This is a genomic window from Cupriavidus sp. R6-3 (assembly GCF_059772245.1).
Window position 1 is genome coordinate 1 of the sequence record NZ_JCBAJO010000023.1, and the last position, 41,436, is coordinate 41,436.

The window sequence follows — 41,436 nt, forward strand, 5'->3', positions numbered from 1 at the left end:
GGCGGCCGGGGCTTCCTGGCGCGGGGCGCGCTCGGGGCGCGGCACCGATACCGGGGCCGGCTGCTCGGGGGTGATGCCCTTGACCGCGGCTTCCTGGCGCGGCTTGGCGTCTTCCTTCTTGCGGCTGCTGTAGCTGGTGTCCGCCTCCAGTTCCTTGGCGGCGGCCTCGGCCATGCGGTAGCTGGCCGTGCTCTCTTCCAGGCGCGGATCGTCGTGGCGCAGGCGCTCGAGCTTGTAGTGCGGCGTTTCCAGATGCTTGTTCGGGATCAGCAGCACGTTGACCTTGAAGCGCAGCTCGATCAGGTTGATGTCCTGGCGCTTTTCGTTCAGCAGGAAGGCGGCGACCTCGACCGGGACCTGGCAGTGGATCGCGGCGGTGTTTTCCTTCATCGCCTCTTCCTGGATGATGCGCAGCACCTGCAGGGCGGACGATTCGGTATCGCGGATATGGCCGGTGCCGTTGCAGCGCGGGCAGGTGATATGCGAGCCCTCGGACAGCGACGGACGCAGGCGCTGGCGCGACAGCTCCATCAGGCCGAAGCGGCTGATCTTGCCCATCTGCACGCGCGCGCGGTCATGGCGCAGCGCGTCCTTCAGGCGCGTCTCGACGTCCTTCTGCGCCTTGTTCGACTCCATGTCGATGAAGTCGATGACGATCAGGCCGCCCAGGTCGCGCAGGCGCAGCTGGCGGGCGATCTCGTCGGCCGCTTCCAGGTTGGTGCGCAGCGCGGTTTCCTCGATGTCGGCGCCCTTGGTGGCGCGCGCCGAGTTGACGTCGACCGAGACCAGGGCCTCGGTGTGGTCGATCACGATGGCGCCGCCCGACGGCAGCATCACCATGCGGGAATACGCGGATTCGATCTGGTGTTCGATCTGGAAACGCGAGAAGAGGGGCACGTCGTCCCGGTACTTCTTCACGCGGTTCATGTTGTCGGGCATCACCACGCTCATGAAGGCGCGGGCCTGCTCGTAGATGTCGTCGGTGTCGATCAGGATCTCGCCGATGTCGGGCTGGAAGTAATCGCGGATCGCGCGGATCACCAGGCTCGACTCGAGATAGATCAGCAGCGGCGCCTTGTTGTCCAGCGCGGCGCCGTCGATGGCCTTCCACAGCTGCAGCAGATAGTTCAGGTCCCACTGCAGTTCCTCGGCCGAGCGGCCGATGCCGGCGGTGCGGGCGATGATGCTCATGCCGTCGGGGACGGTCAGCTGGCCCATCGTCTCGCGCAGTTCCTGGCGGTCCTCGCCCTCGATGCGGCGCGACACGCCGCCGCCGCGCGGGTTGTTCGGCATCAGCACCAGATAGCGGCCGGCCAGCGAGATGAAGGTGGTCAGCGCCGCGCCCTTATTGCCGCGCTCTTCCTTCTCGACCTGGACGATCAGTTCCTGGCCTTCGTGCAGCGCATCCTGGATGCGCGCGTTGCGCACGTCGACGCCTTCCTTGAAGTAGGCACGGGCCACTTCCTTGAACGGCAGGAAGCCGTGGCGCTCTTCGCCGTAGTTGACGAAACACGCTTCGAGCGACGGCTCGATGCGGGTGATCACGCCCTTGTAGATATTGCCCTTGCGCTGCTCGCGCCCGGCGGTCTCGATGTCGATGTCGATCAGTTTCTGACCGTCGACGATGGCGACGCGCAATTCCTCCTGCTGCGTCGCATTGAACAGCATGCGTTTCATCGCAAACCCTCGTTCCAATGCCGCGGCCGGCACCGGTAGTGCCGCGCGGCGTTTCGAAAGCACGCGAGGAAGCGAGAGGTGGCGTGAGAATTGCCGAAGGCGCCGGGGCGAATGCAAGCCGCCGGCTGGGCACGGGTGAAAGAGAGAGACGTCGGCGCGCTGCGCGGGGTTCGGACCGCCATGCCCGCCATGCGCGAGCTGCGCGCAGGGTCAGGCGGCGATATCGGACGGAGGCCGGGGTGCGGGGGAGGGCAGCGACGACAGGATGCCGCTTGCGCTTCGGCTCGCACCGGGGCCGGCCACGAACGGCCAGGACGCGTCAAAGAGCAAGGTTGTCGGACGCGGCGGCATGCCACCACGACCTGAGCGACCGACAAGGCAGGCGCACCTGCTGCTTGTTGGAGTTCTGCGACCGGGCGCCGCGATTGTCACCATGTCGTCGATCAGGCGAGGGGCCAGGCAACCGGCCGGCACCGATTTCCGGTGCGGCGGGACTTTCTCTCACCGAAGCGAATGCCGTATCGGCATCCGCCTTCAAATTCTGTTCTACCTGAACACTCTGCTCCCACGTGACCGCGTCCGCGCCGAACCCGCCTTTGGGCGGTTTTCCTGCGCACAGCCGGTACCGTGCGTGCTGCTTGTTACTTTATTTACTGCTGTAGGCTGCCAGCGGAGCTGTCGGCCTGTACCGCCATTTGCCCGTCCGGCGCCTGCGGATTACGCGATGGCGGGGGACCGGGCCGGGCCAGCGGTGACCCGAAGTGTAAAATGCGACAATTCGCTTACACCGCTTGCGCTGCCGGCTATGCCCGGGGTAGCGCGGAAATTATATTTGAAAATGAATGAGTTACGCCATCGAATTGAAAAAGAGGTGCGATCCGGCACGGATGCGCCCCAGGTGGCGTATGTGACCATCGGGGAAGACGCCGACGGTCAGCGTATCGACAACTACCTGCTGCGGGTCGCCAAGGGCGTGCCCAAGAGCCATGTCTACCGGATCCTGCGCTCCGGCGAGGTACGGGTTAACAAGGGCCGCGTCGATGCGACCTACCGGCTGAAGCTGGGCGATGTTGTGCGCATTCCGCCACTTCGGGTGGCGGCGACGGCGGCGGCCGACGTCTACGTGCCCGCGGCCTCGTTTCCGGTGCTGTTCGAGGACGCGCATCTGCTGGTGATCGACAAGCCGGCCGGGGTGGCGGTGCATGGCGGCTCCGGCGTGGCCTTCGGCGTGATCGAACAGCTGCGCCAGGCGCGCCCCGAGGCCCGCTTCCTGGAGCTGGTGCACCGGCTCGACCGCGAAACCTCCGGCATCCTGCTGCTGGCCAAGAAGCGCGCCGCGCTGGTGCACCTGCACCAGCAGATCCGCGACAACGCGATGGACAAGCGCTATTTCGCCTGCGTCGCCGGCGAATTCGGCCACAACCGCCAGCACGCCCGCTTTCCGCTGTTCAAGTACACCACGCCGGACGGCGAGCGCCGCGTGCGCGTGCAGGCCGATGGCCAGCCGTCCCATACGGTGTTCAACCGTGTCGCGTCCTTCCCCGGCTACACGCTGCTGGAGGCCGAGCTCAAGACCGGCCGCACCCATCAGATTCGCGTGCATCTGGCGCAACTGGGCTTTCCCATCGTCGGCGACGACAAGTACGGCGACTTCGCGCTGAACAAGGCACTGGCGCGCGCTGGCGCCAAGCCGGGCCTGAAGCGGATGTTCCTGCACGCGCACCGGTTGACGTTCGTGCATCCGGGTACCGGCCAGCCGTTGACGCTCAGTGCGACGCTGCCGGACGAGTGCGAAGCCTTCCTGCGCCAGCTGAAGCAGATGGGACAGGCCGGCCACGCGTCTACGACCCACGCCCCCTAGCCGGATGACGTCATCGTCACCTCGGCGGCCCAATTTTTTCGATCGAGAACCCCCATGGCACGGCAACGCTTCGACCTGATCGTCTTCGACTGGGATGGAACCCTGATGGATTCCACGCCGACCATCGCCAAATGCATCCAGCTTGCCAGCCGCGACCTTGGCCTGCCGGTGCCCGACGAGGACGCCGCCCGCCACGTGATCGGACTCGGGCTGAGGGACGCGCTCGAATATGCGATCCCGACGCTGGACCCGGTCGACTATCCGAAGCTGGCCGAGCGTTATCGGTATCACTTCCTGACCCGCGACGCCGAGCTGGTGCTGTTCGACGGCGTGCTGGAGATGCTGCAGGCGCTGCGGGCCCAGCACTATTTCCTCGGCGTGGCCACCGGCAAGACCCGCGTCGGACTGCAGCGGGCACTGGCCGCCACCGGCCTGACGGCGCTGTTCGATGCCACGCGCTGCGCCGACGAGACGTTCTCCAAGCCGCATCCGGCAATGCTGCACGAGCTGACGCGCGAACTGGGCCAGGAGATGGGGCGCACCGTGATGATCGGCGACACCACGCACGACCTGCAGATGGCGGTCAACGCCGGCGCCCACGGCATCGGCGTCTGCTATGGCGCCCACCCGGCCGATTCGCTGCGGGCGATGACGCCGCTGCACTGCGCCAGCTCGATCGCCGACCTGCACGACTGGCTGCATACCCATGGCTGATGCCGGTCCCGGACCCGATCGACCCGGCTCGGCGGCGGGCACGCCGGCTGTGCCGGCCGGCGCGCGCCGCCTGTGCGCGGCGGACGAGCTGGCCGAAGGCGGCGTGGGCGTGCGCTTCACGGTCGTGATCGGCGGCCGCGAGATCGGCGCCTTCGCGGTGCGCTACGAGGGCGCGGTGCATGGCTATCTGAACCAGTGCGCCCATGTGCCGATGGAGCTCGACTGGCAGGAAGGCCACTTTTTCGAATCGTCGGGCCTATACTTGATGTGCGCCACACATGGCGCGATCTATGCGCCCGACAGCGGGCTGTGCGTCGGCGGACCGTGCCGCGGCGCTTCGCTCGCCAAGCTGCGGGTCGAAGAGCGCGACGGCGCCGTCTACTGGATACCGGAGTCGCCGTACGACGATCCGCCGGCGTCGCCTTCGCCACCGCCGGTGCCGTAGGCGGCGGACGCCGCGACCGCGCATCGGAAACCCCGAGAACCGCGATTTGACCGAGGAAACCCTCGGGGCCGCCTGCGCAACGATGTTTGCGCGGTGACACCCGTTCGAGAGTATTTGCATGACAGACCAGAACAAACCGTCGGTGAACCCGAACGAGCCGGATGGCGAACCGGGTCGCCACGACGAGGGCCAGGGCCGGCGAGAGGGCGGAAGCGAGGGCCGAAGCGAGGTCCGGCGTGAGGGCGGGAACGAGCCCGGCGAGCGGCTTGAAACCGCGCCCCACGCCGACTATCCGCTCGAGGCCGAGGTCCGGGACGCCGAGGCCGCCGCGCGCCGCGAGTCGGTCGAGCGCAAGGCGCGGCTCAAGGGCGAGTCGGCGGGGCCGGTCAAGACCGGCGCCGGCTGGGAGCGCGATGTGCTCGAGCGCGTGCTGATGGCGACCTTGCGCGAGCAGCGGGCCGCGCGCCGCTGGAAGATCTTCTTCCGTCTTGCCGGCTTCGCGCTGGTCGCGCTGGTGCTGTTCTCGCTGTTCGACTTCAAGCCCGACGGCGCCATCACCAGCGGCCGGCATACCGCGATGGTCACGCTGGAGGGCGAGATCGCCGCCGGCACGCCGGCCAGCGCCGAATCGATCAATGCCTCGCTGCAGGCCGCCTTTGCCGATGCCAACGCCGCCGGCGTGATCCTGAAGATCAACTCGCCCGGCGGCTCGCCGGTGCAGGCCGGCATCATCAACGACGAGATCCAGCGCCTGCGCTCGCTGCATCCGTCCAAGCCGCTGTATGTGGTGGTCGAGGAGATCTGCGCCTCGGGCGGTTATTACGTGGCGGCCGCGGCGGACAAGATCTATGTCGACAAGGCCAGCATCGTCGGCTCGATCGGCGTGCTGATGGACGGCTTCGGCTTTACCGGGCTGATGGACAAGCTCGGCGTCGAGCGCCGGCTGTACACCTCGGGCGCCAACAAGGGCATGCTCGACCCGTTCTCGCCCGAGTCGCCGCAGCAGAAGGCCTTTGCCGAGCAGATGCTGCGCCAGATCCACGAGCAGTTCATCGCGGTGGTCAAGGAAGGGCGCGGCAACCGCCTGAAGGACGATCCGACGCTGTTCTCCGGCCTGTTCTGGTCGGGCGAGCGCAGCATCGAGCTGGGCCTGGCCGACGGCCTGGGCAGCGCCGAATCGGTTGCGCGCGACGTGCTGAAGGCCGAGAACATTGTCGACTACACGGTCAAGGAGAACATCGCCGAACGCGTGGCCAAGCGCTTCGGCGCCGCGGTCGGCACCGCGGCGGCCAAGACGCTGATGTGGAGCTCGCGGGTGCAGTCGCTGTATTGATTCGATCGCCGGGGGGGGGCGCTCGCGTACCCGCGCGCGGCGCGGCTTGCTCGCCGGCTCCCGGCCCGGTGGCCTGCGTGCTTCTGGGCTTGCTCGGCCCGGCCCCGGCTGCCCGCTCCCCGGCTCCCCGGCTCCTCGGCTCCTCGGCTCCCCGGCTCCCCGGCTCCCCGGCCCCCTCGGCCCGGCCCCAAGGCCTGCCGGACGGCGCGGCCAGCCGCTCAAGCCGCGAGGATCGAAAAGATCGCCGGCCGCTTGTGCAGTTCAAGCCGGCCCGGCTGCCAGGCCGACAGCGGCTGCGTGACGATGGTCTCGCTCGGCAGCGTCAGGTCCACCGCGATCGACAGCAGCGTGGTGCCGGCGCAGCTGGCCTTCAGCGCCGCCAGTAGCGCATCGTTGCGATACGGCGTCTCGATCCAGACTTGGGTTTGCCGGTGCTTGCGCGACCATTGCTCCAGTTCGCGCAGGCGCTGCGTGCGCTCGGCCGGATCGACCGGCAGATAGCCGTTGAACGCAAAGCTCTGGCCATTGAGCCCCGAGCCCATCACCGCCAGCAGGATCGAACTCGGGCCCACCAGCGGCCGCACGCGCACGCCGCGCGCATGGGCGAGCCGCACCAGATTGGCGCCGGGGTCGGCCACCGCCGGCACGCCGGCCTCGGACAGCAGGCCGGCGTCGCGGCCGGCCAGCACCGGGGCCAGCAGTTCCGCCAGCGCCGCCTCCGGCGTATTGACGTTCAGCTCGCGGATCTCGATCTGCTGGATCGGCCGCGCCAGCGGACAGGTCTGCCCGAGCTTCTTCAGATAGGCGCGCGCGGTCTTGGCGTTTTCCGCGACCAGGTAGTCCAGGCTCGCGGCGATCTGCTGCACGTCGGCCGGGATCACGGCCGGCAGCGGATCGGCTTCGTCGCGTTTGCCGAGCGTGTTGGGAATCAGGTATAGCGTGCCGCTCATGGGCGGATGTCCTCGACAGCGAAGAAGGAAGGCCCGGGGAATCAGGCCTTGAAGAAGGGATAGCCGGCGCGGCGCAGCATGCTGGTCAGCGCGATCAGCGGCAGGCCGACCAGCGCGGTCGGATCGTCGGACTCGACGCGCGACAGCAGCGCAATGCCGAGTCCCTCCGATTTGGCGCTGCCGGCCACGTCATAGGGCCGCTCCAGCCGCAGATAGGCTTCCAGTTCGTCGTCATCCAGCTCGCGGAAGGTCGCCTGGGTGCGCACGTCCTCCAGCTGGACCTCGCCGCTGCGGCCGTCCAGCAGGCACAGCGCCGAATGGAACGTCACGGTGCGGCCGCGCATCCAGCGCAATTGCGCCAGGGCCTGTTCGTGCGAGCCGGGCTTGCCGACCTGCGTGCCGTCCAGCGTGGCGACCTGGTCGGAGCCGATCACCAGCGCGCCGGGGTGGCGGGCCGCGATCGCCTCGGCCTTGCGGCGCGACAGGCGCAGCGCGGTCGCCTCGGGTGTCTCGCCCGGCAGCGGCGTCTCGTCGATGTCGGGCACGTCGATCTCGAACGGAATGCGCAGGCGCTCCAGCAGTTCGCGGCGATAGCGCGAGCTGGAACCGAGAATCAGCCTGGGAACCGCGGCCGGTGCCGCGTGGGAAGCCACTTCGGGCGCCGCACCGGGCGCCGCATCGCGTGTCACAGCGGAAGACATATAAGTGTTTGAAGCGAAAGAGGAATGCGCAACGGGCAAAGCGCGTTCGGTTTTGACCGCGGCGGAGATTTCGACGTATAATCACGCGTTTTACCGCGCAGGCATCCGCCGCGTGGTGTCCTGCAGGTGCCAAAGTCCGCTCGATTTGGACTTTGTGCGGCGGCCTCGTCACTCGACGGTTGCGGCGGCGACAGGACCAGCGTTCAGCAGCATTGCCAGCGCCAGCTTGGTACAAGGTACAGAGGCGCACTCAGCGACATGACTCAGCCCATCGACTTGCAAGCGTTCGATCTCTTCGAGTTCTGCCGGTCCTCGGGCTCGGCGGCCGGCGAGATCGCGGCGCGTGAATTGCCGCGCATCATAGCCGAGACCTCCGCCGAAGCGCCAGCCTCGGCCCCGGACGAAGTGTTCCGCTACACCATGAGCGGTTCCACTCAGGACGAAGCGGCCGAGCCCGGCAAGCCGGCGCGCCGGCGCCTGTTTCTCGATCTGGCGGTGCAGGGCAGCATGTGGCTGAACTGCCAGCGTTGCCTGGCGGTCTACGCCGAGCCGATCTCGACCGCGACCCGCTTCGAGGTGGTGGCCAGCGAAGCCGAGGCCGACGCCGCGCCGATGGACGACGACGAGATCGATGTCATCGCGGGCTCGCGCCGGTTCGATCTGCTGGCGCTGATCGAGGACGAGATCCTGCTGTCGCTGCCGGTGGCGCCGAAGCACGAGGTCTGTCCGGTGGTGCACGAGAGCCTGGTGACCGGCACCGACGGCAGCGTCGAGCCGGAACCCGAGGACGAGCAGGAAGAAAAGCGGCCATCGCCCTTCGCGGCGCTGGCCAGTCTGAAGACGAAGCACTGACGCCCGGACATGGTCCGCGGCGGCGCGCTTCGGCAGTAAAAACGTCGTACCCGTAATCAGCATCCGGCCGGGCCCGGCTACGCCTCGTGCGGGATGCGTGTGTTAATATCCGCAAATTCTCCAAGGAGTCATCATGGCTGTTCAACAGAACAAGAAGTCGCCGTCCAAGCGCGGCATGCATCGTTCGCACGATCACCTGTCCGTCGCGCCGCTGGCAGTCGAGCCGACCACGGGTGAGACGCACCTGCGCCACCACGTGAGCCCGAACGGCTACTACCGTGGCCGCAAGGTCGTCAAGACCAAGAACGACTGAAGCATTCGCTCGGCGTGACGCTGCGTCCCGCACGCGCTTGCAGGTAGAAGACATACAAAGAAGCGGCAAACTCCTTGCCGCTTTTTTGTTGGGCGCGGCAAGCGTGGACGCTGGCGCCGCTTTCCCTGCGAGGCCACCGCAGCGCGGATTCGGCGCCTCGCGCATCAGCAAACAATGACGATCAAACTCGCTATCGACTGCATGGGCGGCGATCACGGCGTGTCCGTGACGGTGCCGGCGGCGATCAGTTTTCTTGCCGCCCACGAGGATGCCGAGATGGTGCTCGTGGGGCGGCCGGATGCCATCGAGCCGCAGCTCAGGAAGCTGCACGCGCAGAACCATCCGCGCGTGACCGTGGTGGCCGCCACCGAAGTGATCACGATGGACGACCCGGTCGAGGTCGCGCTGCGCAAGAAGAAGGATTCGTCGATGCGCGTCGCGGTGACCCAGGTCAAGGAAGGCCGCGCCGACGCCTGCATCTCGGCCGGCAACACCGGCGCGCTGATGGCGGTGTCGCGCTATGTGCTCAAGACGCTCGAAGGCATCGAGCGCCCGGCCATCGCCACCACGATCCCGAACGAGCAGGGCTGGGGCACCACGGTGCTGGACCTCGGCGCCAATGCCGACTGCGAACCCGAACATCTGCTGCAATTCGCCCGCATGGCCGAGGCCATGGTGGCAGTGGTCGACCACAAGGAACACCCGACGGTCGGCCTGCTGAACATCGGCGAGGAAGTGATCAAGGGCAACGAGGTGGTCAAGCGCGCCGGCGAGCTGCTGCGCGCCTCGGAGCTGAACTTCTACGGCAACGTCGAGGGCAACGACATCTTCAAGGGCACCACCGACATCGTGGTGTGCGACGGCTTCGTCGGCAACGTGGCGCTCAAGAGCACCGAAGGCCTGGCCAAGATGATCGGCAGCATGATCAAGGAGGAATTCACCCGCTCCTGGTTCACCAAGCTGCTGGCCGGCATCGCGATGCCGGTGCTGACGCGGCTGGCGCGGCGGCTCGATCCCGCCCGCTACAACGGCGCCTCGCTGCTCGGCCTGCGCGGCCTGGTGATCAAGAGCCACGGTTCCGCCGATGCCCACTCTTTTGAGTGGGCTATCAAACGCGGGTATGATGCGGCCAGGAATGGCGTCATCGCCCGTATTTCGCAGGCGTTCGCCAACAAGACGAGCACCGCGGGCACCGCATCCGCGGGCCAGGAGACGGACCCGCCGGACGCGGGTCGCAGCGCACACGCCGCATGATCCTGCCCTGCATCACCCAGGCAGCGGCGACGCCGGTGCCCCTGGTCCCACGCCCCGCGCGCCAGCACCGGCCAGGCCGGCATGCCGCCGCGCCGGGGTCGCGCTGAGTCCGGCAATACGATCCGACACCACATGACAAGCTACGCAAAAATCATCGGCACGGGGAGCTACCTGCCTCCGCGGCGCGTCACCAATCACGAGCTCGCGGCGCAGCTGGCCGAGAAGGGCATCGAGACCAGCGACGAGTGGATCGTCTCGCGCAGCGGCATCTCGGCGCGCCACTGGGCCGAGCCCGATGTCACCAGCAGCGACCTGGCGGTCAAGGCAGCCGAGCGCGCGCTGGAAGCGGCCGGCATCGATCGCCAGTCGATCGACCTGATCATCGTCGCCACCTCGACGCCGGACTACGTGTTCCCGAGCACCGCCTGCCTGGTGCAGCAGAAGCTCGGCATCACCAACCATTGCGCGGCGTTCGACCTGCAGGCGGTGTGCTCGGGCTTTGCCTATGCGCTCGCCACCGCCGACAAGTTCATCCGCAGCGGCTCGCATCGCAACGTGCTGCTGATCGGCGCCGAAGTCTTCTCGCGCATTCTCGACTTCAACGATCGCACCACCTGCGTGCTGTTCGGCGACGGCGCCGGCGCGGTCGTGCTGACCGCTTCGGACGAGCCCGGCGTGTTGTCCTCGGCGATGCACGCCGACGGCAGCCATGTCGATATCCTGTGCGTGCCGGGCAATGTGGCGGCCGGCAATATCACCGGCAATGCCTTCCTGCACATGGATGGGCAGGCGGTGTTCAAGCTCGCCGTCAGCGTGCTCGACAAGGTCGCGCGCGAAACGCTGGCCGCGGCCGATTTTCCGGCCGAGAAGCTCGACTGGCTGATTCCTCACCAGGCCAATATCCGCATCATGCAGGGCACCGCGAAGAAGCTGGGCCTGCCGCTCGAGCGCATGATCGCGACCGTGCACGAGCACGGCAACACCTCGGCCGCGTCGATTCCGCTGGCGCTCGACGTCGCGGTGCGCGACGGGCGCATCCGCCCCGGCCACCACGTGCTGATGGAAGGCGTGGGCGGCGGTTTCACCTGGGGCGCGGTGCTGCTGCGCATGTAATTCGCAGGCCGGTGCCCGGCATCGGCGCGCGGCAGCCGCTGCGCGACCGGATGCGTGATGGCGCACCGGCGATTCCATTTTCAAACCGATCGGAAACCGATGAAATTCTCATTCGTCTTCCCCGGCCAAGGCTCGCAGTCGGTCGGAATGCTCAATGCCTTCGCCGACAACCCGGTGGTGCGCGCGACGCTGCAGGAAGCGTCCGACGCGCTCGGCCAGGACCTGGCGCGCCTGATCGCCGAAGGTCCGGCCGAAGAGCTGAACCTGACCACCAATACCCAGCCGGTGATGCTGACCGCCGCGGTGGCGATCTACCGCGCCTGGCGCGAGGCCGGCGGCCCGGCCCCGGCGCTGGTGGCCGGCCATAGCCTGGGCGAGTATTCGGCGCTGGTCGCCGCCGGCGTGATTCCGTTTGCCGATGCCGTGCCGCTGGTGCGTTTCCGCGCCCAGGCGATGCAGGAAGCAGTGCTGGTGGGCGAGGGCGGCATGGCCGCAATTCTCGGCCTGTCCGACGACGACGTGCGCGCCGCCTGCGCCGAGGCCTCGGCCGCCGGCGTGGTCGAAGCCGTCAACTTCAACGCCCCGGCGCAGGTGGTGATCGCCGGCGCCAAGGCGGCGGTCGAAAAGGCCTGCGAAATCGCCAAGGCCAAGGGCGCCAAGCGCGCGCTGCCGCTGCCGGTCTCGGCGCCGTTCCATTCGTCGCTGCTCAAGCCCGCCTCGGACCGCCTGCGCGAACGCATGGCGGGCCTCACGTTCTCGGCGCCGTCGATCCCGCTGATCAACAACGTCGACGTGGCGATCGTCAACGATCCGGAGGCGATCAAGGACGCGCTGGTGCGTCAGGCCGCGGCGCCGGTGCGCTGGGTCGAGTCGGTGCAGAAGATGGCCGCCGACGGCGTCACGCATGTGATCGAATGCGGCCCGGGCAAGGTGCTGGCCGGCCTGACCAAGCGCATCGACGGCAATCTGGTCGGCGGCGCGATCGTCGATCCGGCCTCGCTGCAGGACACGCTGGCGCTGGTGCGCGGCTGATCCGCGTACGGCAAACGGATACGGCTAGGCCAAGCGAACAAGGAGAAATAACGGGATGAGCAAGACCCTGGACAATCAGGTCGCGCTGGTGACGGGCGCCTCGCGCGGCATCGGCCGCGCGATCGCACTGGAACTGGCCCGGCAGGGCGCGCTGGTGATCGGCACGGCCACCAGCGAGAAGGGCGCCGCCGCGATCGGCGAATACCTGGCCGCCGAGCAGCTCAAGGGCGCCGGCGCGGTGCTCGACGTCAACGACGCGGCGCGCTGCGAGGCGCTGATCGACGAGATCGTCAAGAATCACGGTGGCATCCATATCCTGGTCAACAATGCCGGCATCACGCAGGACCAGCTGGCGATGCGGATGAAGGACGAGGACTGGAGCGCGGTGATCGACACCAACCTGACGGCGGTATTCCGCCTGTCGCGCGGTGTGCTGCGGCCGATGATGAAGGCCCGCGGCGGACGCATCATCAACATCACCTCGGTGGTCGGCTCGACCGGCAATCCGGGCCAGATGAACTATGCTGCGGCCAAGGCGGGCGTGGAAGGCATGACGCGGGCGCTGGCCCGCGAGATCGGCAGCCGCAACATCACCGTCAATTGCGTCGCACCGGGGTTTATCGATACCGATATGACCAAGGTGCTGTCGGAAGAGCAGCATGCCGCGCTCAAGACCCAGATTCCGCTCGGCAGGCTCGGTCAGCCCGAGGACATCGCCAACGCGGTGGCTTTCCTGGCCGGTCCGCAGGCGGCTTATGTGACCGGCACCACGCTGCATGTCAACGGTGGCATGTATATGAACTGAGGGGGTGCGACGCCTTGGCGTCACCCCCTTTTTTAGAAGAACGGGCGCATTTCTTGCGAAAGACTGCGGACGGCATTTTCACGGGCCAAACCTGCTAAAATGCGCCCACTTTTTTGTCGAACTTCCCTGGAGGGCTAAATGGACAATATCGAACAACGCGTCAAGAAGATCGTGGCAGAGCAACTCGGCGTCGCCGAAGCCGACATCAAGAACGAATCCTCGTTCGTGAACGACCTCGGCGCCGACTCGCTGGACACGGTTGAACTCGTGATGGCGTTGGAAGATGAATTCGGCATGGAAATTCCCGATGAGGAAGCCGAAAAGATCACGACCGTGCAGCAGGCCATCGACTACGCCTCGGCGCACGTCAAGGCGTAAGCCTGTCGTATCCGGATTCCGGGCCACAGAAAACGGGCGAAGGGGTCGTCAGATCCCGTTGTGCCGTTTTCTGTGGCTTTCGTTTGTTCGAGCAAGCGGAGTTGCGGTGGAGCTGAACCTGGCTCCATCAGCGGCCATCGTGCCGCCGCGCTGCCGGCCCCGGATCGGGTCCGTCGGTCCGGCCGGCATGTTGGCCGATGCGCCGGTCCGCCGGCGCGGCGGAATCGCCATGGCGCCTTCACGGTGCCGCGGGCTGCCGCCCGTTCCGCCTTGCCTCATCCACCCGTAGGAAATCATAGTGAGCCGTCGTCGCGTCGTCGTCACCGGGCTCGGCCTTGTGTCTCCGGTCGGAAACACGGTTGCCGAAGGCTGGGCCAATCTGGTTGCCGGCAAGTCCGGCATTGCCACCATCACCAAATTCGATCATTCCGCGCTGGCGGTGCATTTCGCCGGCGAGGTGAAGGGCTTCAACGTCGAGGACTACATCCCGGCCAAGGAAGCGCGCCATATGGATACGTTCATCCACTATGGCATCGCGGCCGGCACCCAGGCCCTGCGCGACAGCGGCCTGGAAGTGACCGAGGCCAACGCCGATCGCATCGGCGTGCTGGTCGGCTCGGGCATCGGCGGCCTGCCCATGATCGAGGATACGCACGCGGAGCTGACCAACCGCGGCCCGCGCCGGATTTCGCCCTTCTTCGTGCCCGGCTCGATCATCAACATGATCTCCGGCCACCTGTCGATCAACCATAACCTCAAGGGCCCGAACCTGGCCGCCGTGACCGCCTGCACCACCGGGCTGCACAGCATCGGCCTGGCCGCGCGGCTGATCGAGGCGGGCGACGCCGACGCGATGCTCGCCGGCGGTGCGGAATCGACCGTGTCGCCGCTGGGTATCGGCGGTTTCGCCGCGGCGCGGGCGCTGTCGACCCGCAACGACGATCCGGCAGCCGCCTCGCGTCCGTGGGATGTCGATCGCGACGGCTTCGTGCTGGGCGAAGGCGCCGGCGTGATGATGCTCGAGGAGTACGAGTCGGCCAAGGCGCGCGGCGCGAAGATCTACGCCGAACTGTCCGGCTTCGGCATGAGCGGAGACGCGTTCCACATGACGGCGCCGAGCACCGACGGTCCGCGCCGCTGCATGGTCAATGCGCTGAAGAACGCGGGCGTCAACCCGGACGAAGTGCACTACCTGAACGCGCACGGCACCTCGACGCCGCTGGGCGACAAGAACGAGTCCGACGCGATCAAGCTGGCCTTCGGCGAGCACGCCTACAAGATGGCAGTGAACTCCACCAAGTCGATGACCGGCCATCTGCTGGGCGGCGCCGGCGGCCTGGAGTCGGTCTTCACGGTGTTGGCGCTGCATCACCAGGTCGCGCCGCCGACGATCAATATCTTCAATCAGGACCCCGAGTGCGATCTCGATTACGTGCCGAACACCGCGCGTGAGATGAAGATCGACGTGGCCGTCAAGAACAACTTCGGCTTCGGCGGTACCAACGGCACGCTCGTCTTCCGTCGTGCCTGACGCCGGCGCCCGCCGGCCCCTCCCTTGCTTGCTGTCCCTGGGACGTCATCCGCAGCGTTGGCTGCTGACGGCGTTCCTGGGCTGCGAGCTTGCCGCGCTGCTGTGGTTGCTGTGGCGGGCAGGGCAGGGTTGGGCGGCGGGCGAGACGGCGCCGCTGTGTTGGGCGGTCCTGGCAGTGGCTGCCATGCTGTCGGGTGGCCGTACCTGGCGAGGGGCGTGGCGGGCGGCGGCATGCCGCCTTGCCGGCGTCGCGCCGGGCGGTTCGGCGGCTCGGATCGTCGTCGCGTTGCCCGACGGCGGCCAAGTCAGGGCCCGCGTGGTGGCGTGCTGGCAGTTGGGCGGGGTTGCCGCGGTGCTTCGGCTGGCGCCTGTGGAGTCCGGGCAAGCCGCCGTGCCGCCCGTACTGGTGATGGGCAGCGGTGGCGTTCCGGACGATCGGGACAGCGCCTCCGGTGCCTCCCGGCGAGCGATGCTGCGGGCGCTGCATGCGTCCTCCGGGCCGCTTTGAACATGATCGGCGGCCCAAGCGGTGCCGCTTAATGCATACTGACGCCCGGTGGCATTCGCCCCGGCTGTCAATACGCTTTTCGCTCCGCGGCGGTTTCGCGGGGTGCGGCGTAGGTAAAATACAACGTTTGTTTTGACGGCGATACCAAGAGATACACTGCAGGTGAACTATTCGTGAGCGAACGCGAAGCCGACCAGCTCCTTGTTGAACGCGTCCAGCAGGGCGACAAGCGGGCCTTTGAACTGCTGGTGGCCAAATACCACCGCAAGATCATCCGGTTGATCTCGCGTCTGGTCAGGGACCCCGCTGAAGTGGAGGATGTGGCGCAGGATGCCTTTATCAAGGCATATCGCGCCTTGCCCCAATTCCGCGGGGAATCGGCGTTCTACACCTGGCTGTATCGGATCGCTGTCAACACGGCCAAAAACTACCTGGCCACGCAGGGCCGCCGGCCCGAGGCGTCCAGCGACATCGATGCCGAAGAGGCTGAAACTTTTGCGGATGGTGAGCAACTAAGGGATATCAATACGCCGGAGTCGATGCTCCATACGCGCCAGGTGGCAGACACCGTCAACCGCGCCATGGAGGCCCTGCCGGAGGAATTGCGAACCGCCATCACGCTGCGCGAGATCGAAGGCCTCAGCTACGAGGAAATCGCCGAAGCGATGGGGTGTCCGATCGGTACGGTCAGATCGCGCATTTTCCGGGCACGCGAAGCGATTGCGGAAAAATTACGCCCGCTGCTGGGAACGGCAGAAGGCAAGCGGTGGTAGAAGTCAAAGACATGTCGTGCGGCCAGCGTTGCAGCCTGCTCCTGCATCGAGAAGCGACAGTATTGTGACGGGATTGTTCGGTGTTCGATGGTTATCGAGGGGTTGGAAATGGGTCAGGCTCACAGGCAATCGGTTCATGCGCCCGAGGCAGCGGAGCAGATTTCCGCATTGATCGACGGCGAACTGGCGCCGCATGAATTCGAGGCCGTGCTGGCGCTCGCGAAAAGCGAGCCGGGCCAGGAGCAATGGTCGGTGTTCCAGTTGATCGGCGATACGCTGCGTTCCGAGGAGCTGGCCCATGCCGGCTCGACCGCGGCCTTCGTGTCGCGCTTCGCCAGCCGTCTCGAAGACGAGCCGCATCTGCTGGCGCCGGCCGCGCTGGCCGATGCGCCGGTACGCCGCCACCGTCTGCTGCTGCGCCCGTCGTGGGTGCGCCGCGTGATGCCGGGTACCGCGATCGCGGCCGCCGTCGCGGCGGTCAGCTGGGTGGTGGTGCCGCAAATGCGCGATGCCGATCCGGCCGCGCCCGGCGCCATCGTCGCCAGCACCAGTGAAGGCGTCCCCGCGGCGCCCAAGGCCACCGGCGTGCTGACCGTCGCCGCCGATGCCGGCCAGATGATCCGCGATCCGCGCCTGGACGAGTACCTGCGGGCTCACCGGGTGTCCGTGACGACCAACGCCATGGTGCCGACCATGCGCAACGTCGCCAATAGTGCAAGCTTCTCTCAGGACAACACGCAGGAATAATGCCGGACATGCAAAAAGGATGGGCGCCCGCCCATGCAGCGGGCGCACAAGGAATAAGGGCCCTGAGGAGGTCCTTTTTTCTCGCCTTGTGCCTGACGGCCGCGGTGGCGACGGCACAGACGCCCGAGCCCACGCTGGCGCGCCGCGATGCCGCGGCCTGGCTTGGCAAGATCCACCGCGCCGCGCAGCGCGAAAACTACGTCGGTACTCTGATCTACCAGCGTGGCAGCGTGATGCATGCCTCGCGCATCCAGCATTTCAGCGACCTGGTGCACAACGAGTACGAGCGGCTCGAGACGCTCGACGGCAAGCCGCGCGAGGTCCTGCGCCAGAACGACATCGTCCATAGCCTGATCCCCGAAGCCAAGCTCGTGGTGGTCGAGCGCCAGGACGCCAAGGACCGTTTCCCGGCACTGCTTGCCACCAACAAGGGCGATGTGCTCGATCTCTACGAGATGCGCAGGCTGTCGCCCGAACGCGTGGCGGGCATGGAATGCGAAGTCTTCTCGCTGGTGCCGCACGACGGCGCCCGCTATGCGGTCCGCCTCTGGGCCGAGAAGCATTCCGGCCTGCTGATGCGTGCGCAGACCATCGGCGAGGGCGGCAAGGTGCTCGAGCAGGTCGCGTTCTCGCAGATCGAGATCGGCGTGCCGTCCGAAAAGCAGAAGATCCTCGGCGCGATCAAGAGCGCCGCCAACTGGCAGCGCTACGAGATCAACTACCAGCCGGCCAATATCGCCGAAGAGGGCTGGCTGATCACGGTGCCGGTCAAGGGTTTCCAGAAGATTCGCGAGGTCCGTCGCCCGCTGGGCGATCTGCGCAGCGCGCAAGGCAGCGGCCGCGAACAGGTGTTCGAGGTGCTGCAGGTCGTCTACAGCGATGGCCTGACCGGGCTGTCGGTATTCATCGAACCGGTATCGGAGCAGCGGGTGCGCCGCGAGGGCGTTGCCTCGCTGGGCGCGACCCAGGTGGTGGTGCGCAAGGTCGCCGATTTCTGGATCACCGTCGTCGGCGAGGTGCCGGCGGCCACGGTCAAGCAGTTCGCGGCCGCGGTGGAATACCGCGCGCCCAAGCCACGCTGAGCCGGGATGCGGCGCGCGCCGGCGCGCCCGCCTGCACACGCCGGGCAATTCTTCGGATGTTCTCCGCACGGTTGCGTGGACACTCTCCGGGCTGGCCCTGACTGGACCGGACGCCCCGGCTTGCTTACCCTGTTACGCTGAACTCGCGGGAGTCGACCATGTCGTCAAACTATTACGCCGTGGCCAGGACCATGGCATTGGCCGCCGTGCTGGCGGCGGGTCCCATGCTGGCCACGCCGGTCCATGCGCAGGCCACCGCTTCCAATTACAGCCTGCCCGACTTCACCGACCTGGTGGAGCGCGTCAGCCCGGCCGTGGTCAATATCCGCACCACCGAGCGCGTGCGTTCGCGCGGCATGACGCCCGAGGACGAGGAGATGGCCGAGTTCTTCCGGCGCTTCTTCGGCATCCCGATGCCGGGCGCGCCGACGCCGCCGGGAACGCCGCGCCGCGGCCAGCCGCCGCAGGGCGAGGAGCAGAGCCGCGGCGTCGGCTCGGGCTTCATCATCAGCCAGGACGGCTACGTGATGACCAACGCCCACGTGGTCGCCGACGCCGAGACCATCTACGTCACGCTGCCCGACAAGCGCGAGTTCAAGGCAAGGCTGATCGGCACCGACCGGCGCACCGACGTCGCGCTGCTGAAGGTCGATGCCAATGGCCTGCCGCGCCTGCAGATGGGCGATTCGAACAAGATCCGCGTCGGCGAATGGGTGCTGGCGATCGGCTCGCCGTTCGGCCTGGACAACAGCGTGACCGCCGGCATCGTCTCGGCCAAGGGGCGCGACACCGGCGACTACCTGCCGTTCATCCAGACCGACGTGGCGGTCAACCCCGGCAACTCGGGCGGACCGCTGATCAATCTGCGCGGCGAGGTGATCGGCATCAATTCGCAGATCTACAGCCGCAGCGGCGGCTACATGGGCATCTCGTTCGCGATTCCGATCGACGAGGCCCTGCGCGTCAGCGAGCAGCTGAAGTCGACCGGCAAGGTCACGCGCGGCCGTATCGCGGTGGCGATCGGCGACGTCACCAAGGAAGTCGCCGATTCGCTGGGCCTGGGCCGGGCGCGCGGCGCACTGGTCGGCAGCGTCGAGCCGGGCGGTCCGGCGGAGAAGGCCGGCATCGAGGCGGGCGACATCATCCTGAAGTTCAACGGCCGCGATATCGAACGCGCCTCGGACCTGCCGCGCCTGGTCGGCGAGACCAAGCCGGGTACGCGCGTGCCCATGCAGCTGTGGCGCAAGGGCGGGACCCGCGAGGTCACCATCACGGTGGCGGAGCTGGAGCCGGATGCCAAGCCGCGTCCGCGCGCCGGCACCACGCCGGGCGATGACGGCGCGGCGGGCGCCAAGCCCAATGCGCTGGGACTGGTGGTCGGCGATCTGTCCGAGGCCAGGTTGCGCGAGCTGAAGATCAAGTCCGGCGTCGAGGTCCAGGCGGCCGAAGGCGTCGCGGCACGTGCCGGCATTCGTCCGGGCGACGTGATCCTGCGCCTGGGCGACACCGATGTGACCAGCGCCCGCCAGTTCAACGAACTGGTGCGCGGCCTGGACAAGAGCCGGATGGCGGCGGTCTTCGTGCGCCGCGGCGACGCCACCCAGGTGCTGACGCTGCGCCCGAACGGCGGCGCACGCTGAGGCAGGCCGAGTCGGGTTGAAGGGAGCCGGGTCGGACCGAGGCCGACTGGCGCGAAAAAAACGCCCCAGATATGCGCTGCGGCCGTCCCCGCGCAAGCGGGGCGCCGGCGCCTTTCCGGGCGGACTTCGCGGTCGGTCCAGGGCGCTTTTCTGCGTCCGGACGACCGCGATATCGATGCCGCCGTCGTTGCCACGGCATTTTCCCGCTTCGCTCTGCGATTGAGCACCGGGACCCCCTTGAAAATCCGGTAAAATCGCCGTCTGGCGCGAAAGCCGCCGACCCTGTGAAACGGTCGGGCCCAAGCGCGCCACCAACCTGCGGCCGGGCCCAGGCGCGCCCGGCGGGCCGCCCGTCCCTCCGCCCATGACATGCTGTGCCGCGGCCGGATGCGCGTACGTCGCCATCGCCCGTTGCCAATGCGCTGCCGCGGCGCTCCCCTGACCAACCGATGGACCATATCCGTAACTTTTCGATCATTGCCCATATCGACCACGGGAAATCGACCCTGGCCGATCGCATCATCCAGCTGTGCGGAGGCCTTTCCGACCGCGAAATGGAGGCCCAGGTCCTGGATTCGATGGATATCGAAAAGGAGCGGGGCATCACGATCAAGGCCCAGACCGCTGCGCTGAGCTACAAGGCGCGCGACGGCAAGCTCTACAACCTGAACCTGATCGACACGCCGGGACACGTCGACTTCAGCTACGAAGTCAGCCGCTCGCTGTCCGCCTGCGAAGGCGCGCTGCTGGTGGTCGACGCCTCGCAGGGCGTCGAGGCCCAGACCGTGGCCAACTGCTATACCGCGATCGAGCTCGGCGTCGAGGTGGTGCCGGTGCTCAACAAGATCGACCTCCCGCAGGCCGATCCCGACAACGCGATCCAGGAAATCGAGGACGTGATCGGCATCGACGCGCACGACGCGACCCCGTGCTCGGCCAAGACCGGCCAGGGCGTCGAGGACGTGATCGAGGCGCTGATCGCCAAGGTGCCGCCGCCCAAGGGCGACCCCGACGCGCCGCTGCAGGCGCTGATCATCGATTCGTGGTTCGACAACTACGTCGGCGTGGTGATGCTGGTGCGCGTGGTCAACGGCACGCTGCGTCCCAAGGACAAGGTGCTGCTGATGGCCAACGGCTCGCAGCATCTGGTCGAGCAGGTCGGCATCTTCTCGCCCAAGTCGATTCCGCGCGAGGCGCTGTCGGCCGGGCAGGTGGGCTTCGTGATCGCCGGCATCAAGGAACTGAAGGCGGCCAAGGTCGGCGACACGATTACCACGGTGACGCGCAAGGCCGAGGCGCCGCTGCCGGGCTTCAAGGAAGTCAAGCCGCAGGTGTTCGCCGGCCTCTATCCGGTCGAGGCCAACCAGTACGAGGCGCTGCGCGAATCGCTGGAGAAGCTGCGCCTGAACGATGCCTCGCTGCAGTTCGAGCCCGAGGTCTCGCAGGCGCTGGGCTTCGGCTTCCGCTGCGGTTTCCTCGGCCTGCTGCATATGGAGATCGTGCAGGAGCGGCTCGAGCGCGAGTTCGACATGGACCTGATCACCACCGCGCCGACGGTGGTCTACCAGGTGCAGATGCGCGACGGCACCATGGCGCAGGTCGAGAACCCGGCCAAGATGCCCGACCCCAGCAAGATCGACGCGATCCTGGAACCGATCGTCACGGTCAACCTGTACATGCCGCAGGATTATGTCGGCTCGGTGATCACGCTGTGCACGCAGAAGCGGGGCACGCAGGTCAACATGAGCTACCACGGCAAGCAGGTGCAGCTGACCTACGAGATTCCGATGGCCGAGATCGTGCTCGATTTCTTCGACCGGCTCAAATCGGTATCGCGCGGCTATGCGTCGATGGACTACGAGTTCAAGGAGTACCGCGTTTCCGATGTGGTCAAGGTCGATATCCTGATCAACGGCGACAAGGTCGATGCGCTCTCGATCATCGTGCACCGTTCCAATTCGCAATACCGGGGCCGCGAAGTTGCCGCGAAGATGCGCGAGATCATTCCGCGCCAGATGTACGACGTCGCCATCCAGGCGGCGATCGGCTCGAACATCATCGCGCGCGAAAACGTCAAGGCACTGCGCAAGAACGTGCTGGCCAAATGCTATGGCGGCGATATCTCGCGCAAGAAGAAACTGCTGGAAAAGCAGAAGGCCGGCAAGAAGCGCATGAAGCAGGTCGGCACGGTGGAAATTCCGCAGGAAGCGTTCCTGGCCATCCTGCAGGTGGAAGAGAAATGACGCGCCGGACGGCAAGCGTGGCGAATCGGCGCAGCGCCGGTCCAGCCCACACGCCCTCCGGTTCGTACCAATAAGATTTCGCCAACGATCTAGCCGTCATGAATTTTGCACTGATCCTTTTTGTGCTGGTGGTCATCACCGGTATTGCCTGGGTAGCCGACAAGCTGGTGTTTCAGAAGCAGCGCCGCGTTTCGGCGCAGGCCGCGCTGGCCGAGTTCGATGCGCGCCGCGCCGCGATGCCGGGGCACGGCTCGGGCACCGACTTCGAATCCTCGCGCAGCCGGCTGGCCGAGGAAAAGCTGCGCCAGCCCTGGTGGCTCGAATATTCGGCCAGCTTCTTCCCGGTGATCCTGGCCGTGTTCGTGCTGCGCTCGTTCGTGGTCGAGCCGTTCAAGATCCCGTCCGGCTCGATGATCCCGACGCTGTTGATCGGCGACTTCATCCTGGTCAACAAGTACGAATACGGCCTGCGCCTGCCGGTGATCAACAAGAAGATCGTCTCGCTGGGCGAGCCGCAGCGCGGCGACGTGATGGTGTTCCGCTATCCGAAGGATCCGTCGCTCGATTACATCAAGCGCGTGATCGGCGTGCCCGGCGATGTGGTGACCTATGAAAACAAGCGGCTGACCGTCAACGGCAAGCCGGCGCAATACGACGCGCTGCCCGATTATCTGGACGAGGAGCGGCTGTCGTATTCCAAGCATTACAAGGAAACCCTGCCGGGCGGCGCGCCCCATGGCATCCTGAACGACGCCGACCGGCCGGCCTTCGTGGCCGGTGCCGACCCGGATTTTCCCTTCCGCGAAAACTGCACTTACAATCAGCAGGGCGTGACCTGCAAGGTGCCCTCGGGTCACTATTTCGTCATGGGGGATAACCGGGACAACAGCCTGGATTCGCGCTATTGGGGCTTCGTGCCGGACGAGAATATCGTCGGCAAGGCATTCCTGATCTGGATGAATCTCGGCAACCTGGGCCGGGTGGGGTCGTTCCAATAAACGGCGGCCGCCGGCCGGAGCGCGCCATTCGATTACCTCTTCGGGAACGCAGTACTGACATGAACCTCGACGCCTTGCAGCAACGACTCGGCTACCGTTTCAGCAAGCCCGAATTGCTGCAGCAGGCGCTGACGCACCGCAGCCATAGCGCGCACCACAACGAGCGGCTGGAATTCCTCGGCGACTCGGTGCTGAACTGCGCCGTCGCGGACATGCTGTACGGCATGTTCGGCAAGCTCGACGAGGGCGACCTGTCGCGGGTGCGGGCCAATCTGGTCAAGCAGCAGGCGCTGTACGAGATCGCGCAGATGCTGCAGCTGTCCGAGTCGCTGCGGCTGGGCGAGGGCGAGCTGAAAAGCGGCGGTTTCCGCCGCCCCTCGATCCTCGCGGACGCCCTCGAAGCCATCGTCGGCGCGGTCTTTCTCGACGCCGGTTTCGAGGCCGCCCGCAGCCTGATTCGCAAGCTCTATATCCCGATCCTCGAGCAGGTCGATCCCCGCACGCTCGGCAAGGACGCCAAGACGCTGCTGCAGGAATACCTGCAGGGCCACAAGATCGCGCTGCCCCAGTACAACGTGATCGCGACCCACGGCGCCGCCCATAACCAGCAGTTTGAAGTCGAATGCATCGTGCCTAAACTGGAGGTGCAGGTATTCGGCACCGGGGCCTCGCGCCGCGCCGCCGAACAGGCCGCCGCCAAGCTGGCGCTGGAAGAGGTGCAGCGGCTGGTGCCCCAGCTGCTCAAGCGCAGCCGCGCCGAACGCACCGGCAAGACCCGCAAGCAGCCCGTTCCCCCGGATCCGCAGTTGTCTCTCAGGTTGAAGGAATGACCGAATCGAATCGCCCGCAGCCGGAGTCCACGGACTCCGCGGCGGCAAACCCGCCCGCGGCATTCCGCTGCGGCACCGTGGCCATCGTCGGACGGCCCAACGTCGGCAAGTCGACCCTGGTCAATGCGCTGGTCGGCCAGAAGATCAGCATCACCTCCCGCAAGGCCCAGACCACGCGCCATCGGCTGGTCGGCATCCAGACCACCGACGATACGCAGTACGTGTTCGTCGATACGCCGGGCTTCCAAACCCGGCATGCCAGTGCCCTGAACCGTTCGCTCAATCGCGCCGTGACCTCGACGCTGTCGTCGGTCGACCTGGTGCTGTTCGTGGTCGAGGCCGGCCAGTACGGGCCCGACGACGAGAAGGTGCTGACGCTGCTGCCGCGCAATACGCCGGTGCTGCTGGTGGTCAACAAGATCGACCGTCTGCCCGGCGACCGGCGTTCGGAGATCATGTTCCCCTTCCTCGAGAAGATGGGACACCAGTTTCCGTTCCGCGAGGTGGTGCCGATGTCGGCCAAGACGCGCGACCATATCGAACGCCTGCTCGGCATCATCCGGCCCTATCTGCCGGAAGGCGAGCCGATGTACGACACCGACGCGCTGACCGACCGCAGCGAGCGCTTCCTCGCCTCGGAGATCATCCGCGAGAAGGTGTTCCGCTGGACCGGCGACGAGCTGCCGTACACCAGCACCGTCGTGATCGACAAGTTCGAGACCGAAGGCCGGCTGCGGCGCGTGTTCGCCACCATCCTGGTCGAGCGCGATGCGCACAAGGCGATGGTGATCGGCAGCAAGGGCGCCAAGCTCAAGCAGATCTCCACCGAGGCGCGCCTGGACATGGAAAAGCTGTTCGACGGCAAGGTCTACCTGGAGCTGTGGATCAAGGTCAAGAGCGGCTGGGCCGACAACGAAGCCGGATTGCGTGCCTACGGATATGAGTGACCGCCCGGCGGTCCCGGCGCCTGCGCGGCGCGGGACCGCCTCCGCGCGCCGCGCGGACCCGGTGGCAGAGGAAGCCGCCGAAGTGCTCGACAGCGTCGGCGCCGAGCTGGCCGGCGCGCGCGCGATGATGGATCGCGCGATGCGGATCGTACCGGCGCGCACCGAGCTGCGCGTGGTCAATCAGCCGGGCTTCGTGCTGCATGCCTGGCCGTATCGCGAAACCAGCCTGATCGTCGATGTCTTCACGCGCGACCATGGCCGCATGGCGCTGGTCGCCAAGGGCGCCAAGCGCCCGCATTCTGCGCTGCGCGCGGTGCTGCAGCATTTCCTGCCGATCTCGCTGTCGTGGAGCGGGCGCGGCGAGGTCAAGACACTGACCAAGGCGGAGTGGATCGGCGGCATGCCGCCGCTGGCCGGCGAGGCCCTGCTGTCCGGCTTCTATCTGAACGAATTGCTGCTGCGCTTCTGCCCGCGCGAGGACGCCCACGAAGCGCTGTTCCGCCATTACATGGCGACGCTGACGCGGCTGGGGCAGGGCGAGCCGGCCGGACTGGTGCTGCGCGGGTTCGAGCGCGTGCTGCTGCAGGAGACCGGCTTCGCGGTGGCCTTCGACCGCTGTACCTCGACCGGCGAGGCGGTGCAGCCGGGGCTCGACTACGTCTACCAGCCGGAGCGCGGCGTGCGGCGCGCGCATGCCAGCGATCCATCGTCGTGGCCGGTGGTATCGGGGCAGACGCTGCTCGACATGTCCCGCGACGACTACAGCCGGCCGCAGACCGTCACGCAGGGCCGCGCGCTGATGCGCTTTCTTCTGCATTATCATCTGCAAGGCGTGCCACTGAAGACGCGCCAGATCCTGATCGACCTGCAAGCCCTGTGATCTCCCTATGATTTTCCACGCTCATCCCGGCGTCATTGCGCTCGGCGTCAACATCGATCACGTTGCGACGCTGCGCAACGCGCGCGGCACCGTCTATCCGGATCCGATCCAGGCCGCGCTGCAGGCCGAGGAGGCCGGCGCGGACCTGATCACGCTGCATCTGCGCGAGGACCGCCGCCATATCCGCGATGCCGACGTGCGCGCGCTGCGGCCGCAGCTGGCCACGCGGATGAACCTCGAATGCGCGCTGACCCCGGAGATGCTGGACATCGCCTGCGAGATCCGTCCGCAGGACGTCTGCCTGGTGCCCGAGCGCCGCGAGGAAGTGACCACCGAAGGCGGGCTCGACGTGGCGGGGCGATTCGAGCAGGTCAAGGCGGCGTGCCGCCAGCTGGCCGATGCGGGCATCCGCGTGTCGCTGTTCATCGATGCGCAGGCCGAGCAGATCGAGGCCGCCGCCGCCAGCGGCGCGCCCGTGATCGAGCTGCATACCGGCCGCTATGCCGATGCCGAGACGCCCGACGCGCAGGCGCTGGAATTCCGCCGCATCGCCGACGGCGTCGAGACCGGCCTGAAGCATGGCCTGGTGGTCAACGCCGGCCACGGCCTGCACTACACCAATGTGCAGCCGATCGCCGCGCTGCCGGGCATCGCCGAACTCAATATCGGCCACGCCATCGTCGCCCACGCGGTGTTCGCCGGCTGGCAGAACGCGGTGCGCGAGATGAAGGCGATCATGGTCGCCGCCCGGCTCGGCACGCGCTATCCCGCGCCGAAGGCTCCGGCGTGATCTACGGCGTCGGCACCGACATCATCCAGATCGAGCGCGTGCGCGGCGTGATGGCCCGCACCGGCGGCCGCTTCGCCGAGAAGGTGTTGGGCCCGCAGGAGCTTGCCGTCTATCATCGGCGCCGCGCGCGCGTCGAAAAGCGCGGCCTGGCCTTCCTGGCGACGCGTTTCGCCGCCAAGGAGGCCTTCTCCAAGGCGATCGGCCTGGGCATGCATTGGCCGATGACCTGGCGCGCGATGGAGCTGCTGAACCTGCCGTCCGGCGAGCCCTATGCGCACTGCCACGGCGAGCTGGCGCAATGGCTGGACGAACGCGGCCTGACGGTGCGCGTCAGCGTCAGCGACGAACACGACTATGCGGTCGCCTTCGCGATCGCGGAACGGACGGGGCCGGCCGACACCTCGGGCGTGTCCCTACCCAGATAACTCCCTCTCTTTCACCGATGACCAAGAAGAACGCAGGCAAGCGACCGGGCCCGGTCGTGCTGGATGTCAAGGGCAAGCAGCTGGACGCCGACGATGCGCGCCGCATCTCGCATCCGCTGACCGGCGGCGTGATCCTGTTCGCGCGCAACTTCGAGTCGCGCGCGCAACTGGTGTCGCTGACGCGCGAGATTCGCGCGCTGCGCGACGACGTGCTGATCTGCATCGACCATGAAGGCGGGCGGGTGCAGCGCTGCAAGACGGACGGCTTCACCCATCTGCCGGCGATGGCAAAGCTGGGCGAGCTGTGGGATCGCGACGTGCTGGCCGCGACCCGGGCGGCGGTGGCGTGCGGCTATGTGCTGGCGGCCGAGCTGCGCGCCTGCGATATCGACCTGTCCTTCACGCCGGTGCTCGATCTCGATTACGGGCGCAGCGGCGTGATCGGCGATCGCGCCTTCCACGCGGATCCGCGCGTGGTGGCGATGCTGGCCAACCATCTGACCCATGGCCTGCTGCTGGCCGGCATGGCCAACTGTGGCAAGCATTTCCCGGGGCACGGCCACGTCGAGGCGGATTCGCATGTCGCGGTGCCGGTCGACGAGCGCACGCTGGACGAAATCCTGGAACAGGACGTGCGGCCCTATCAGTGGATGGGCATGACGCTGGCCTCGGTGATGCCGGCCCACGTGATCTACCCCAAGGTCGATCCCAATCCCGCCGGCTTCTCGCGCTATTGGCTGCAGGACATCCTGCGCGGCCAGCTCGGCTTCGAGGGCGTGATTTTCAGCGACGACCTCAGCATGGAAGGCGCCAGCGTCGCCGGCACCGTCACGCAGGGCGCGCGTGCCGCGCTGGATGCCGGTTGCGACATGGTGCTGATCTGCAATCATCCCGAGCGCGCCGACCAGTTGCTGGCCGAGCTCGACGTGTCGATCGACAAGGCCTCGCAACGGCGCGTGCGCCGGCTGTTCGCGCGCGGCAAGGCGATGGACTGGAACAAGCTCGAGCAGGACGCGGGCTATCGCAGCGCGCTGCGGCAGCTGCGCGACGAGGCGCTGATCGGCTGAGGCCGCAGCGCTCGCGGCAATCATCGCGACGCAATGAAAAAGGGCAGCCGGTCGGGCTGCCCTTTTTTCGTCTCGGCACGGACCGCGAGGGTCCGTCTGCCTCGCCTTAGTTGGCGCGGCTGCGGTATTCGCCGGTACGGGTGTCGATTTCGATCTTGTCGCCGATATTGCAGAACAGCGGCACCTGCAGTTCGAAGCCGGTATTGATCTTGGCGTTCTTCAGCACCTTGCCCGACGAGGTATCGCCCTTGACGGCGGGCTCGGTGTAGACGATCTCGCGCACCAGCGTGGTCGGCATTTCGACCGAGATGGCCTTGTCGTTGTAGAACACCACTTCGACGTTCATGCCGTCTTCGAGGTAGTGCAGGGCATCGCCCATGTTGTCGCTTTCGACTTCGTACTGGTTGTAGTCGGCGTCCATGAACACGTACATCGGGTCGGCGAAGTACGAGTAGGTGCATTCCTTGCGATCCAGCACGACCACTTCGAACTTGTCGTCGGCCTTGAACACGGCCTCGCCCGGTGCGTCGGTCAGCAGGTTCTTGTACTTCATCTTGACGACCGCGGCGTTGCGGCCCGACTTGTTGTACTCGGCCTTCTGCACGACCATCGGATCGGCACCGATCATGAACACGTTACCGACGCGGAGTTCCTGTGCGGTTTTCATCTGAACTAATCTTCCTGAATTAAAAATGTCTGGGAGTTCGGCGTGGCGAGGGCGCGCCGGGGCGGCGCGTTCGCGATCCGTGCTCAGTTCCGCGCGGGGCCCGCAGGCTCGGACGCCGTCAGGCGCCGTGCGGGCAACCCAGGATTTCCAGCCCGGTCGCCATCAAATTAACCCGCTATTTTACCCGACTTTCGCAAAACGCTACGAGGTTCGCTGCGAGATCGCCCAGCGCGGCCAGGCTGTGCTGCCAGCGCTGTGCCGTGCGCGCCAGGCCGGGCAGCGCGTCGCGCAGGCCGTCCCACGCGGCCGCCATGTCCTCGGGCGCCGCGGCGCCGTTCCACACATGCCAGAAGCGCGTCATCGCCTCGGCGTGCGCCGGCTCGCCGATCTGCTGCCGATACAGCGCCAGGAAGGCGTCCAGCTTGACGCGATGGGCGTCGTCGGCCTGCGGATAGATGTGCCAGACGAAGGGGCGCGCGGCCCATTGGGCGCGCACGAACGAGTCCTCGCCGCGAACGAAGTTGACATCGCAGGCCCACAGCAATTCGTCGAACTGCTCCTGGGGCAGGAAAGGCACCTGCTGCAGATGCAGCAGGCCCAAGGTGCAGGCCGCCCCGGGCGACGCTGCCGCGGTGGCGTCCGTGCCCGCCCAGGCGAACGCCTGCTGCGCCGCCGGGCCTGACGGCATCAGGCACTGCACCGGCTCGTCGCCGTCGCGCCAGTGGGCCAGCAGCGCCGGCAGCGCCGGGTTTGGATAAGCGAACAGGCTGACCCGGCGCGCGCCGTCGATCGGCGTGACGCCGAGCCGATGCCACAGCCGCGCCTGTGCCGCCGGCGAGTCCGTAAAGCTGCGCCGCTGCATGGCGAGCAGCGATTCGCGCAGCACGCCGCCGGTGCCCGGCTCGAAGCCGGGGAAGAAGAAGTACTTGACCAGCGGCAGGCGCGGATGCGGCGACGCCATGCCGTGATGCTCGCGCACCCAGGGCTCGGCGCTCAGGTATTCGAGATTGACCCACACCGGCTTGCGCGGCGCCTGCGCCATCCGGGCGACGAAGGCCGGCGGCAGCTCGCAGGCGAAGGCCTCGATCACCGCGTCGTGCGGCGCGATGTCGCCCATCGACTCGCCCGCTGACTTGCCTGCCGACTTGCCTGCCAACTCGCCAGCCGACTTGCCTGCCGACTCGCGGACGGTCTCTCCGGCCGTTTGGCCACCGGACTCGCCCGCCGGCCCGCCCAGCCCCTCGTCGCTGCCCGCGACCCAGCGGCGGACCTCGACGCCGGCCAGGCGCTGGCGGTCGGCAGCGGGGTCGATGGCCGGCGCCAGGCGCGCAAAGCTGGCCAGATCGTCGACCCACAACCGCACGGCGTGGCCATGCTCCTGCGCGAGTTGGCGGGCCAGCCGCCAGCAGACACCGATGTCGCCGAAGTTGTCGATCACGGTGCAGAAGATGTCCCAGGAGCGGATGGTCATAGGGAAGTCGGCCGTTTCCGGCGCGGGCCAGGCCCGGTGAGGCGAAGACGGGGCCGCCGGTTTGGCAGGAGGCGGGCGGAATTGCTCTAAACTTGCGATTTTAGAGCCCCGCAAGCCTTTGCGCGTGCAGCGCGTCACGTTTGCGGCGGCCCCTCGCATGTCCCTGCCGCCTTCCCCGATGTCACGTCCGGATCCGCAACCCACTGGCACGCCCGCCGAGGTCGAGCCGCGCATCGACACGCCTGCCGAGGCCGAGCCGCACCTCCACGCGCCCGAGCCAGGGCCCGACACGCCCGGGTCGACGTCGCCCGCCGCCAGGGCTTCGTCGGCCGACGCTTCGGTCGCACCCGCGAAGGCCGGTGCACCGCGGCAGGAGCCGCAGCGGAAGCCGGAGCAGGGGCCGGAGCAGCGGCCGGAGCTCGAACAGGAATCGGAGCAGGAAAGCCACTTCGACCCTCGCCCCGTGATCGCCGCGCTGCCGGGCCTGCCCGGCGTCTACCGCTATTACGACGCGGCCGGCGGCGTGCTCTATGTCGGCAAGGCGCGCGACCTGAAGAAGCGCGTCTCGAGCTATTTCAACAAGACCCAGCTGTCGCCGCGCATCGCGATGATGGTGTCGCGCATCGCCCGCATCGAGACCACGGTGGTCCGCAGCGAGGCCGAGGCGCTGCTGCTCGAGAACAACCTGATCAAGGCGCTGACGCCGCGCTACAACATCCTGTTCCGCGACGACAAGTCGTACCCCCTGCTGAAGCTGTCGGCGCATCGCTATCCGCGCATGGCGTACTACCGCGGCGCGACCGATCGGCGCCACCAGTATTTCGGCCCGTTCCCGAGCGCGCATGCGGTGCGCGAAAGCATGCAGATCCTGCAGAAGGTGTTCCAGCTGCGGACCTGCGAGGACACCGTCTTCAACAACCGCACCCGGCCGTGCCTGCTGCACCAGATCCACCGCTGCACGGCGCCCTGCGTCGGCGCGATCAGCGAGGAGGATTACGCGCGCGACGTGGGCAACGCCGCGCGCTTCCTGCAGGGCCGACAGAAGGAGGCGCTCGAAGGCCTGCAGCAGAAGATGGAGCAGCACGCCGAGCGGCTCGAGTTCGAGCAGGCCGCCGCCGTGCGCGACCAGATCGGCGCGCTGTCGACGGTGCTCAAGCGCCAGGCCGTCGAGGAAGTGGGGCAGAGCAGCGATATCGATATCCTGGCCGTCGCGGTGCAGGGCGGACGCGCCTGCGTCAACCTGGCGATGGTTCGCGGCGGCCGCCATCTGGGCGACAAGGCCTACTTCCCCGCGCATGTCGAGGAGGCCGCGATGATCGTCGACGAGGAGGCCGAGGACGTCGTTGCCACCGCCGAGGGCGGCGCGCTGTCCGATCCAGCCAATTCGGTCGAACCGGCCAATTCGGTCGAACCTGCCGAACCTGCCGAGGCGGCCGCGCCTGCGGAGTCCGGCGCCGCGACGGCCGAGCGCGTCGCCGCCAACGTGCTGGCCGCCTTCATGGCGCAGCACTATCTCGATCAGCCGGTGCCGCCGATCCTGGTGGTCAGTCACGCGCCGGCCGACGGCGCGCTGATGGAGGCGCTGACGATGCAGGCTGGCCGCCGCATCACGCTGGTGCGCCAGCCGCAGGGCCAGCGGCGCGCTTGGCTGGAGATGGCGCAGCAGGGCGCGGCGCTGGCGCTGGCACGGCGCCTGGCGGAGCAGGGCAGCCAGGAGGCCCGCACGCGGGCGCTGGCGGAGACCATCGGCATCGAGCTCGACGATCTGGGCGCGCTGCGGGTCGAATGCTTCGACATCAGCCATACCGCCGGCGAGGCGACGCAGGCCTCGTGCGTGGTGTTCCATCACCATGCGATGCAGAACAGCGAATACCGCCGCTACAACATCGACGGCATCACGCCCGGCGACGACTATGCGGCGATGCGCCAGGTGCTGACGCGCCGCTATCAGAAGCTGGTCGAGCGCAGCCAGGAGGACAGCGCCGCGATGCCGCATATCGTGCTGATCGACGGTGGCAAGGGGCAGGTCGAGGTCGCGCGCCAGGTGTTCGAGGAGCTCGGTCTCGATATCGGGCTGCTGGTCGGCGTGGCCAAGGGCGAAGGCCGCAAGGTCGGCCTCGAGACGCTGGTGTTCGCCGACGGCCGGCCCGCGCTGGAACTGGGGCAGGGCAGCGCGGCGCTGATGCTGGTGGCGCAGATCCGCGACGAGGCGCACCGCTTCGCCATCACCGGCATGCGCGCGCGCCGTGCGAAGACGCGGACCACCTCGCGGCTGGAGGAGATCGAAGGAATCGGCGCGCGCCGGCGGCAGAAGCTGCTGACCCGTTTCGGCGGCATCCGCGGCGTGATGGCGGCGAGCGTCGACGAGCTCGCCAGCGTCGACGGCATTTCGCGCGCGCTGGCCGAGGAAATCTATCGGCAGTTGCACTGACGCGGCGTCCGGTTGCGGTGACCGGTTGCGGTGACCGGTTGCGGCATCGGTTGCGGCATCCGGTTGTGGGACGCCGGTGGCCGCACTCCGGTCGTGGTCCCCCCGGTTGCAGGTCCGACATGGGTTCGGCCGCCGATACCGGCCACCGCCGGCGCGGAACGTGATCGGTCGTCCCCGCTTCGAGAAATGCTCAATTGATGTCGGAATCGGCGACAATCGCGTGATTGTCCCGTCTTCGACCCTGCCGATCCGCCTATGCCGCTGAATATTCCGATCCTGCTGACCTGGCTGCGCGTGGCCATGATCCCGCTCGTGGTCGGCGTCTTCTATCTGCCCGATGCCTGGCTGTCGATGCCCGCCAAGAACCTGACGGCGGCCGTGTTCTTCATCGTGGCGGCGGCCACGGACTGGCTCGACGGATTCCTGGCGCGGCGCTGGAACCAGACCTCGTCGTTCGGCGCCTTCCTCGACCCGGTTGCCGACAAGCTGATGGTCGCCGCTGCGCTGCTGTCGCTGCTCGCGCTGGACCGCGTCAGCGATCTGATCGCCCTGGTGATCATCGGGCGCGAGATCACCATTTCGGCGCTGCGGGAGTGGATGGCGCAGATCGGTGCCTCCAAGAGCGTCGCCGTCAATTTCCTGGGCAAGCTCAAGACCACGTTCCAGATGATCGCGATCCCGCTGCTGCTGTTCGATGCGCCGCTGTTCGGCATCGACGCCGGCATGCTCGGCGGCTGGCTGATCTACGTCGCCGCCGTGCTCACCCTTTGGTCGATGTTCTATTACATGAAGCTCGCCTGGCCGCAGATCCGGGAGCGCAGCGCGGCCGCCGCCCGGGCCGCCGCGCAAAAGTGAGGATCAGTGCAAAAATATGCTTGACTTCATTGTCGGATGTTTGCATAATTTCGTTCTCGCTTCTGACGAAACAAAACGAACGAAGCGAGATGCAGCAAGAAGCGGTCTATATGCAGTGATTTAGCACCGTGTTGTTGCAAGTGCAGTACGCAGGACACTGCGGGAGTAGCTCAGTTGGTAGAGCGCAACCTTGCCAAGGTTGAGGTCGCGAGTTCGAGACTCGTCTCCCGCTCCAGAATTTTCTGGTCGATCCGGTAGCGATTTCCGGGTTTGCCGCAGCAGGTGTCATGCGGGAGTAGCTCAGTTGGTAGAGCGCAACCTTGCCAAGGTTGAGGTCGCGAGTTCGAGACTCGTCTCCCGCTCCAGTCCGAAAGGGAAGCAGCGCTTCCCTTTTTAGTTTGCGATGCTGCCGCATCGGCCTCCGGCGCCCGGAAGCCACAGCGGCTACAATCCAGCATCCAGGTCACCCGGCGGGGTGGCAGAGTGGTTATGCAGCGGCCTGCAAAGCCGTGTACGCCGGTTCGATTCCGACCCCCGCCTCCATCGATCTTCCCCCTCTGTTGCGCCCGATCCGCGGCGCCCGATCCGCGGTTTTCGCCGCCGATCCCGTGCCCTCGCGGCATTCACAGCGGACTCTCGCTGACTTTTCTCTGTCTCTGCGCGGCGTTTTTGCGGTCTTATCGCGGCTTTACCGCGTGGCTCGCGTGATACATTACGTCTATCGCACCAGTCGTCGCCGTTGCTGGACCATGCTGGCAACGTGCCCACGCCTCGCGCCCAGGCACCGCTGCCGGTGGCGACGACTCCCATTCGGTTTCATTTCCGCAGACTGTCCGCCCGGGCGGCGCCGGCACCAGGCCCCGTCGATGGCGGCGTGTCCGCGTCGATCGGGACCGGATCGCCGTTCGACTTCCCGGCGCCACGCCGGCCATCAGAAGGAAACCACCACGCATGCATCACGCTACTCCGCTCATCAGCACCATCGTCGGCGGCATTGTCCTGGCCTTTGTCCTCGGTGCGTTGGCGGGGCGTTTACGGTTGCCGCCCTTGATCGGCTACCTGTGCGCGGGCGTGGTGGTCGGACCGCATACGCCGGGCTATACCGCCGACCAGGCGCTGGCGCCGGAGCTGGCCGAGCTGGGGGTGATCCTGCTGATGTTCGGCGTGGGCCTGCATTTCTCGATCCGCGACCTGATGGCGGTGCGCAAGATCGCGATCCCCGGCGCGGTGGCGCAGATCGGCATCGCGACACTGCTTGGCATGGGCGTCGCCTGGGGCTTCGGCTGGAGCTGGGGCCAGGGCCTGGTGTACGGGCTGGCCCTGTCGGTCGCCAGTACCGTGGTGCTGCTGAAGGCCTTGCAGGATCGCGATCTGGTCGACAGCGAGCAGGGCCGCATCGCGGTCGGCTGGCTGGTGGTCGAGGATCTGGCGATGGTGCTCGCGCTGGTGCTGCTGCCGGCGCTGTCCGGCCTGCTGGTGCCGGCCGGTGCCAGCGGGGAGGCGCCGGCGGCCAGCGTCACGGACATCCTGCTGACGGTGTCGCTGACGCTCGGCAAGGTCGCGGCCTTTGTCGCCGTGATGCTGGTGATCGGCCGCCGCTTCATTCCGTGGATGCTCGAGCGCATCGTCTGGACCGGCAGCCGCGAACTGTTCCGCCTGGGCGTGCTGGCGACCGCGCTCGGCGTCGCCTTCGGCGCCTATTCGCTGTTCGGCGTGTCGTTCGCGCTGGGCGCGTTCTTTGCCGGCATGGTGCTGGCCGAGTCCGAATTCAGCCATCGCGCGGCCGAGGAATCGCTGCCGCTGCGCGACGCCTTCGCGGTGCTGTTCTTCGTCTCGGTCGGCATGCTGTTCGACCCGATGGTGCTGGTGCGCGACCCGTGGGGCGTGCTGGCGACCGTATCGATCATCGTGGTCGGCAAGTCGGTGGCGGCCCTCGGCATCGTGCGGATGTTCGGTTATTCGAACCGGACCGGCATGACGATCGCCGCCAGCCTGGCGCAGATCGGCGAGTTCTCCTTCATTCTGGCCAGCCTCGGCGTGTTCCTGCAGATCCTGCCGGAACGCGCGCAAAGCCTGATCCTGGCGGGCGCCTTGCTGTCGATCGTGCTCAACCCGCTGCTGTTCCGCTGGCTGGACCGCTATGTGGCGCGCCAGAGCGAGGCGGGCGAGGCGCAGGCGGCCTGACGATCCGGCGGGGGCCGCGTCCGGGCCTCCTGATAGGCCCCCGATTGGCCCCCCGAATGGCCTGCCGCTTGGCACGCCGATCGGTTCGCCGCGTGGATCGCCGAGCGGCTCGCCTCCTAGTTCGCCGATCGGCTCCCTCATCCTTCCCGCTTTTCCACTTCTTCCAGTTCCAGTTGTGGCGCCGTCCGGCGCAGGTATTCGGTAAAGGCCAGCAGGCCCTGGGTCGGATACTTGTCCCGATGGACCACCAGGTGCCAGGGCCGCACCAGCCGCGGCAGGCCGCGGCGCAGCGCCACCAGCGTGCCGCGCTCCAGCTCGTCGCGCACCACATGCAGTGACAGGCAGCTGACACCAAAGCCGCTCATCACCGCGCGCTTGATCGCTTCGGCGTTGCCGAGCTCCAGCGCAAAGCGCAGCGGCCCGAGCAGCGGGGCAAGCCGTTGCTCGACGATCTCGCGCGTCCCCGAGCCGCGCTCCCGCACCAGCCAGTCCGCCTCGCGCAGCGCGCCCAGATCGCCATCGGCCTGCGCCAGCGGATGCCCGGCCCCCACGACCACCACCATCTCGTCGTCGCACCAGTGCACGCTGGTCAGCTCGCGTTCGTGGCAGGTGCCCTCGATCAGGCCGATATCGGCTTCCAGCCGCAACAGCTCCTGCAGCACGTCATGGGTATTGCCGATGCGCAGGTCCAGCGCGCAGGGCTGTTGCTGCGCCTGACGGAAGCCGGTCAGCAGGGCGGGCAGCAGATAGCTGCCGATGGTGTTGCTGGCGGCGATGCGCAACTGCACGCCGGCGTCGGCGGCGAAGCGTTCCAGCTCGTGCGCCTGATCCAGCAGCGACAGCGCGCGCGGGAAGAACTGCCGTCCGGTTTCGTTGATGGTCAGCCGTTTGGCGATGCGGTCGAACAGGCGCCGGTCCAGTGCACGTTCCAGGTCGGCCAGCGCGGCGCTGACGGCGGACTGCGACATCGCCACCGCATCGGCGGCGGCGGTCGTGCTGCCGTGCTGGACCACGGCGACGAAAACGGCGAGCTGACGCAGCGTCAGCCGCAAGGGGCTATGTTGCATATCTATAAACCAGGTAAGAAGTAACGATATTACCTGTTTTACAGATGAGAGGTCGGTTGTTACGCTGGCGTCATTCTCCACGCCCATGTCGTCCCTGCGCCATGCCGACCACCTCGATTCCTGCCGCCGCCCCCGCTACCGCCCCAGCCCGCGCCATTTCCTGGCGTTATCGACTGCTGACGCTTGCGCCGCTTGGCGCGATTGCGTGGCTCGCGCTGGTCCTGTCCGGGCTGCCGGCGCTGTCGCAATTGGGCGTCAGCCCGCTGATGCTCGCCATGTGCGCCGGCATGGTCGCCTGCAATACCTTGCCGCGCCACTGGCTGGCGCCGCTGGCGCCGGGCATGCAGCTGGCCCGGCAGACGTTGCTGCGGCTGGGCGTGGCGCTGTACGGCCTGCGGCTGACCTTCGGCTCGATCGAGGCGCTCGGTGTCGGCGGTGTGGTGGCGCCGTTGCTGATGTTGGCGGCGACGCTGTGCGCCGGAGTCTGGGTCGGCACCCGGTGGCTTGGCCTGACCCGCCGCGAGGCGGTGGTGGTCAGCGCGGGCAGCGCGGTGTGCGGCGCGGCGGCCGCGATCGCGGTCGCCTCGATCGCGCGCACCGACGACCGGCAGACCGCGGTCGCGGTGGCCACAGTGGTGCTGTTCGGCACCGTCGGCATGCTGCTGTATCCCTATCTGTATGAACTGGTGACCAACGTCTGGCACTGGCAGGTCGGCGAGCGCGCCTTCGGCATCTATACGGGCGCCACGCTGCACGAGGTCGCGCAGGTGATCGTCGCCGGGAAGGCGGTCGGCGAGACGGCGGGCGATGCCGCCGTGCTGGCCAAGATGGTTCGTGTGCTGGCGCTCGGCCCGCTGCTGCTGGTCCTGGCGCTGTGGCCGCGTGCCGAGGACCGGGCGCAGGGTGCAACGGCCGGCCGCCGCGGCATCGACTGGGCCCGGATCCGGGCGGCGATCCCCTGGTTCGCGCTCGGCTTCGTCGCCGTGCTGGCGATCAACTCCTTCGGCCTGGTGCCGAGCGAATGGAAGCCGGGTCTGGTTGCCTTCGACAACTGGCTGCTGGCCTGCGCGATGCTGGCGATCGGCCTGCATACGCGGATCGGCGACCTGCTGCGCGCCGGCCGCAGGCCGATGCTCCTGGCCGCGCTGCTGTTCGTCTTCCTGGTCGGTGCCGGCGCGCTGCTGTGCGCGGTGCTTCTGTGACGAGCGATCGAGTCCGTCGGCAGGAGCGATGAGGGATAGAGGGGGTGGCGGGCGGGGCTGCAATGGCCCCGCATCGGCGTGGCGCCGCCCCGTCGCGCGGCAAGGTGCTACCCGCCTGCGACGTCAGGTGCCGCCGGGGTGCGAGGCAAGGTACTACCGGATTCAGGCCAGGGTGTTACCGGAATGTGGGTAAGGTGCCAACGCGGCGCGGGTAGTACCGTAGAAGTACGGCGGGGGCTTGCGGCGTGGTTGGTGCGGCCGACGGGACTCGAACCCGTAAGCCCGGAAAGGCGGCAGATTTTAAGTCTGCTGAGTCTACCAATTTCTCCACGGCCGCACGGCAAGCCCGGTATTGTGGGCGGTCGCCGCCCGGGACGCAAGCGCCGCATGATCGCTCTCGTACCCTTCCTGGCAAGGATGTTACTGGCGGTAACAATGTAGAACCCGCCGTTGCACCTGTGATCTAGCCCGGGCCTAGAATACGGGTATCAAGATCAACCTTGCGAGGAGCAAGATCATGAAACGTTGGTTGCTCGCAGGGCTTGGCGTGCTGGCTGCGATGGCCTCAGGCGCCGCGATGGCCCGTGTCGACGTCGGCGTGGTGATCGGCGTGCCGGGCGTCGTGGTCGGCGGTCCCGCCTACTATCCCCCGCCGGCCTATGTCGCGCCGCCGCCCGTGGTAGTGGCGCCCGCGCCGGTCTATTACGGTCCGCCCCCGGTGGTGGTGCGGCCGGGTTACGGCTACTACGGTCCGCCGCCGCGCTATTACGGCCCGCCGCCGTCGCACTACTATGGCCCGCCGCGCTACTACGGCCATCCTGGCCGGCACTATCACGGCGGCCGGCACGGCCACTGGCATGGCGGTCACGGACATCGCCATCATCGCGACTAGATCGCAGAATTGACGATCCGGATCACAAGGGCCCCGCGGGGCCCTTTGCTTTTTTGGCATGGCTGTTTTGCCCGACAAAGGTGCCCGCGTCGTGGTCACCGAAGTGGTGCCGGCGCTATACTGCCGGCTTATTGTTTATCGATTCAGGAGAGTGGTATGCAGCAAAAGTCCGTGCTGACTGCGGAAGACGTGAAGAAGGTGATGGCCGCAGCCGAAGCCGAGGCCAAGGCCCATCACTGGGCCGTCTCCATCGCCATCGTCGATGACGGCGGCCATCTGCTGGCCCTGCAGCGGCTCGACGGCGCTGCGCCGATCTCCGCCTATATCGCGACCGAAAAGGCCCGCACCTCGGCGCTGGGCCGCCGCGAATCGAAGATCTACGAAGACATGATCAACAACGGCCGCAATTCGTTCATGACGGCGCCGGTGCTGCAGGGCATGCTGGAAGGCGGCGTGCCCATTATCGCCGGCGACCAGGTGGTCGGCGCGGTGGGCGTGTCGGGCGTCAAGTCGAGCGAGGATGCGCAGATCGGCCGTGCAGGCATTGCCGCGCTGGGTGTCTGATCCGGCGGCTTCGGCCTGATCGTTCTTCATCGGCCGCCGGCGGTTGCGGCGGCCGCGTCCGCTCCGTCCTGGAGCGGGTTGCCCGATGCCGGGATGCCGCGCGATGCGGCATGCCACGGCGGGCGGCTTACTTCGTCAGAATCAGTTTTCCGTAGCGCGTCTTGCGCAGCGTGTAGACCTCGCCGTTATGCAGGATCGGCAGCGTGGTCGCGCCCCGCATCAGCGCTTCCAGCGGCACCGCCTCGGCGGTCTGTGCGGGGGCCGCATGGGCAGCCGCATTGGTGCTGCGATTGTCGCGCACCAGTGCTTCGAGACGGGCCACCGCCGACTTGACCGTCGCCATCGCCGACGGCGCCGCAGTCTCGCGGCGCGCGTTCGGCGCCGGATTCTCGTTCACCACCACGCGGCGCAGCGACAGGCGGCGGCGGGTGACTTCGCGCGGTTGCGTCAGCGGCAAGGCTAGGGTGCTCATCGATGGGGCTCCTGTTCGGGGATGGTCGGTGTCACGGCGCCGGGAATGGAAAAGGTGGCTGCCGTCGTTCCGTTCATATTAAATGAGAATCGTTATCATTACAACGACTCTGTGCATGATATCGGGCGGCCGAAGGCAGCGCTGCCAAAAAACGCATTTGGTTTCATTCGAAACACAAAAGAAAAAGCCCCACCGCAGGGTGGGGCTTGGGGAAAGCGGCGCGGCACTGCGCGCCGCTGGGGGTCTTACTGCTTCGGCTCCGTGATGAAGCCGATCTTGCCGAGACCGCCGTGCTGCGCGGCGGCCATCACCTCGGCCACGCGCTCGTAGCGCACGTCGCGGTCGGCGCGCAGATGCAGCTCGGGCTGCGGCTGTTGCTGGGCCGCCTGCGCGATATTGTTCTGCAGCGTCGTGTCGTCGATCTCCTGCTGGTTCCAGAACACCTTGCCGGCCGCGTCGATCGACAGGTTGATGTTCTGCGGCTTGGGATCGTTGGGCTGATTGGTCGCACGCGGCAGGTCGATCTTGACCGCGTGATTGATCACCGGGATGGTGATGATGAAGATGATCAGCAGCACGAGCATGACGTCGACCAGCGGCGTCATGTTGATCTCGCTCATGACTGCGTCATCGTCATCGTCGAGAGTACCGAATGCCATGATGACTTCCTTTCGAGCGGAGGGCGGTCCGCGTCAGTTCAGTTCTTGACCGCGAGGCGCACCGCGTTGTCGTCGGCGGCGCGGGTGCCGGTCGGGCGCACGCGGGCGCCGGTGACGAAGTAGGCGTGCAGATCGTGCGCGAAGCGGTTCAGCTTGGAGATCACCGCCTTGTTGCCGCGCGTCAGCGCGTTGTAGCCGAGCACCGCGGGAATCGCCACGGCCAGGCCGAAGGCCGTCATGATCAGCGCTTCGCCGACCGGGCCGGCGACCTTGTCGATGGTCGGCACGCCCGAGGCGCCGATGCCGATCAGCGCGTGGTAGATGCCCCAGACGGTGCCGAACAGGCCGACGAACGGCGCGGTCGAGCCCACCGAGGCGAGGATGGCCAGGCCCGACTGCATGCGCGAAACGGCATCGTCGATCGCGCTCTTGAGCGAGCGGGTCAGCCAGTCGGAAATATCCATCACGTCATGCAGCTGCGGCTGGCTGGCGCGATGGTGCTGGGCCGCTTCCTTGCCGGTCAGCGCCAGCGTGCGGAACGGATTCGATTCGCTGCTGCCGAGCGTTTCGAGCGCATGGTCGAAATCGTCCGAATGCCAGAAGCGCTTTTCCGCGCCCTGCGCCATTTTCTTCAGGCGGACCAGATCCCACGCCTTGGTGAGAATCACGATCCATGACGCCAGCGACATGACGAGCAGAATGATGGCGGTCGCACGCATGACGAAATCGCCTTGCGCCCACAGATGGCTGAGTCCGAGGTCCTGCATGATGGTTCCTGGTAAGTCGTAAATCGTATGGAGGGTTCAGTTCAAATCAGTTCAGCTCGAAAGCGATCGGCTGCTGCGCGGTGACCGCGATCGCACGACCATTCTCGACATAAGGCTTGCAGCGCATCCGCTGGACCGCGTCGATCGCGGCCTGGTCCAGGCGCGACGAGCCGCTGGAGCTCACTACGGCGGTCTTGACGACCTTGCCGGTATCGTCGGTGGTCAGGCGCACCACGGTCTTGCCGGTCTCGCCCATCCGCCGCGATTGCGACGGGTAGGTCGGTTGCGGCGGCGTGCATTGAATCTCGCCGATCCC

General features: G+C 67.2%; 41 protein-coding genes and 4 tRNA genes. 34 read left to right on the forward strand and 11 right to left on the reverse strand.

Annotated features, from left to right (window positions below):
- A partial coding sequence (locus AC6EI8_RS06675; protein ID WP_498381572.1) for an Rne/Rng family ribonuclease occupies positions 1-1,677 on the reverse strand: 1,677 nt, incomplete at its 3' end.
- Between the two features lie 838 nt (positions 1,678-2,515).
- Here AC6EI8_RS06675 and AC6EI8_RS06680 point away from each other — a divergent pair.
- From AC6EI8_RS06680 to AC6EI8_RS06695, 4 genes are all read left to right on the forward strand, one after another.
- The gene (locus AC6EI8_RS06680; RefSeq protein ID WP_149317023.1) at positions 2,516-3,538 is read left to right on the forward strand and encodes an RluA family pseudouridine synthase; all 1,023 of its coding nucleotides are present in this window, start codon (positions 2,516-2,518) and stop codon (positions 3,536-3,538) included.
- Positions 3,539-3,592: 54 nt separating this feature from the next.
- Positions 3,593-4,252 (forward strand): HAD-IA family hydrolase, encoded by a 660-nt coding sequence (locus AC6EI8_RS06685; RefSeq protein ID WP_149317024.1) that lies wholly within the window; start codon positions 3,593-3,595, stop codon positions 4,250-4,252.
- Positions 4,245-4,697, forward strand: a complete 453-nt coding sequence (locus tag AC6EI8_RS06690) for a Rieske (2Fe-2S) protein (protein WP_498381573.1) — start codon at positions 4,245-4,247, stop codon at positions 4,695-4,697. The genes AC6EI8_RS06685 and AC6EI8_RS06690 overlap by 8 nt, the downstream gene beginning before the upstream one ends.
- Before the next feature lie 118 nt (positions 4,698-4,815).
- Positions 4,816-6,030, forward strand: a complete 1,215-nt coding sequence (locus tag AC6EI8_RS06695) for a S49 family peptidase (protein WP_498381574.1) — start codon at positions 4,816-4,818, stop codon at positions 6,028-6,030.
- A 218-nt stretch (positions 6,031-6,248) separates the two neighbouring features.
- Here AC6EI8_RS06695 and AC6EI8_RS06700 read toward each other — a convergent pair whose 3' ends face one another.
- Both AC6EI8_RS06700 and AC6EI8_RS06705 read right to left on the reverse strand, forming a co-directional pair.
- Entirely contained in the window at positions 6,249-6,980 is a 732-nt protein-coding gene (locus AC6EI8_RS06700) for an SAM-dependent methyltransferase (RefSeq protein WP_149317027.1), read from the reverse strand.
- 41 nt (positions 6,981-7,021) lie between these two features.
- On the reverse strand, positions 7,022-7,681 hold the full coding sequence (locus AC6EI8_RS06705) for a Maf-like protein (protein WP_395895086.1): 660 nt from the start codon (positions 7,679-7,681) through the stop codon (positions 7,022-7,024).
- 258 nt (positions 7,682-7,939) lie between these two features.
- Between AC6EI8_RS06705 and AC6EI8_RS06710 the strand changes: the two genes are divergently transcribed.
- The 21 genes from AC6EI8_RS06710 (at position 7,940) to nagZ (ending at position 27,889) form a co-directional block, all read left to right on the forward strand.
- Positions 7,940-8,533, forward strand: coding sequence for a DUF177 domain-containing protein (locus AC6EI8_RS06710; RefSeq protein ID WP_149317029.1), 594 nt, complete (start codon positions 7,940-7,942; stop codon positions 8,531-8,533).
- Between the two features lie 133 nt (positions 8,534-8,666).
- Entirely contained in the window at positions 8,667-8,846 is a 180-nt protein-coding gene (rpmF, locus tag AC6EI8_RS06715) for a 50S ribosomal protein L32 (RefSeq protein ID WP_006577657.1), read from the forward strand.
- Between the two features lie 174 nt (positions 8,847-9,020).
- Positions 9,021-10,100 carry a phosphate acyltransferase PlsX gene (plsX, locus tag AC6EI8_RS06720; protein WP_149317030.1) on the forward strand — a complete coding sequence of 360 codons (1,080 nt, stop codon included), beginning with the start codon at positions 9,021-9,023 and terminating at the stop codon, positions 10,098-10,100.
- Positions 10,101-10,232: 132 nt separating this feature from the next.
- Complete coding sequence (locus tag AC6EI8_RS06725) at positions 10,233-11,213, forward strand: beta-ketoacyl-ACP synthase III (protein ID WP_149317031.1); 981 nt, start codon at positions 10,233-10,235, stop codon at positions 11,211-11,213.
- Positions 11,214-11,312: 99 nt separating this feature from the next.
- A complete protein-coding gene (gene fabD / locus AC6EI8_RS06730) occupies positions 11,313-12,245 on the forward strand; it encodes an ACP S-malonyltransferase (RefSeq protein ID WP_498381575.1) in 933 nt (310 codons plus the stop codon).
- A 55-nt stretch (positions 12,246-12,300) separates the two neighbouring features.
- The gene (gene fabG, locus AC6EI8_RS06735) at positions 12,301-13,050 is read left to right on the forward strand and encodes a 3-oxoacyl-ACP reductase FabG (RefSeq protein ID WP_053822165.1); all 750 of its coding nucleotides are present in this window, start codon (positions 12,301-12,303) and stop codon (positions 13,048-13,050) included.
- A 138-nt stretch (positions 13,051-13,188) separates the two neighbouring features.
- Positions 13,189-13,428, forward strand: a complete 240-nt coding sequence (gene acpP, locus AC6EI8_RS06740) for an acyl carrier protein (protein WP_006577662.1) — start codon at positions 13,189-13,191, stop codon at positions 13,426-13,428.
- Between the two features lie 298 nt (positions 13,429-13,726).
- Positions 13,727-14,959 (forward strand): beta-ketoacyl-ACP synthase II, encoded by a 1,233-nt coding sequence (gene fabF / locus AC6EI8_RS06745; protein ID WP_498381576.1) that lies wholly within the window; start codon positions 13,727-13,729, stop codon positions 14,957-14,959.
- A 28-nt stretch (positions 14,960-14,987) separates the two neighbouring features.
- Positions 14,988-15,467, forward strand: a complete 480-nt coding sequence (locus tag AC6EI8_RS06750) for a hypothetical protein (RefSeq protein WP_498381577.1) — start codon at positions 14,988-14,990, stop codon at positions 15,465-15,467.
- A 173-nt stretch (positions 15,468-15,640) separates the two neighbouring features.
- Entirely contained in the window at positions 15,641-16,240 is a 600-nt protein-coding gene (gene rpoE, locus AC6EI8_RS06755; RefSeq protein ID WP_006578764.1) for an RNA polymerase sigma factor RpoE, read from the forward strand.
- A gap of 108 nt (positions 16,241-16,348) precedes the next feature.
- A complete protein-coding gene (locus tag AC6EI8_RS06760) occupies positions 16,349-16,987 on the forward strand; it encodes a sigma-E factor negative regulatory protein (protein WP_226107547.1) in 639 nt (212 codons plus the stop codon).
- Between the two features lie 8 nt (positions 16,988-16,995).
- On the forward strand, positions 16,996-18,069 hold the full coding sequence (locus tag AC6EI8_RS06765; protein WP_226107549.1) for a MucB/RseB C-terminal domain-containing protein: 1,074 nt from the start codon (positions 16,996-16,998) through the stop codon (positions 18,067-18,069).
- A gap of 158 nt (positions 18,070-18,227) precedes the next feature.
- Positions 18,228-19,709, forward strand: coding sequence for a DegQ family serine endoprotease (locus AC6EI8_RS06770; RefSeq protein WP_149317037.1), 1,482 nt, complete (start codon positions 18,228-18,230; stop codon positions 19,707-19,709).
- A 449-nt stretch (positions 19,710-20,158) separates the two neighbouring features.
- Positions 20,159-21,952 carry a translation elongation factor 4 gene (lepA, locus tag AC6EI8_RS06775; RefSeq protein ID WP_150082691.1) on the forward strand — a complete coding sequence of 598 codons (1,794 nt, stop codon included), beginning with the start codon at positions 20,159-20,161 and terminating at the stop codon, positions 21,950-21,952.
- A gap of 98 nt (positions 21,953-22,050) precedes the next feature.
- Positions 22,051-22,950, forward strand: a complete 900-nt coding sequence (lepB, locus tag AC6EI8_RS06780) for a signal peptidase I (protein WP_149317039.1) — start codon at positions 22,051-22,053, stop codon at positions 22,948-22,950.
- Between the two features lie 59 nt (positions 22,951-23,009).
- Positions 23,010-23,780, forward strand: coding sequence for a ribonuclease III (gene rnc / locus AC6EI8_RS06785; protein WP_149317040.1), 771 nt, complete (start codon positions 23,010-23,012; stop codon positions 23,778-23,780).
- A complete protein-coding gene (era, locus tag AC6EI8_RS06790; protein WP_150082689.1) occupies positions 23,777-24,727 on the forward strand; it encodes a GTPase Era in 951 nt (316 codons plus the stop codon). Before rnc ends, era begins: the two co-directional genes overlap by 4 nt.
- The gene (gene recO, locus AC6EI8_RS06795) at positions 24,720-25,607 is read left to right on the forward strand and encodes a DNA repair protein RecO (RefSeq protein ID WP_149317042.1); all 888 of its coding nucleotides are present in this window, start codon (positions 24,720-24,722) and stop codon (positions 25,605-25,607) included. The genes era and recO overlap by 8 nt, the downstream gene beginning before the upstream one ends.
- Before the next feature lie 7 nt (positions 25,608-25,614).
- On the forward strand, positions 25,615-26,397 hold the full coding sequence (gene pdxJ, locus AC6EI8_RS06800) for a pyridoxine 5'-phosphate synthase (protein ID WP_150082687.1): 783 nt from the start codon (positions 25,615-25,617) through the stop codon (positions 26,395-26,397).
- Positions 26,394-26,822, forward strand: a complete 429-nt coding sequence (acpS, locus tag AC6EI8_RS06805) for a holo-ACP synthase (protein ID WP_149317044.1) — start codon at positions 26,394-26,396, stop codon at positions 26,820-26,822. Before pdxJ ends, acpS begins: the two co-directional genes overlap by 4 nt.
- Before the next feature lie 17 nt (positions 26,823-26,839).
- On the forward strand, positions 26,840-27,889 hold the full coding sequence (gene nagZ / locus AC6EI8_RS06810; RefSeq protein WP_149317045.1) for a beta-N-acetylhexosaminidase: 1,050 nt from the start codon (positions 26,840-26,842) through the stop codon (positions 27,887-27,889).
- 106 nt (positions 27,890-27,995) lie between these two features.
- On the opposite strand, the gene efp is transcribed toward nagZ, so the two are convergent.
- Together efp and earP are read right to left on the reverse strand one after the other, a co-directional pair.
- Positions 27,996-28,556 (reverse strand): elongation factor P, encoded by a 561-nt coding sequence (gene efp / locus AC6EI8_RS06815; protein WP_006578548.1) that lies wholly within the window; start codon positions 28,554-28,556, stop codon positions 27,996-27,998.
- A 175-nt stretch (positions 28,557-28,731) separates the two neighbouring features.
- On the reverse strand, positions 28,732-30,027 hold the full coding sequence (gene earP, locus AC6EI8_RS06820; protein ID WP_498381578.1) for an elongation factor P maturation arginine rhamnosyltransferase EarP: 1,296 nt from the start codon (positions 30,025-30,027) through the stop codon (positions 28,732-28,734).
- Positions 30,028-30,205: 178 nt separating this feature from the next.
- Between earP and uvrC the strand changes: the two genes are divergently transcribed.
- From uvrC to AC6EI8_RS06850, 6 genes are all read left to right on the forward strand, one after another.
- Positions 30,206-32,458 (forward strand): excinuclease ABC subunit UvrC, encoded by a 2,253-nt coding sequence (uvrC, locus tag AC6EI8_RS06825; protein WP_498381579.1) that lies wholly within the window; start codon positions 30,206-30,208, stop codon positions 32,456-32,458.
- A 255-nt stretch (positions 32,459-32,713) separates the two neighbouring features.
- A complete protein-coding gene (gene pgsA, locus AC6EI8_RS06830; RefSeq protein WP_150082683.1) occupies positions 32,714-33,313 on the forward strand; it encodes a CDP-diacylglycerol--glycerol-3-phosphate 3-phosphatidyltransferase in 600 nt (199 codons plus the stop codon).
- A 159-nt stretch (positions 33,314-33,472) separates the two neighbouring features.
- Positions 33,473-33,548, forward strand: a tRNA-Gly gene (locus AC6EI8_RS06835).
- 54 nt (positions 33,549-33,602) lie between these two features.
- Positions 33,603-33,678 (forward strand) — tRNA-Gly (locus AC6EI8_RS06840).
- 104 nt (positions 33,679-33,782) lie between these two features.
- Positions 33,783-33,856: transfer RNA gene (locus AC6EI8_RS06845), tRNA-Cys, on the forward strand.
- 408 nt (positions 33,857-34,264) lie between these two features.
- Positions 34,265-35,497: a cation:proton antiporter domain-containing protein gene (locus tag AC6EI8_RS06850; RefSeq protein ID WP_149317048.1), complete on the forward strand. Its 1,233-nt coding sequence runs from the start codon at positions 34,265-34,267 to the stop codon at positions 35,495-35,497.
- 137 nt (positions 35,498-35,634) lie between these two features.
- Here the strand turns inward: AC6EI8_RS06850 and AC6EI8_RS06855 are convergent, their stop codons facing one another.
- The gene (locus tag AC6EI8_RS06855; protein ID WP_498381580.1) at positions 35,635-36,564 is read right to left on the reverse strand and encodes a LysR family transcriptional regulator; all 930 of its coding nucleotides are present in this window, start codon (positions 36,562-36,564) and stop codon (positions 35,635-35,637) included.
- A 101-nt stretch (positions 36,565-36,665) separates the two neighbouring features.
- On the opposite strand from AC6EI8_RS06855, the gene AC6EI8_RS06860 reads away from it, so the two are divergent.
- Complete coding sequence (locus tag AC6EI8_RS06860; protein WP_498381581.1) at positions 36,666-37,766, forward strand: YeiH family protein; 1,101 nt, start codon at positions 36,666-36,668, stop codon at positions 37,764-37,766.
- Between the two features lie 250 nt (positions 37,767-38,016).
- Here AC6EI8_RS06860 and AC6EI8_RS06865 read toward each other — a convergent pair.
- Positions 38,017-38,103, reverse strand: a tRNA-Leu gene (locus tag AC6EI8_RS06865).
- Positions 38,104-38,283: 180 nt separating this feature from the next.
- Here AC6EI8_RS06865 and AC6EI8_RS06870 point away from each other — a divergent pair.
- Both AC6EI8_RS06870 and AC6EI8_RS06875 read left to right on the forward strand, forming a co-directional pair.
- A complete protein-coding gene (locus AC6EI8_RS06870; RefSeq protein WP_149317051.1) occupies positions 38,284-38,658 on the forward strand; it encodes a hypothetical protein in 375 nt (124 codons plus the stop codon).
- A gap of 156 nt (positions 38,659-38,814) precedes the next feature.
- The gene (locus AC6EI8_RS06875) at positions 38,815-39,222 is read left to right on the forward strand and encodes a heme-binding protein (RefSeq protein ID WP_149317052.1); all 408 of its coding nucleotides are present in this window, start codon (positions 38,815-38,817) and stop codon (positions 39,220-39,222) included.
- A 127-nt stretch (positions 39,223-39,349) separates the two neighbouring features.
- Here the strand turns inward: AC6EI8_RS06875 and AC6EI8_RS06880 are convergent, their stop codons facing one another.
- The 4 genes from AC6EI8_RS06880 to AC6EI8_RS06895 all read right to left on the reverse strand — a co-directional run.
- Positions 39,350-39,694 (reverse strand): hemin uptake protein HemP, encoded by a 345-nt coding sequence (locus AC6EI8_RS06880; protein WP_149317053.1) that lies wholly within the window; start codon positions 39,692-39,694, stop codon positions 39,350-39,352.
- A 245-nt stretch (positions 39,695-39,939) separates the two neighbouring features.
- Complete coding sequence (locus AC6EI8_RS06885) at positions 39,940-40,353, reverse strand: ExbD/TolR family protein (protein WP_149317054.1); 414 nt, start codon at positions 40,351-40,353, stop codon at positions 39,940-39,942.
- 38 nt (positions 40,354-40,391) lie between these two features.
- Positions 40,392-41,120 (reverse strand): MotA/TolQ/ExbB proton channel family protein, encoded by a 729-nt coding sequence (locus AC6EI8_RS06890; protein WP_149317055.1) that lies wholly within the window; start codon positions 41,118-41,120, stop codon positions 40,392-40,394.
- A 46-nt stretch (positions 41,121-41,166) separates the two neighbouring features.
- Positions 41,167-41,436 (reverse strand): energy transducer TonB (locus AC6EI8_RS06895; protein ID WP_498381582.1); only part of this gene is annotated, 270 nt, incomplete at its 5' end.

Coding starts and splice junctions, on each gene's coding strand:
- AC6EI8_RS06680 (WP_149317023.1), top strand. CDS start 2,516: ATGAATGAGTTACGCCATCGAATTGAAAAAGAGGTGCGATCCGGCACG.
- AC6EI8_RS06685 (WP_149317024.1), top strand. CDS start 3,593: ATGGCACGGCAACGCTTCGACCTGATCGTCTTCGACTGGGATGGAACC.
- AC6EI8_RS06690 (WP_498381573.1), top strand. CDS start 4,245: ATGGCTGATGCCGGTCCCGGACCCGATCGACCCGGCTCGGCGGCGGGC.
- AC6EI8_RS06695 (WP_498381574.1), top strand. CDS start 4,816: ATGACAGACCAGAACAAACCGTCGGTGAACCCGAACGAGCCGGATGGC.
- AC6EI8_RS06700 (WP_149317027.1), bottom strand. CDS start 6,980: ATGAGCGGCACGCTATACCTGATTCCCAACACGCTCGGCAAACGCGAC.
- AC6EI8_RS06705 (WP_395895086.1), bottom strand. CDS start 7,681: ATGTCTTCCGCTGTGACACGCGATGCGGCGCCCGGTGCGGCGCCCGAA.
- AC6EI8_RS06710 (WP_149317029.1), top strand. CDS start 7,940: ATGACTCAGCCCATCGACTTGCAAGCGTTCGATCTCTTCGAGTTCTGC.
- rpmF (WP_006577657.1), top strand. CDS start 8,667: ATGGCTGTTCAACAGAACAAGAAGTCGCCGTCCAAGCGCGGCATGCAT.
- plsX (WP_149317030.1), top strand. CDS start 9,021: ATGACGATCAAACTCGCTATCGACTGCATGGGCGGCGATCACGGCGTG.
- AC6EI8_RS06725 (WP_149317031.1), top strand. CDS start 10,233: ATGACAAGCTACGCAAAAATCATCGGCACGGGGAGCTACCTGCCTCCG.
- fabD (WP_498381575.1), top strand. CDS start 11,313: ATGAAATTCTCATTCGTCTTCCCCGGCCAAGGCTCGCAGTCGGTCGGA.
- fabG (WP_053822165.1), top strand. CDS start 12,301: ATGAGCAAGACCCTGGACAATCAGGTCGCGCTGGTGACGGGCGCCTCG.
- acpP (WP_006577662.1), top strand. CDS start 13,189: ATGGACAATATCGAACAACGCGTCAAGAAGATCGTGGCAGAGCAACTC.
- AC6EI8_RS06760 (WP_226107547.1), top strand. CDS start 16,349: ATGGGTCAGGCTCACAGGCAATCGGTTCATGCGCCCGAGGCAGCGGAG.
- AC6EI8_RS06765 (WP_226107549.1), top strand. CDS start 16,996: ATGCAAAAAGGATGGGCGCCCGCCCATGCAGCGGGCGCACAAGGAATA.
- AC6EI8_RS06770 (WP_149317037.1), top strand. CDS start 18,228: ATGTCGTCAAACTATTACGCCGTGGCCAGGACCATGGCATTGGCCGCC.
- lepA (WP_150082691.1), top strand. CDS start 20,159: ATGGACCATATCCGTAACTTTTCGATCATTGCCCATATCGACCACGGG.
- lepB (WP_149317039.1), top strand. CDS start 22,051: ATGAATTTTGCACTGATCCTTTTTGTGCTGGTGGTCATCACCGGTATT.
- rnc (WP_149317040.1), top strand. CDS start 23,010: ATGAACCTCGACGCCTTGCAGCAACGACTCGGCTACCGTTTCAGCAAG.
- era (WP_150082689.1), top strand. CDS start 23,777: ATGACCGAATCGAATCGCCCGCAGCCGGAGTCCACGGACTCCGCGGCG.
- recO (WP_149317042.1), top strand. CDS start 24,720: ATGAGTGACCGCCCGGCGGTCCCGGCGCCTGCGCGGCGCGGGACCGCC.
- pdxJ (WP_150082687.1), top strand. CDS start 25,615: ATGATTTTCCACGCTCATCCCGGCGTCATTGCGCTCGGCGTCAACATC.
- nagZ (WP_149317045.1), top strand. CDS start 26,840: ATGACCAAGAAGAACGCAGGCAAGCGACCGGGCCCGGTCGTGCTGGAT.
- efp (WP_006578548.1), bottom strand. CDS start 28,556: ATGAAAACCGCACAGGAACTCCGCGTCGGTAACGTGTTCATGATCGGT.
- earP (WP_498381578.1), bottom strand. CDS start 30,027: ATGACCATCCGCTCCTGGGACATCTTCTGCACCGTGATCGACAACTTC.
- uvrC (WP_498381579.1), top strand. CDS start 30,206: ATGTCACGTCCGGATCCGCAACCCACTGGCACGCCCGCCGAGGTCGAG.
- pgsA (WP_150082683.1), top strand. CDS start 32,714: ATGCCGCTGAATATTCCGATCCTGCTGACCTGGCTGCGCGTGGCCATG.
- AC6EI8_RS06850 (WP_149317048.1), top strand. CDS start 34,265: ATGCATCACGCTACTCCGCTCATCAGCACCATCGTCGGCGGCATTGTC.
- AC6EI8_RS06855 (WP_498381580.1), bottom strand. CDS start 36,564: ATGCAACATAGCCCCTTGCGGCTGACGCTGCGTCAGCTCGCCGTTTTC.
- AC6EI8_RS06860 (WP_498381581.1), top strand. CDS start 36,666: ATGCCGACCACCTCGATTCCTGCCGCCGCCCCCGCTACCGCCCCAGCC.
- AC6EI8_RS06870 (WP_149317051.1), top strand. CDS start 38,284: ATGAAACGTTGGTTGCTCGCAGGGCTTGGCGTGCTGGCTGCGATGGCC.
- AC6EI8_RS06875 (WP_149317052.1), top strand. CDS start 38,815: ATGCAGCAAAAGTCCGTGCTGACTGCGGAAGACGTGAAGAAGGTGATG.
- AC6EI8_RS06880 (WP_149317053.1), bottom strand. CDS start 39,694: ATGAGCACCCTAGCCTTGCCGCTGACGCAACCGCGCGAAGTCACCCGC.
- AC6EI8_RS06885 (WP_149317054.1), bottom strand. CDS start 40,353: ATGGCATTCGGTACTCTCGACGATGACGATGACGCAGTCATGAGCGAG.
- AC6EI8_RS06890 (WP_149317055.1), bottom strand. CDS start 41,120: ATGCAGGACCTCGGACTCAGCCATCTGTGGGCGCAAGGCGATTTCGTC.